The sequence below is a fragment of the Humiphilus diazotrophicus genome, assembly GCF_059726315.1.
On sequence record NZ_AP040870.1, the window covers coordinates 2,925,902 to 2,983,572 of the forward strand.

Annotated in this window: 46 protein-coding genes (1 of these 46 cut by a window edge); 24 read left to right on the forward strand and 22 right to left on the reverse strand. The window is 51.8% G+C overall.

Annotated elements, in window-relative coordinates; translation table 11 throughout:
* Positions 1–184 precede the first annotated feature (184 nt).
* Positions 185–709, reverse strand: a complete 525-nt coding sequence (locus AC6I7T_RS12710) for a DUF2393 family protein (protein ID WP_497793827.1) — start codon at positions 707–709, stop codon at positions 185–187.
* A 243-nt stretch (positions 710–952) separates the two neighbouring features.
* Here AC6I7T_RS12710 and AC6I7T_RS12715 point away from each other — a divergent pair, with 243 nt between their 5' ends.
* Positions 953–1,099, forward strand: a complete 147-nt coding sequence (locus tag AC6I7T_RS12715; RefSeq protein WP_497793828.1) for a hypothetical protein — start codon at positions 953–955, stop codon at positions 1,097–1,099.
* Between the two features lie 20 nt (positions 1,100–1,119).
* On the opposite strand, the gene AC6I7T_RS12720 is transcribed toward AC6I7T_RS12715, so the two are convergent.
* From AC6I7T_RS12720 to AC6I7T_RS12730, 3 genes are all read right to left on the reverse strand, one after another.
* Positions 1,120–1,842, reverse strand: a complete 723-nt coding sequence (locus AC6I7T_RS12720; protein WP_497793829.1) for an ATP-binding protein — start codon at positions 1,840–1,842, stop codon at positions 1,120–1,122.
* 160 nt (positions 1,843–2,002) lie between these two features.
* Positions 2,003–2,512 (reverse strand): GNAT family N-acetyltransferase, encoded by a 510-nt coding sequence (locus AC6I7T_RS12725; protein ID WP_497793830.1) that lies wholly within the window; start codon positions 2,510–2,512, stop codon positions 2,003–2,005.
* Positions 2,513–2,734: 222 nt separating this feature from the next.
* Positions 2,735–3,166, reverse strand: a complete 432-nt coding sequence (locus AC6I7T_RS12730) for a hypothetical protein (protein WP_497793831.1) — start codon at positions 3,164–3,166, stop codon at positions 2,735–2,737.
* Between the two features lie 283 nt (positions 3,167–3,449).
* On the opposite strand from AC6I7T_RS12730, the gene rpmE reads away from it, so the two are divergent.
* Positions 3,450–3,671 (forward strand): 50S ribosomal protein L31, encoded by a 222-nt coding sequence (rpmE, locus tag AC6I7T_RS12735; RefSeq protein ID WP_497793832.1) that lies wholly within the window; start codon positions 3,450–3,452, stop codon positions 3,669–3,671.
* Positions 3,672–3,764: 93 nt separating this feature from the next.
* On the forward strand, positions 3,765–4,925 hold the full coding sequence (gene dusB / locus AC6I7T_RS12740) for a tRNA dihydrouridine synthase DusB (RefSeq protein ID WP_497794601.1): 1,161 nt from the start codon (positions 3,765–3,767) through the stop codon (positions 4,923–4,925).
* Positions 4,926–4,967: 42 nt separating this feature from the next.
* Here the strand turns inward: dusB and AC6I7T_RS12745 are convergent, their stop codons facing one another.
* On the reverse strand, positions 4,968–6,572 hold the full coding sequence (locus tag AC6I7T_RS12745; RefSeq protein WP_497793833.1) for a PDDEXK family nuclease: 1,605 nt from the start codon (positions 6,570–6,572) through the stop codon (positions 4,968–4,970).
* A gap of 50 nt (positions 6,573–6,622) precedes the next feature.
* Between AC6I7T_RS12745 and AC6I7T_RS12750 the strand changes: the two genes are divergently transcribed.
* A complete protein-coding gene (locus tag AC6I7T_RS12750) occupies positions 6,623–7,549 on the forward strand; it encodes a DUF4097 family beta strand repeat-containing protein (protein ID WP_497793834.1) in 927 nt (308 codons plus the stop codon).
* Between the two features lie 56 nt (positions 7,550–7,605).
* Here the strand turns inward: AC6I7T_RS12750 and trmFO are convergent, their stop codons facing one another.
* Both trmFO and AC6I7T_RS12760 read right to left on the reverse strand, forming a co-directional pair.
* Positions 7,606–8,970 carry a methylenetetrahydrofolate--tRNA-(uracil(54)-C(5))-methyltransferase (FADH(2)-oxidizing) TrmFO gene (gene trmFO, locus AC6I7T_RS12755; protein WP_497793836.1) on the reverse strand — a complete coding sequence of 455 codons (1,365 nt, stop codon included), beginning with the start codon at positions 8,968–8,970 and terminating at the stop codon, positions 7,606–7,608.
* Positions 8,967–9,461, reverse strand: coding sequence for a GNAT family N-acetyltransferase (locus AC6I7T_RS12760; protein ID WP_497793837.1), 495 nt, complete (start codon positions 9,459–9,461; stop codon positions 8,967–8,969). The genes trmFO and AC6I7T_RS12760 overlap by 4 nt, the downstream gene beginning before the upstream one ends.
* Before the next feature lie 98 nt (positions 9,462–9,559).
* Here AC6I7T_RS12760 and queC point away from each other — a divergent pair, with 98 nt between their 5' ends.
* The 5 genes from queC (at position 9,560) to AC6I7T_RS12785 (ending at position 14,502) form a co-directional block, all read left to right on the forward strand.
* The gene (queC, locus tag AC6I7T_RS12765) at positions 9,560–10,252 is read left to right on the forward strand and encodes a 7-cyano-7-deazaguanine synthase QueC (protein WP_497793839.1); all 693 of its coding nucleotides are present in this window, start codon (positions 9,560–9,562) and stop codon (positions 10,250–10,252) included.
* A 100-nt stretch (positions 10,253–10,352) separates the two neighbouring features.
* Entirely contained in the window at positions 10,353–11,441 is a 1,089-nt protein-coding gene (locus tag AC6I7T_RS12770) for a tetratricopeptide repeat protein (protein ID WP_497793840.1), read from the forward strand.
* A 115-nt stretch (positions 11,442–11,556) separates the two neighbouring features.
* Entirely contained in the window at positions 11,557–12,819 is a 1,263-nt protein-coding gene (locus AC6I7T_RS12775; protein ID WP_497793842.1) for a molybdopterin molybdotransferase MoeA, read from the forward strand.
* A gap of 14 nt (positions 12,820–12,833) precedes the next feature.
* A complete protein-coding gene (moaC, locus tag AC6I7T_RS12780) occupies positions 12,834–13,301 on the forward strand; it encodes a cyclic pyranopterin monophosphate synthase MoaC (protein WP_497793843.1) in 468 nt (155 codons plus the stop codon).
* Between the two features lie 79 nt (positions 13,302–13,380).
* Positions 13,381–14,502, forward strand: a complete 1,122-nt coding sequence (locus AC6I7T_RS12785; RefSeq protein WP_497793844.1) for a mechanosensitive ion channel family protein — start codon at positions 13,381–13,383, stop codon at positions 14,500–14,502.
* Positions 14,503–14,593: 91 nt separating this feature from the next.
* Here AC6I7T_RS12785 and egtD read toward each other — a convergent pair whose 3' ends face one another.
* The 3 genes from egtD to AC6I7T_RS12800 all read right to left on the reverse strand — a co-directional run bounded on the left by egtD (position 14,594) and on the right by AC6I7T_RS12800 (position 17,726).
* The gene (gene egtD, locus AC6I7T_RS12790; RefSeq protein ID WP_497793846.1) at positions 14,594–15,574 is read right to left on the reverse strand and encodes an L-histidine N(alpha)-methyltransferase; all 981 of its coding nucleotides are present in this window, start codon (positions 15,572–15,574) and stop codon (positions 14,594–14,596) included.
* Positions 15,575–15,610: 36 nt separating this feature from the next.
* Positions 15,611–16,876, reverse strand: a complete 1,266-nt coding sequence (gene egtB, locus AC6I7T_RS12795; protein WP_497793847.1) for an ergothioneine biosynthesis protein EgtB — start codon at positions 16,874–16,876, stop codon at positions 15,611–15,613.
* Between the two features lie 130 nt (positions 16,877–17,006).
* Complete coding sequence (locus AC6I7T_RS12800) at positions 17,007–17,726, reverse strand: VIT1/CCC1 transporter family protein (protein WP_497793848.1); 720 nt, start codon at positions 17,724–17,726, stop codon at positions 17,007–17,009.
* Between the two features lie 224 nt (positions 17,727–17,950).
* On the opposite strand from AC6I7T_RS12800, the gene AC6I7T_RS12805 reads away from it, so the two are divergent.
* The 3 genes from AC6I7T_RS12805 to AC6I7T_RS12815 all read left to right on the forward strand — a co-directional run bounded on the left by AC6I7T_RS12805 (position 17,951) and on the right by AC6I7T_RS12815 (position 24,496).
* The gene (locus tag AC6I7T_RS12805) at positions 17,951–18,649 is read left to right on the forward strand and encodes a DUF5666 domain-containing protein (RefSeq protein WP_497793849.1); all 699 of its coding nucleotides are present in this window, start codon (positions 17,951–17,953) and stop codon (positions 18,647–18,649) included.
* Positions 18,650–18,827: 178 nt separating this feature from the next.
* A complete protein-coding gene (locus AC6I7T_RS12810) occupies positions 18,828–22,280 on the forward strand; it encodes a TonB-dependent receptor (RefSeq protein WP_497793850.1) in 3,453 nt (1,150 codons plus the stop codon).
* A gap of 11 nt (positions 22,281–22,291) precedes the next feature.
* A complete protein-coding gene (locus tag AC6I7T_RS12815) occupies positions 22,292–24,496 on the forward strand; it encodes a VWA domain-containing protein (protein ID WP_497793851.1) in 2,205 nt (734 codons plus the stop codon).
* A gap of 531 nt (positions 24,497–25,027) precedes the next feature.
* Here the strand turns inward: AC6I7T_RS12815 and AC6I7T_RS12820 are convergent.
* Complete coding sequence (locus AC6I7T_RS12820) at positions 25,028–26,446, reverse strand: hypothetical protein (protein WP_497793852.1); 1,419 nt, start codon at positions 26,444–26,446, stop codon at positions 25,028–25,030.
* A 215-nt stretch (positions 26,447–26,661) separates the two neighbouring features.
* Here AC6I7T_RS12820 and AC6I7T_RS12825 point away from each other — a divergent pair, with 215 nt between their 5' ends.
* Positions 26,662–27,534, forward strand: coding sequence for a LysR family transcriptional regulator (locus AC6I7T_RS12825; protein ID WP_497793853.1), 873 nt, complete (start codon positions 26,662–26,664; stop codon positions 27,532–27,534).
* 203 nt (positions 27,535–27,737) lie between these two features.
* On the forward strand, positions 27,738–28,217 hold the full coding sequence (locus tag AC6I7T_RS12830) for a DinB family protein (RefSeq protein WP_497793854.1): 480 nt from the start codon (positions 27,738–27,740) through the stop codon (positions 28,215–28,217).
* Positions 28,218–28,255: 38 nt separating this feature from the next.
* Here the strand turns inward: AC6I7T_RS12830 and AC6I7T_RS12835 are convergent, their stop codons facing one another.
* Together AC6I7T_RS12835 and AC6I7T_RS12840 are read right to left on the reverse strand one after the other, a co-directional pair.
* Positions 28,256–28,537: a C1orf53 family protein gene (locus AC6I7T_RS12835; RefSeq protein ID WP_497793855.1), complete on the reverse strand. Its 282-nt coding sequence runs from the start codon at positions 28,535–28,537 to the stop codon at positions 28,256–28,258.
* On the reverse strand, positions 28,419–32,891 hold the full coding sequence (locus AC6I7T_RS12840) for a DEAD/DEAH box helicase (RefSeq protein WP_497793856.1): 4,473 nt from the start codon (positions 32,889–32,891) through the stop codon (positions 28,419–28,421). Before AC6I7T_RS12840 ends, AC6I7T_RS12835 begins: the two co-directional genes overlap by 119 nt.
* 120 nt (positions 32,892–33,011) lie before the next feature.
* Between AC6I7T_RS12840 and AC6I7T_RS12845 the strand changes: the two genes are divergently transcribed.
* The 6 genes from AC6I7T_RS12845 (at position 33,012) to AC6I7T_RS12870 (ending at position 40,538) form a co-directional block, all read left to right on the forward strand.
* Entirely contained in the window at positions 33,012–33,791 is a 780-nt protein-coding gene (locus tag AC6I7T_RS12845; protein ID WP_497793857.1) for a sulfite exporter TauE/SafE family protein, read from the forward strand.
* A gap of 39 nt (positions 33,792–33,830) precedes the next feature.
* Positions 33,831–34,487, forward strand: a complete 657-nt coding sequence (locus tag AC6I7T_RS12850; protein WP_497793858.1) for a KdsC family phosphatase — start codon at positions 33,831–33,833, stop codon at positions 34,485–34,487.
* Between the two features lie 248 nt (positions 34,488–34,735).
* Positions 34,736–35,755: a VWA domain-containing protein gene (locus tag AC6I7T_RS12855; RefSeq protein WP_497793859.1), complete on the forward strand. Its 1,020-nt coding sequence runs from the start codon at positions 34,736–34,738 to the stop codon at positions 35,753–35,755.
* 408 nt (positions 35,756–36,163) lie between these two features.
* Positions 36,164–37,315 carry a phosphoserine transaminase gene (locus AC6I7T_RS12860; protein WP_497793860.1) on the forward strand — a complete coding sequence of 384 codons (1,152 nt, stop codon included), beginning with the start codon at positions 36,164–36,166 and terminating at the stop codon, positions 37,313–37,315.
* Positions 37,316–37,530: 215 nt separating this feature from the next.
* Positions 37,531–37,872, forward strand: a complete 342-nt coding sequence (locus AC6I7T_RS12865) for a PadR family transcriptional regulator (RefSeq protein ID WP_497793861.1) — start codon at positions 37,531–37,533, stop codon at positions 37,870–37,872.
* The gene (locus AC6I7T_RS12870; protein WP_497793862.1) at positions 37,872–40,538 is read left to right on the forward strand and encodes an ABC transporter permease; all 2,667 of its coding nucleotides are present in this window, start codon (positions 37,872–37,874) and stop codon (positions 40,536–40,538) included. The genes AC6I7T_RS12865 and AC6I7T_RS12870 overlap by 1 nt, the downstream gene beginning before the upstream one ends.
* A gap of 68 nt (positions 40,539–40,606) precedes the next feature.
* On the opposite strand, the gene AC6I7T_RS12875 is transcribed toward AC6I7T_RS12870, so the two are convergent.
* The gene (locus AC6I7T_RS12875) at positions 40,607–42,832 is read right to left on the reverse strand and encodes a glycoside hydrolase family 44 protein (protein ID WP_497793863.1); all 2,226 of its coding nucleotides are present in this window, start codon (positions 42,830–42,832) and stop codon (positions 40,607–40,609) included.
* Between the two features lie 1,134 nt (positions 42,833–43,966).
* On the opposite strand from AC6I7T_RS12875, the gene AC6I7T_RS12880 reads away from it, so the two are divergent.
* Positions 43,967–47,764 (forward strand): virginiamycin B lyase family protein, encoded by a 3,798-nt coding sequence (locus AC6I7T_RS12880; RefSeq protein WP_497793864.1) that lies wholly within the window; start codon positions 43,967–43,969, stop codon positions 47,762–47,764.
* 298 nt (positions 47,765–48,062) lie between these two features.
* Here AC6I7T_RS12880 and AC6I7T_RS12885 read toward each other — a convergent pair whose 3' ends face one another.
* From AC6I7T_RS12885 to AC6I7T_RS12895, 3 genes are all read right to left on the reverse strand, one after another.
* Positions 48,063–50,819 carry an ABC transporter permease gene (locus tag AC6I7T_RS12885; RefSeq protein ID WP_497793865.1) on the reverse strand — a complete coding sequence of 919 codons (2,757 nt, stop codon included), beginning with the start codon at positions 50,817–50,819 and terminating at the stop codon, positions 48,063–48,065.
* Between the two features lie 25 nt (positions 50,820–50,844).
* Positions 50,845–51,168, reverse strand: a complete 324-nt coding sequence (locus tag AC6I7T_RS12890; RefSeq protein WP_497793866.1) for a PadR family transcriptional regulator — start codon at positions 51,166–51,168, stop codon at positions 50,845–50,847.
* Between the two features lie 182 nt (positions 51,169–51,350).
* Positions 51,351–52,211 (reverse strand): hypothetical protein, encoded by an 861-nt coding sequence (locus tag AC6I7T_RS12895; protein ID WP_497793867.1) that lies wholly within the window; start codon positions 52,209–52,211, stop codon positions 51,351–51,353.
* Between the two features lie 28 nt (positions 52,212–52,239).
* On the opposite strand from AC6I7T_RS12895, the gene AC6I7T_RS12900 reads away from it, so the two are divergent.
* Together AC6I7T_RS12900 and AC6I7T_RS12905 are read left to right on the forward strand one after the other, a co-directional pair.
* Positions 52,240–52,467 (forward strand): hypothetical protein, encoded by a 228-nt coding sequence (locus AC6I7T_RS12900; RefSeq protein ID WP_497793868.1) that lies wholly within the window; start codon positions 52,240–52,242, stop codon positions 52,465–52,467.
* A gap of 6 nt (positions 52,468–52,473) precedes the next feature.
* Entirely contained in the window at positions 52,474–52,923 is a 450-nt protein-coding gene (locus tag AC6I7T_RS12905) for a tyrosine-type recombinase/integrase (protein WP_497794602.1), read from the forward strand.
* 499 nt (positions 52,924–53,422) lie between these two features.
* Here AC6I7T_RS12905 and AC6I7T_RS12910 read toward each other — a convergent pair whose 3' ends face one another.
* From AC6I7T_RS12910 to AC6I7T_RS12925, 4 genes are read right to left on the reverse strand one after another with little or no spacing between them, the layout of a single operon-like run.
* Positions 53,423–54,397, reverse strand: coding sequence for a tetratricopeptide repeat protein (locus tag AC6I7T_RS12910; protein ID WP_497793869.1), 975 nt, complete (start codon positions 54,395–54,397; stop codon positions 53,423–53,425).
* The gene (locus AC6I7T_RS12915) at positions 54,384–55,439 is read right to left on the reverse strand and encodes a hypothetical protein (RefSeq protein ID WP_497793870.1); all 1,056 of its coding nucleotides are present in this window, start codon (positions 55,437–55,439) and stop codon (positions 54,384–54,386) included. Before AC6I7T_RS12915 ends, AC6I7T_RS12910 begins: the two co-directional genes overlap by 14 nt.
* A gap of 17 nt (positions 55,440–55,456) precedes the next feature.
* Positions 55,457–56,485 carry a hypothetical protein gene (locus AC6I7T_RS12920; protein WP_497793871.1) on the reverse strand — a complete coding sequence of 343 codons (1,029 nt, stop codon included), beginning with the start codon at positions 56,483–56,485 and terminating at the stop codon, positions 55,457–55,459.
* Positions 56,486–56,513: 28 nt separating this feature from the next.
* A complete protein-coding gene (locus AC6I7T_RS12925) occupies positions 56,514–56,951 on the reverse strand; it encodes a GNAT family N-acetyltransferase (RefSeq protein ID WP_497793872.1) in 438 nt (145 codons plus the stop codon).
* 51 nt (positions 56,952–57,002) lie between these two features.
* Between AC6I7T_RS12925 and AC6I7T_RS12930 the strand changes: the two genes are divergently transcribed.
* On the forward strand, positions 57,003–57,284 hold the full coding sequence (locus AC6I7T_RS12930) for a hypothetical protein (protein ID WP_497793873.1): 282 nt from the start codon (positions 57,003–57,005) through the stop codon (positions 57,282–57,284).
* Here AC6I7T_RS12930 and AC6I7T_RS12935 read toward each other — a convergent pair.
* Positions 57,249–57,671, reverse strand: the 3' portion of a protein-coding gene (locus AC6I7T_RS12935; RefSeq protein ID WP_497793874.1) for a hypothetical protein. 168 nt of this gene lie beyond the right edge of the window; the window shows 423 of its 591 coding nt (coding positions 169–591); the start codon falls outside the window, past its right edge; the stop codon is at positions 57,249–57,251. The genes AC6I7T_RS12930 and AC6I7T_RS12935 overlap by 36 nt on opposite strands.

The window sequence follows — 57,671 nt, forward strand, 5'->3', positions numbered from 1 at the left end:
GATGGCCAAACTTCCGGCCATCCCTCCGATGCTCCTAAAACGTTTATTTATTCAGCTATTTACGCGAAAAAGACCGTTCTTTGCGGGTCACTGCGTAGGGCGGAAAAGAAGAAGGTAAGTAGGTTCTTTTTTCCGAAGGTAGGAATTTTTTTCGTAGTAGAAAATGATTTCCGGTGCGCAAAAACTACTTGGAGGTGACCTGAGTCACGCGGATCTCCGGGTAATTTTGATTCCAGTCCGGCGCTACGTTGTCGAGAATCAATCGAAAATCACGCTCGTCCCCCGGATTCAAAGGCTGGGCACCGACCGGCTGTGTATCGATATACGGTTCGCGGGTGCGGATCAGTTGCAACGGCAGGATTTCTCTTTGCGCAAACTCGCCCGTAAAGCTCCGGAAGGCAATCTGAACCGTAATCCCCGAGATAGTCTTCTGGCCATGATTTGCAATATGCCCGTCGATATAGGTCACTTTCCCGCCAGCAAGATTGGAAGATTCACTCATCTGCAGATTCGTGATGGGCAGATTAGGCGCATATGGGTCGGCAGTCGTCATCTGACTCAAGCTCTGCTGCGTCAGTGCCGAATGCTTATGAGAGCTAAACAGAATTAGAGCGAGGAGGACGACAACAACCACGGACCCAGCCACGATCCATGGCAGCCAATTGCCCTTTTCCTTCATGCCTTCGTTTTGCGTTCCGAGAACTTCCACGAGCGGATTTTATACTTTTCCGACTCCTTCTGTACTCACTCTGTATCTGAAAGAACAAGAGGAATGGTGGGAGGACGTTCGAAAGGACGCCTTTCAAGATAGGCACTTCTCTTCCACAGGACGGAAATGGGAATGAAGATTCTGTAAAGAGAAAAGAAAGTGGGAATCTCCCGGTGAAAACCCGGGTTAATCTAGGTGTCGCAACCACCAGATAGTGCCGATTTACTTTTTGTGAGGCTTGAGATGCAAGTACGCACCTCTAGAGAACAGAATCGAAGAATTGCTCCCTGCGGTCGCGAAGTTCAGCCCCGGCGGCGGGAAGACGTCATCTACCAATTAGCCACTGTAATAGCCGTAATTTTGTTATTGATGACCAGCGCGCTCGTCTAGTCTTTTTTGTCTGCCGGCACTCAGCCGAAGCGGGCTCGTCTTACTGTGCGCCTAAAATCCTCACCGCGCATCTCCACCGTTACACACATTTCTGCCAAACGGGACCGCATTCGCTCTCCAATACGATCTCCCAGAGATTCTTCTCTCGCAGCTCGCTGAACCGGAGTTAAGGCTCCCGCTGGAGGCGAATCCGGATAATTTGTCGTGATAATGGTAGTCCGCTTGTCGTTGTAACGGGTATTCAGGATGAGAGCAACAGTGTCCCAAACCCAGTCTGTTGGCTTCTGCGCTCCGATTTCATCCAGAACCAGGACTTCCGCATTGAACACAGGAGCCAGAATCTCCAACTCAGTGGTTGCAACCTGGGGATTATAGGAATGTTGAATCTGTTTGAGCAGTTCCCGATAGTCGCAAAAGAGCCCCGGAACCCCCTTGGCGGTGATCAATGCATGCAAAATTCCGACGGCCAGATGGGATTTGCCCACACCGATGGAACCTGTAATCAGCAGTCCATTCCCGTCAATGTTTACCGGATAGTCCTCTACGAATTTGCGGGCAATAAAGTGCGCTTCCGATAAAGAACGGTCTGCCCGGGGAAAATCCGTATCAAAGCTCTCCAGCGTGCAATGCTCATAGCGCTTCGGAATACCCGCACGTTGCAGAATTCTCTGCACACGGTCCCGCTGTTGGCACTCGCAGGGCTTGGCATACCTCTCCCCTTTCGCATCGGCGAAAAACGACATTCCAGTTCCATTGCAAAGAGGACAAGTAGACATAACGGTTCAATCGTAAGGTAGCACCCCGGGCCCTAAGACATGGACAACAAAGCTCTGGAAAATGTGGAAAAGCGCCAAGGTGTATCAGTTTGAAATTGCTCTGAAGAAAAAGAGAACAAATTCCGGCTCAACCCTGCTCGTCTGCCAGCAAGGCCCAACGCTCGTGATCACACCAGACGCCATTGATCTTTAGATAGCGCGGCGAAAAACCCTCGTTGTGGAACCCCACTCTCTTCACGAGCGCGATAGAAGGAAGATTTCCAGGTTGAATATTGGCCTCCACGCGATGCAATCCAACCTCATGAAAGGCATATTGGACCGTCAGCCTGAGCGCTTCTGTCATCAGACCCTGCCTGGCGAAAGCAATCATTCCGTAATAGCCGAGGTAGGCACTCTGAAAGCCTTTCAGGAATATCTGGCTCAGATTCAAAACTCCGACAATTCCACCAGATTGCACCTCACGTGCGACAAGTCTGACGTTGGCTCCGGTAAAGGAGACCCCAAACCATTCGTCAAAACCTTCCTGGTCCATAAAGGGCTGAACCCACGGCTGGTGATAGGAGAGGCTTTCGATATTTGCCTGAATCAATTCAGTCGCATCAGAGCGGCTTGCGGGTCTGATGGTTACGCGTGCCATTGAAAAATCGTAACAGGCAGGTGGAACAACCGTCGTCTAGCCGATGCCTAAAGCAGAAATCTCCGAATACATCAGTCCACGGGAACAATGCATCCCTGACCGACTAGAGCAAAACCAGCGTAGGTGTATCCCGAGCCACAACTCCCTACGCAGGTTTTCCGTCGAGAAAACCTGCACATCGCGGAATTTGGATAGGACATAGTAACGCTGGTTTTGCTCTAGCTACCAGCGTACGAAACTCGACTCATCCGGACGATAGAGCACCAGAGCCAAAATCAAGAAGGCCAAGCCCGCAACTCCCTCTGTAATGGGAATCCATTGCCGTTTATCAATCTGCTGAATTTGCCGTTCACACTCCGTTTTGGAAGATCCTAAGGACAGAGCAGTACCAACCTCGGCCTGCACCGTTACATGTTCAGCTGCTACACGATTGCGAACGGACTTAAGCTGATCCGAGATCGTTTCTCGCATCTGCTTCTCGTATTCCTTGAGTTGTTGACGGTGACGCTGATATTCCGCGTCTCTGGAAGCAGATTGGTTCAATTTCGTAACCCACTCGTCGCGGATGCGGGAGTCTGCCATGTAGGTTCTGATAGAGACCACAAAGAAAATAACCGCCACGACCAGAACCACTACTGCAGGCAATTGCCTCATTCCCCATCTCCCAATCATGACGGCTTCTCAGCCACAAACTCTATCGGCCGAATCTCTCCTGCTGTCGTTTTTCGGGACAACGGAACGAGCACTCACCTGCATACGTTATAGTAAAAGCTGTACGAGGGCTGGACGAATGACACTTCCGTTCGCATAAAGCCCAAAAATAAGCCAGTTGTACAGAAATGGAATCACGCCAAACGGCGCGCCTGCTGGCTTTCCATTGCCAATCCTGGCTTTTCCCCGTAGACTAATAGAATTGCAGGAAAGGTTTCAGCACAGTATGCCGAAGGCAGGAATTCATCCCGATTACCATGCAGTGCGTGTTGTATGCGCCTGCGGAACCAATTTTGAGACCCGTTCGACCCATAAGGGCGACATCCACGTGGAAATCTGCTCGTCATGCCATCCGTTCTTCACTGGCAAGCAGAAGCTGGTGGATACGGCTGGTCGCGTCGAGCGCTTCCGCCGGAAATACGCCAAGGCCGAGAGTGCAGCGAAGTAACGGGTTCGATAGTTTAACCGCAACGGCCTCCGCAATGGCGGAGGCTTTGTTGTCTCCCACTCCAGAAGCAAAACATTGACTCGAAAAATTGTCGTGAAGAAGGCTTGGGACAATCCGCGCGAACATGCGATGCCCGCTAAGGCTCGTGTGCCTGCTGTCGTTGAAATCGGCGGTGTACGGGTTGCTCCGGCTACGGTGCTGGCACCTATGGCCGGTGTCACCGATACCGTCTTCCGCCGGTTTATTCGCAATGCCAGCGTTTTTACCTCTGGTACCACAGGTCTAGACGTAGAGACTACGATCAGCAACCAGCAGTCGGGCTGCGGGCTGATCATGACGGAGTTCACATCCGCCGATGGCCTCTCGAGAATGAGGGAGTCCAAGCGGAAGCGCTACCTGACCTTCTACGACGATGAGCATCCCATCTCCGCCCAACTCTTCGGTTCAAATCCTGAGACATTGGCCGATGCGGCACGAATTGTCGAGGAGACGGGCTTCGATATGGTCGATCTCAACCTCGGGTGCCCGGCAAAGCGTGTCGTCGGCTGCAATGGAGGCAGTGGATTGCTGCGCGATCTGCCCAGGATTGGAGAGATCTTCAAAGCTGTTCGTGCCGCAGTCACAATTCCCTTCACCGTAAAGTTTCGGCTGGGGTGGAGCGACAAAGACATCATCTGCGTCGAGCTGGCCAAGATGGCAGAGAACGAAGGACTGGATGCCGTTGCCCTTCACGCACGAACTCGTGAGCAGGCCTACTCCGGACAGGCACTCTGGGAATGGATTGCTGCGGTCAAGCAAGCGGTACACATCCCGGTTATCGGCAATGGGGACATCCGCACACCGGAAGACGCTGCCGCAATGGTTGCGGAAACAGGATGCGATGCCGTAATGATCGGACGTGCCGCTCCCTCGAATCCCTGGATCTTTCGCCAGATTGCCGAATACACAGCAAATGGTTGCTACAACCAACCGACAGTAGAAGACCGCTATACCATGATCCGCAGCTATTTCCAGATGCTGCTTGCCGATATTGAGGGGCGCGAAGCGGTCGGCAAGATGAAGCAATTTGCCTCATGGTTTACGCATGGTGTTCCCGGCGGAGCCAAATTGCGCAAGAGCATCTATGAAAGCAAGACTGCGCCCCTGGTACTGGAGGCCGTCGATAAATTCTTTACCGAGCCAAAAGTAACTAGTGAAGACACTATATTGCCTGACGAACCTTCTCTCACAGATCCAGCCGTCTGCTGGGGATAACCGGACAGCCTCAGCCTGAACACCACAAGGCATCCTGATAGATCATCGCTGTTTCCGAAAGATCACCTTCAATTCCTCTCTCCAGTGCTCGCTAATAGCGATAAGCTGCCAGTCCACCTGTGCAGACAAGTACTTCAAAACGACCTCATTCGCGGGATGAATATGAAGTACAGGCGCAACCAGGCATAGCAATGGCGAACGCTCCGAAATCTCTGCTCCGGGGAAATATCCAAAGCGCTCAAAATCTCCTTTGCCATCCTGTCTCCGGCCATTCAGCCAATGAACTCGAATCCAGTAATCCAAGCCTTGAAGGGGAAGATGCAGATCGTCATCGGCTTTGATCTCGACGACCACAAGCCGCCCGTTCCGATCTATTGCCAGCAAATCCAACATCCCGCGATCTCCCGCGGAGAACGCAGGTACTTGAGAGTAGAGAAATCCCTGCCGTAGCGATGACTCAATCTCCGGCAAACGCGTACGCAAACGGGATTCCAGCCAGCGCTCCGGTTGCAAGCGAAAGAGGGGGTCCAGAGCCTTGCCTTCCGGATGACGCCGCGCAAAGAGCCGTCCAACTAAATCCTGAAAGAGCTCCTCGGAGTCTTCATTCAACGGTGTTTCATTGGCCCCTGCGCCGAAACTGAGCTGAGCCTCCCGCGAGAATGAGCCGCCACTGAAGCCATAACGGATGCGGGCAAACTCCAGGCCATGCAAAAGGAACGACACTTCAGACGCGCTGCGGGGATAAATCTCTACACGATCTTTCTCCTCCTTCGGTAACAGACTGAGGAGATATTGAATCGAGCTTTGAAAGCGCTCCAGCGTTGCCTCGGGATGAAAAGCGTGCACCAAATGCGCTTCTTCATTTCCATGATCTGCAATATCGACAGCTACTAATTGCTCTGTGCGCTCGTCCAGCGCATAAAGCTCCCATTTCGCAACATCATGATTCAGCCATGCCATGCGCAGACGCGTTGTCCGCTCCGTGCCCGCTGGCAAGATCACTTTCAAACCCTCGAAGAGCCTTCGTTCGCCTCCGTGTTCGCGGCAATAATCCAGCCAGAGAAGACCAAGCGTCAGGATGCCATCGAGCGTCGCCGGGTTCTCTTCCTCATTTACCCCGATAACAGCCCAAGCCGAGAGACCTTTCAGCAAGGTCCCTCGGGTATATGCAGGACCGAAGCTGTTCTCCAGATCCATTGCAGAACGGAACCCATCCAGCTTGAATTCCGGGAACTGCCGGGATAGCACTCTTTCCAATAAACGGACATACCTTTTGCGTTGCATATCCCTGGCGGTTGGAGTTCTACATTCAGAGTCCTGGACCAGTTCCAGCTTCTCGGGGCGTGGGGCTCCTAACCTTGTCGTAGTCAACCGTAGAGAAGACTTCCGTTCCTCGATGCCAATCACAGTGCGGACGATATTGCGTTCTTCCGACCAAAGATGCACAACACAGCGCCCATGCTCAGAAGAAAGCGAGTAATGCGACTGGCGCATGTCAAACAGCATCTGCCCATCTTCCAGAATCGCAGCCCGAGGATTCTCAGCCAGGAAGGACTCCAGAGCACGCGCCAGCTCCAGTGGAGAAGCATTCTTATTTACCGGTGGCATGTTGCTCTCGATAATGACGACTCCTGGCCAACATCGCAAGTCTCCCGTAAGCTATGGGATTTGTTGCAATTACCGTTTGAAAGAAAAAGATGGAACCGGCACGGGCAGGCTTGCGTATTCACGATCAAGGAGCCTTCAAGATGCGCCGCCTTGCACTATTTCTAGTTGTTTTGACCGTGATTGTCTTTGCCGGTGTATGGCAGAAAACACAGGCTGGAATTGGTATTCCGGCATCGCAAAACAGTAACTGGGACACTGCAGAGTGCGATAAGGAAGGAGGTAACTCCCACTCAGGCTGGGGCCATTCGGAGCGCGTTTGCCAGAAGAGGACTTCCGTCATTCGCCTGAGCGGTCAGCATTTGGGAGCCTCCAGTGAAAATGGAGGGATTGAGGTAATCGGCGAAGACCGCAACGATGTGCGGATCGAAGCCACTATCCATGCTTGGGCCAGCAGCCAATCCGATGCGCAAAATATCCTCAACCAGGTTCAGATCGAGACCTCTGGCGATGAAATTCGTGACCGTGGTCCACGCTTCCATATAGGCAATAAGGGCTATGGCATTAATTACAAGCTTCATGTGCCACAGAAGCTGTCAGTCGATCTCAAGAGTACGAATGGCGGTATCGCAATTACCCATCTCGATGGCCGTCTCCGTTTCAATACGACAAACGGTGGCATCAGTCTTTCCGATGTGGCTGGAGATGCGCGCGGTGAGACAACAAACGGCGGAGTAAGCGTGGCTCTTAATGGAGATCGCTGGCAGGGCTCAGGGCTCCATGTTGAAACCACGAACGGCGGCATCAGCATGACTTTGCCTGAACAATACTCTGCGCATCTTGAGGCTGGCACCACCAACGGCGGTATCCACATCGATTTCCCGATAAAGGTGGCAGGCGCTATCAAGAATCAACTGAATACCGATATCGGCAGCGGCGGCCCGACAATCCACGCAGTCACCACGAATGGTGGTATCAGTATCAGCCACGATTCGGGAAACAGCGGCGGGACACTTTAGGAAGTCGATACGGCGCCTTCATCTCCGAAGGCGCCGTATCGACTTCCTAAAACAAACTACTGCGCAGGAACCAGAACTTGCGCCTGTTTATGCCACTGGTCAAATACCTCCAGTGCCCGTTCGCACTGTATCCGATGTCTCTCCTTCTTATCGCGAACACGCTTTCGTAGCTCTTCTTCTAGTGGAACAAGCAAATCGAATGTGGTATTCGCAGGCTGGAAGTGCTTCGGATCGGCATTGGTGATGTAGTGAACCAATGACCCCAGAGCTGTCTCGCGAGGAACCGGTACTGCCTCAATTCCGTGAGCTAAAGCCGCAGCATAATGTCCGGCCAGCATGCCGGTAGCAATGGACTCCGTATAGCCTTCAACCCCGGAAATCTGCCCTGCAAAGAGGATGGCGGGGTGCTCTCGCAAACTAAGCAGCGGAGTCAGAAGCTGCGGAGCATTGATGTACGTGTTGCGGTGGATCTGTCCATAGCGCAAGAAGCGGGCATTCTCCAGACCCGGAATCATCCGGAAGACACGCGCCTGTTCGCCATATTTCAAATGATTTTGAAATCCAACGAGGTTATAGCTATCGGCCCGGAGATTTTCCGAACGAAGTTGCACCACAGCCCAGGGAGTTTTGCCCGTACGCGGATCACGAAGTCCGACGGGCTTCATAGGACCGAACCTCAGGGTGTCGCGGCCCCGCCTCGCCAGTTCTTCGATCGGCAGGCATCCTTCAAAGTAGTCAAGCTTCTCCCATTCTTTCGACTCGGCCGCTTCGGCAGTAACCAGGGCATCGTAGAAGGCATCGTACTCTTCCCGCGAAAATGGGCAGTTGATGTAATCGGCGGTTCCCTTATCCCAACGAGCCGCCATATAGACCCGATCCATATCGATGGACTCCGTCTCGACAATCGGAGAAATCGAGTCATAGAAGGCCAGCTGACCACTTCCGGTGAGCCTGGCTATCTCTTCGGCCAGCGGATTTGAAGTCAGAGGCCCGGAGGCAATGATGGTGATGGCATCGTTCGGATCCAGGCTTGTGACCTCTTCCCGGTGAATGCAGATCCTGGGCTCAGCCTCAATTGCGGCCTGAATTAATCGCGAAAACTCCACCCGGTCTACAGCAAGGGCATGCCCAGCTGGGACGGCCGATTGATCGGCCATCTTCATCAAAACCGAACCGTAGCGCCGCATCTCCTGCTTCAGGAGCCACGGGGCGGTATTCGGACTCTCGGACTTCAAGGAGTTCGAGCAGACCAGTTCGCCAAAATCGGCAGTTTGATGGGCAGGAGTACCGAGTAGCTTTCCATCGACCACTCTGCGCATCTCATAGAGATCGACAGAGCAGCCTAAGCGAGCCGCCGTTAGGGCCGCCTCGGGACCGGCAAGCCCGCCGCCTATAACTCGAATCTTTGGAACATCAGTCATTTCGCAGAAACCTCGGCAAAGGACGCCATACGGGAAAGGGAATCACCAGTGAGGCGCACCATACGCCATTCGTCCATAAATCCTCCACCTTGTGAAAGATAGAAATCGATGGCCGGCTGATTCCAGTCAAGCACGCTCCACTCCAGCCGTCCGCACTGTTTTTCAATGGCAATCGAGGCTACTTTGGCCAGAAGAGCCTTTCCCAAACCTTGCCCCCGGCATTCAGGACGAACGAAAAGATCTTCCACGTATATCCCGGGACGCCCCTTCCAGGTGGAGTAATTGAAGAAATAAAGGGCAAATCCAACCGCTTTGCCATCAATTTCACCGATCAGGCAATGAAAATAGGGGGTTGGACCGAAGCCATCGCGGAGAATATCCGCCTCCGTAGCTTCTACGGCATTTGGTTCCTTCTCGTAAATCGCCAATTCACGGATAAGGTCCAGAATCAAAGGGACATCTTTAATGGTTGCGGGGCGAATGTTTTGCATAAGTCTCTAGAAACTAGTGTACCGGGGCCGTCACATTACGAAGAAAAGTGTGTTTATCAGCACAAGACTGGAAATCCAGTTGGCTATAGCATGGAATTGTGACAGACAAGAAACAAAAGGCAGTTGTGTGCCTGTCGGGGGGTATGGATTCCTGCGTCACCGCTGCAATAGCAGCCCGTGACTGCGAAGCCTACGCTCTGCACTTCAGCTATGGGCAGAGAACCGAAGCCAGAGAGTGGCAGTCCGCAAAGGAAGTAGCCGATATCCTGGGCTATAAGAAGATCTTGCGGCTAAAGATCGATCTCTTCCGAGAGATTGGCGGATCGGCACTGACAGATCCCGCCATTGCCGTCCCGGACGCTCCGAAAGAAGAATCTGCCATAGGATCGTCCATTCCAGTCACCTATGTCCCCTTCCGGAATGCACATTTTTTGTCTGCAGCCGTGAGCTGGGCAGAGGTTCTAGGAGCAAAACGTATCTATATTGGTGCGGTAGAACAGGACAGTTCGGGATATCCTGACTGCCGACCGGCGTATTATGAGGCGTTTCAGCAGTTGATACGAACAGGAACACGCGATGGGGACATCGAAGTGATAACTCCGCTCATCCATATGCGAAAGAAGGAGATCATCACGACAGGCCTTGAATTAGGCGCTCCCCTCCATGTAACGTGGTCCTGCTACTCAGGCGAAGAGGCGGCGTGTGGGATATGCGAAAGCTGCGCGTTGAGGCTACGCGCGTTTGCGGAAGCCGGAATTGCGGATCCGATTCGCTATGCCGTTCCCCGCTAAAGGTTTGAAGGTTTCCCAGCCGGTAGGGAATGGCTGGAAATGGGTACAGATTGATGAGGAGCGTGTGAGATCGAACTCGCCAAGCTCCGAGGAGAAAATCATGATACGGAAATCGAAATTCTGGCTAGCACTGGTGCTTCTTGCTGTGCTTCCGGCTTTTGCACAGAACCAGACCGGTAAGATCCACGGTCACGCACAGGACCCAACCAACGCCGCAATTAAGGGTGGAAGAGTCGACCTCAGTACCGATGGTGCAGGCAAGGACGTAAAGTTCACCTTCAAAGTCGACGACAATGGTGATTACAAAGGCGAAAACATCGCTCCAGGAACTTATTTCGTTACCCTCTACAGTCCGGAAAACAAGTCCGTCGATCAGTTCCAGAATGTAAAGATCACCGCCGGCGGGGACACGCTCCAGGACTTCGACCTTAGCCGTCCGGAATACATGAAGAACCTCACTCCCGAGCAGCGCAAGCAGGCTGAGGAGATTCGTAAGAAGAACGCCGAAATCAACAAGGAAAACAATCAGATCAAGAATCTGAATGAGCAGTTGAAAAAGGCTCGTGAGGCAAACAAGGCCAAGAACTTTGCCGAAGCCGAAACCCTAATGCAGGCGGCTACCCAGGCAAAACCGGATGCCTCCGTTCTATGGGTCGAACTCGGCACCGCGCAGATGGGTCTCAAGAAGTACGACGATGCCATCACTACTTTGAAAAAGGCTGTTGAGCTCGATGCAGCCGCCAAGAAGCCCAATCCGGACGTTCAGGCTGCTGCCGACAACACTCTAGGTGAAGCTTATGCTGCAAAAGGCCAGGTTGCCGATGCAGCTGCGGCGTACGATGCTGCGGCAAAGGTCGCCCCTGCAAACGCAGCCATGTATTACACCAATGAAGCGATCATCATGGACCGCAACGGAAAGGTCGATGAAACAGTTGCAGCCGCCGACAAGGCAACCGCTGCCGATCCAAACCGTGCAATCGCTTACTACCTGAAGGGCAAAGCTCTGATTACCAAGGCTGGCGTTGACCCGAAGACCGGAAAGATTGTTGCACCTCCGGGATGCGCCGAAGCTTACCAGAAGTATCTGGACTTGCAGCCGAACGGGCAGTTCGCGCCGGAAATCACTTCCATCATGAAGGAAATGAACACGACGGTAACCAGCAACTACAAAGCTGGCAAGAAAAAGTAAGCAACCTCAGCAATGTTAGGCAAGCGCCATCCGAGCCAGCTCGGATGGCGCTTTTCTTTTTGCCGACGCCAAATCTTTGGGGTATTTCTTCTCCTGCTCTCTTTGAAACTGCGCCTTGCAGAAAAAGGTCTTAGAATCGCTGGTGATGAATGCGGAACAGGTATTGGATTATGAGCAGGCTGCTGCCGTTATCGCCAGCCACAGCGCAAAGCTTCGCCAGGGAGACAGGCAAAAGGAAAGGCTAAAACTAACTTCGGCACTTGGGCGAATCCTTGCCGAACCCATTCTGGCTGACCGCGATCAGCCGCCGTTTCCTCGCTCGACTCGTGATGGTTTTGCTTGCCAGGCTGCCGATGCAAACAAGCATACCGCGCTCTCGGTAATAGGGCAGGTGCGGGCCGGAACAACCTGGGACGGGACACTATCGGAAGGCCAAGCTATCGAAATCATGACCGGCGCGCCGGTTTCGGATGGCGCCGATTGCGTCGTAATGCTGGAGCATGTTCAGCAAGAAGGCTCTACAATCAGCCTGCTTCCCAACCAAGAGATCGTTGCAGGACAAAATGTCGTAACACAAGGCGCCGAGGCCAAAGCAGGGTCGGTAATTCTTGCCCCAGGCACCAGAATGAGTGCCAAAGAGATCGCCTCCGCAGCAAGTTGCGGCTATTCCGAAATCTCCGTCTATACCAAGCCTAAAGTAGCCATTCTGGCTACAGGCGATGAGTTGGTTGAAATCGACCAGCAGCCTCTCGCCTATCAAATACGGAACTCAAACAGTTACTCACTTGCAGCCCAGGTTCAAGCTGCAGGCGGCGAACCGATACGTCTGCCTATCGGGAACGACAATCGGGAAGCATTGCGAGAAGCCATTGCCGGGATTCCTTCCGTCGATCTGCTGCTGCTTTCGGGAGGAGTCTCTGCGGGGAAATACGACTTCGTTGAAGAAATTCTTGCCGAACACAATGCCGAATTTTTCTTTACCGGAGCACGAATACAACCCGGCAAGCCCGTTGTCTTCGGCTCCGTCGCACTAAAGGAGGATCGGGTAATTCCCTTCTTCGGACTGCCAGGAAATCCAGTCTCTACGATGGTTACTTTTTCTCTCTTCGTGCAACCAGTGCTTGAGGCTTTAGGGAGGGCGGAAGCCAGCTCTCCCCGTTTTGCTCTGGCTACACTCGCTGAATCACTCTCGACAAAAACAGGCCTTACCCGTTTTCTTCCTGCCGTCTGCGATTTCAAAACGCCCTCGGTACGATTAATTCCCTGGCAGGGTTCCGGAGATATGGCTGCCATGGCACATGCCAATTGCTATCTGGTCATCCGTCCGAATAGCAAAGAACTTCTTGCAGGCGAAACGGTAAAAATACTGCTGGCGTAAAAAGGATCAATGCAATGAATAAGCTTTCTCACTATGACGACCAGGGACAGGCACGCATGGTCGATGTCAGCAACAAAACAGCAACACGCCGGGAAGCGGTTGCTAGCGCATTCGTCGCCATGTCTCCGGAAACTCTCGCGGCACTCCCTAGTAATCCGAAGGGAAACCCTCTGGAAGTAGCACGCTTTGCCGGTATTCAGGCAGCAAAGAAAACATCGGACTTGATTCCTATGTGTCATCCGCTAGCGCTGACTTTTGTCGATCTTCAACTCAGCATCTTGCAGGAGGGAGTAGCCATCGAAGCCACCGCTGCTACAACAGCAGGAACCGGTGTCGAAATGGAAGCCCTCACCGCAGCCTCCGTAGCAGCTCTTACTGTCTACGACATGTGCAAAGCATTAGATAAAGGCATGGTCATTCGTGAAGTCCGTCTGGAACGGAAGAGCGGTGGAAAAAGCGGAGACTGGCACAGGAAGGCATAACTTCTCCACTCTGGATGGAAAAACTCCGTACGGCAATCCTTAGCCAAGCACAATGCATCTCTGCCTGAGAGCCCAAGAGATGCAATCATTCTTCTTAAACACCGTACACCAGCATGGAAAAGATTTAGGGATTGCCGTTATATCGGTATGCCTGGCAATTCTTTTCGCCTATTTTCTGCATGCAGTTGTATTTTGGCTTCTGAGAAAGGTGCGAAAGGGTAAAGAGGATGTCCCGAAGACAACACTCTTTCGCATCCTCAATCGGCTGCGTGCTCCTGCACGTGCCATCATCATTGTCTCTGCAGTTTTCACCGTTCTTCAGTTCGTCAATTTGCCACACGAGATTGAAAATTTTGCAAATCAGGTCACGGGGGTTTTGTGGTTTCTGGCACTTGGTTGGTTGATGGCAACTTCGGTCTATATTCTGGAAGATCTGCTGCTTTCCCGTTACAAGATGGACGTGGCAGATAACCTCAGAGCCAGACGAGTCAGGACCCAGACACTAGTCATGCGCCGATTGGCCTTGGGCCTTGTTGCAATTGTGGACTTGGGTTTGATTCTCTCCGTCTTTCATGAATCGCGCATCTGGCAATACGGAGCAGGACTGCTGGCCTCTGCGGGATTGGCAAGTCTGGTACTTGCAACCGCTGCAAAATCCACCGCTTCGAATGTCCTCGCAGGAATCCAGATTGCAATCAGCGAACCTATACGCATCGACGATGTCGTGATCGTAGAAGGCGAGTGGGGAAGGATCGAAGAGATCACCACTTCGTTTGTGATAGTTAATATATGGGATAAACGCCGCCTTGTTGTCCCTCTCAGTTATTTCATTGAAAAACCCTTTCAGAACTGGACGCGACAGAGTTCCGATTTGCTGGGAACAGCTTTTCTATATGTCGACTACTCCGTCCCCGTAGAACCCATCCGTCAGGAGCTCACCCGCATACTCACCTCCACGCCTCTATGGGATAACGAAGTCAACAGCGTACAGGTAACAAACCTCAGCGAACAGACCATGGAGATTCGCTGTCTCGTGAGCGCACGCAACTCGAGTGATCAATTCGACCTGCGCTGTCTGGTTCGGGAAAAAATGATTGAATTCCTTAAGGCCAACTACCCGGATGCATTCCCTCAAATGCGCTTTCGCTCAACCGCTGAGGCAGATGCTTCTGTTCCGCAGCCACGTCTCAAATCGGCCTGAAATCTTCCTCTCCAAACCAGAAAAGGTTCCAAAAGAAATGGCCTCCCGATTCACGCCTAAGAATCGAGAGGCCTATCTTCAGATTTTAAGTTTAGATTGCGGTAGCCAGAAAAACTCCGAACCAATTCTGTGGATCGTTCCAGACTGAACGCAACCGGAACCCGGCACTCGCCAACAGGCGAATCACCGTCTCATGCGTATATTTGTAACTGTTTTCTGTATGAATAGTTTCACCCCGGACGAAAGCGATATCCAGCTCCAATGCGGAGAGAGAAACCCGCTGTGCAACCAGGCTCTCCAGGTGCATTTCAATTCGTGACTTCTCGCGATTCCAAATCGCCCGATGACGAAAACGTTTGAGATTGAAGTTACCATTGAGCTCGCGATTGATGCGCGTCAGAATGTTTTTATTAAAGGCAGCCGTTACACCCGACGTGTCATTGTAAGCGGCCAATAACAGGCGCAGATCTTTCACCAGATCCACACCCAGCAAGATGCCATCCCCCACAGCCAACTGTCTGCGCACACCTTTCAGCAGTACCCGGGCATGGTCAGGATCGAAGTTTCCAATACTGGAACCTATGTAGAGGACCAACTTCCGGCAATCGCCTTCATCGATTGCTTCAAGTCCCTCGGTATAGTCGGCAACACGAGGCAGAACCGTTACTCCGGGGATCTCCTCGGAGATGCGGCGTTGGGCCAGTTCTAGAGCGCTTGCGGAGACATCGATTGGCTGATAGAGAACGCTGCCCTGCGTACGAACAGCAGCAGCTAACAGAAGCCCTGTTTTCGTTGCCGTTCCTGCTCCCAGCTCAATGATTGTAAGTTTTTTGTTTTCGGATGCCGTGGCAATAATCTCTTCCGAATTTGCAGCGAAGATGCCACGTTCAGTACGAGTAAGGTAATACTCGGGAAGCTCCGTGATCTTCTCGAAGAGTTCCGAGCCCTCTTCGTCGTAGAACAACCACGGACTAAGCTTCTTGGGAAACGACGTGAGGCCGCTATACACCTCAGAGCCGAGCGGAGTGTATACAGCTTCCGGCAGGCTGGGTTGAGTTGATATCAAGGACATATCTTGAATATGGGATGCTCCCTTTCGAGGTTGCGGTTACAACTTAGCTAAACGAATTCCTGAAAACTGCCAGCGAATGGCAGGATGAAAATAGTTGCGATAGCTAGCGCGAAGATGTGAGGCAGGAGTCGCACACGATCCTCCACGCAGCACCATCGTGCCGGACATAAATTTTCCGTTGTATTCGCCTAATGCACCAGGTAATGGCCGAAATCCTGGATATCCCAGATATGCGCTCGAGGTCCATTCCCATACGTCACCGTACAGATACAAATTATTAGACGCCACAGCCGCTGGATGTAATCGGCCGGACTCGAGCAGGTTACCCTGCACTGGATATGTAGCGGCTACAGCTTCCCATTCGGCCTCCGAAGGAAGTCTATGGCCTGCCCAGTGCGCATACGCATCTGCTTCGTAATAGCTCACATGGCAAACTGGAGAGTCGCGCAAGCTCTTTACAGGAACCACACCGCGGAGAGTATAAAGAAACCACTCCCCTTCGCGCTGGAACCAATAAAGAGGAGCAGACCACCCCTCACGTTGCACGGTATCCCATCCGTCGGAAAGCCATAGCTCGGAACAACGGTAGCCACCGTCTTCCATGAAAGCTAAGTATTCCCCACAAGTAATAGGACGATTGGCAATCGAGAACGGCTCAATAAAAGTTCGATGACGAGGTGTCTCGTTGTCATAACAGAAGGCACCACCGACATACCCAATTTCCGTAATGCCACCCCCGTGGGCAAGAAAAGAGAGATCCGGCATTCCGGTCTCTTTTTCCGATCCGGAAGCTTCGGCATAGAGGGGACGTAAGGGATTTGTCCAGAGAGCGTGTTTTATATCCGTGATCAACAATTCCTGATGCTGCTGTTCGTGATTCAAGCCCAAAACGATGCGCTGCTCGGCCTCCTCGTCAATGCCCTCCTCAATCAGTTCCAGAATCGCCGCATTCACATGACGTCGATATTCCATGATCTCGGAAAGCGCAGGCCGGGAAAACGAAGAACGCAACCTCTTCTCAGGATGATCGGAGACGGATTTGTAATAACTGTTAAAGAGCCAATAAAAATCGGGATGAAAATTCTGATAGCCCGGGCGCTCGCGTAAAAGGAAGGTTTCAAAAAACCAGGTGGTGTGCGCCAGATGCCATTTGGCCGGACTGGCCTCAGGGCAGGATTGCACCATCATGTCTTCAGGAGAAAGCGGCTCGCAAAGCGTTTCGCTCAGCTGCCGCACGCTACAAAACTGCTCGGATAAAGAACTCTTCGTAGTGGTTGAATCCTGCGCTACAAGTGAACCCATCGGTGCACGTTCCTCCCTGTTATTCCCTTCCTCCCCGGAAGGCGGTGAAGCCAATACCGCTCGACAAGACTACACCTATACTCACAAAGGAAGGGATGTCAAAGAAACGTCTAGAAGCGCAAGGAATTTATTAGATGCGGCTAAAAATTCTTGCCAAAGCGTAGGCAACCCCTGCCGCCAATCCGCCTATACACATCGTCTGCAAACCACTTCGCACCGCTCCCGCTCCGGTCATGCGCCCCTTCACTCCACCGAAGACGAGCAGGGCCATTAAGGTAATGCCCACCGAGACACCCAGAGCTTTCAATCCGTCAGATAGAACCATATAAGGCAACAGAGGGATAAACCCGCCAGCAATATAAGAGAAAGCGATCGTTAGTGCACTCTGGGCCGCACGGTTCTTCTCCGGCTCTTCCAACCCCAGCTCAAAACGCATCATGAAATCCACCCAGGCCCGAGGATCGCGCTTGAGAGCCTGCAACACCGATTCGCTCTCGGATCGGGTAACACCGTAGGCCTCGAAGATCTCGTACACCTCGTCTTCCTCGTCTTTGGTGCGCTCGACAATCTCCCGCTCTTCCCGCCGGCGTTCATTCCCGTAATGCTCTTCGTCTCCGCGAGCGGCCAGGTATCCGCCCAAACCCATCGCAATCGAGCCGGCGGCTATCTCTGCTAATCCCGCCAGAACAACAACATGTGTCGAATTAACGGCTCCGGACAAACCAGCGGCAAGAGCGAAGGGGACAGTTAAACCATCGGACATGCCGATCACAACATCTCTAACCAGCTCGCTGGATTCAAAATGCTTCTCGGCATGCAGGGGAACGGCAGCAGGTGATTGGGTAGACATCGTAGGCAGTGTACCCCAACTGGCTCAAATTCCATCACTTGCACGATCTGGGATCTATTTCAAAAAATTCGCTGAACTTTGTAACGAATTGTCACGAATTGCGTCCCGCTCATAAATCGTCACGTCTATACGACAGATCGGAGCCCCGCCATCCTTCAACTTCAGCAACACTACAGATGAGGATCGGCGGCCCCGGCACACCGTTTCTAAGCAAGGGAGCAACTATGAAGAAACTCGTGAGCAAGACCCTTATGGCTGTATGTCTTCTTGCGGCCTTTGCCATACCTGGGATGCTGTCTGGCTGGTTGCACGCTCAAGAAGGCCCTGGCCCCGGAGGTCCGGGACGTATGGGCGGGCGTTTTGGAGGAGGCACTCCAATTCTCGGCACGCTGACCGAGATTACGTCAGATCACCTGACCCTGAAAACCGATAGCGGACAGCTCTACAAAGTCATGATCAGCGGTAACACTCGCTTCATGAAAGATCGCCAGCCTGCTCAAGCCAGCGATTTCAAAGTCGGCGACATGATTATCGCAATGGGAAAAACAGATGAAAGCACCAAAACAGTAGGTGCCTTCATGGTCGGGACCATTGATCCGGAGCGGGCCCGCCAGATGCGAGAGATGGAAGCGAGCTACGGCAAGACCTGGCTATCCGGCAAGATAACGGCAATTAACGAGACAAAGATCACCATTACCGGACGCGAAAATAACACCTACACCCTCGTCGTGGATGAGAACACATCGTTTAAAAAGCGTCGTGATTCCATCACTATGGCCGACGTCAAGGTAGGAGATATGATCCGCGCCACAGGAGCACAAAAGAACGGGGCCTTCGCCGTATCGGAGTTGAATGTCATGGATATGGGGCCGCGCGGTGGTGGCATGATGCCTCCTCCAGGGGAACACCAGCCTCCCCAATAACGATATTCATTGCATGAAAGGGCGCGGCTTTCGCCCTTTCCATTGCCATGTCGCAACTCGCTGCTGTATCTCCCCCGAGAATCGGGGATAAGTAGTAAAGCTATAGTTATCCCTTTCAATAACAGCTATTTATCGGAATCGTAGTACTACGAAATCACTCGATATAAGGGAGTAGTTCGTGCGTCGCCAGCAACAATGCCTTGTCCTTCTTGCAGTACTCTCTTGCATTTCGCCATTTGGCCTGATGTCTGCGGGACAATCTGCGCCCGCAGATCAGCCTGCGGCACCGCCAAGCACTGCAGCTTCAACTTCTGCCACAGAGATTAAAGGTGGAACGATCCAAGGACACGTAAAATCAGGCACCACTCCCATGCCTGGGGTAAGCATTACTGCGACAAATACGCTTACAGGAAAGAAATACGCCACCACCACCGATATCTCCGGTGCCTTCAAGATGACCATTCCTCAGAACGGACGTTATGTTCTGAAGACTGAATTGGCGGCATTTGCTTCTGCAACGAAAGAAGCACTCCTCAATGCCACAAGCCATGAGCAGACAGTCGATTTCGAAATTCTCTTAGCTTCCCGTGCACAACAGCAGACGACGCAAGAGGAAGCTCGCGCCTCACGCCAGTATTCCGGCACCGGAGCACAGAGCCTGAGCCTTGCCACTGCGCTCAGTGGAGCCTTCGACGCAAGCAGCACAAATGGAAATGGCTTGGGCAGTAATGCCGGAGCACAACTACCGACGTTGGCTGGAAATTCCGATATGGCTGCAAACGACTCGGTAGCTATCAGCGGACAGACAGGCAATACCAGCCCCTTCGCCAATATCAACGGCGAACAGATTCGTGAAGAATTCGAAAACCATCAGCAACAGGAAGCACTCTCTCAGATTCCCGGACAGAACGGTGGTCGTGGTGGACCGGGTGGAGGTCCTGGTGGCGGAATGATGATGATGATGGGACCTGGGCCCGGCGGTGGCGGTCGGATGGGAAGCTTCCGCAAGTTCCGGCCTGATCAGCCGCATGGTGCTTTCTTCTGGAGTGGGGGTAACTCCGCACTGGATGCTTTGCCTTTTGCACTCAATGGACAAAAAGCAACTCAAGCCCCATACAACTCCAATCACTTCGGCCTGACCTTCATGGGAGAACCATTTATCCCGAAGCTGACCAAGCCGAGCACAAAAGATACTATCTTCTTCACTCTCTCCGGACAGCGTAGTTCCAACCAGGTAGCGAACCAATACGCAACCGTGCCGACCCTTGCGGAACGGAGTGGCGACTTCTCCAGCCTGGTTTCAACGAGTGGCGCACCGATTACGATTTACGACCCCAAAACCGGTCAACAGTTTGTCGGCGATAACGGACAGCTGAACCAGATTCCCCGGAACCGGCTCTCCGATCAGGCTCTTGCGTTACTTAGTTACATTCCCGAGCCGAATGTGGCAACAACTACGACGCGCAATTACTATCTGCTGCAGACCCAACAGACAAACAGCGTCATGATTGGCACTCGCTACATGCGTACCATCGGCAGTAGCGGAGGCGGTCAGCGCATGCCTGCTTTCCTGGCACAGTTTTCGAATCAGAAAGGTTTGCGTCAGAACGTAAACGTCAATTTCAATTACAGCCACAATGCCAGCGACAATGTAAATATCTTCCCGCAGTTGGGTGGAAAGACCTTCTCCGATGGGTACTCCGTTCAAGTTGGATATGTAATCGGATATGGAAAGCTGACAAACAACATCAGCGTGGGTTGGAACCGTAACAACGGGCAAACAACGAACTTCTTTACCAATCGTCAGGATATCTCCACAAAACTCCGCATTAGTGATAACAGCGGTCAGCCCATCAGCAGTAGCCCGCTCAACTATGGATTACCGAATGTCATCCTGAGCCAGTTCACCGGATTGAGTGAGACACAACCTAGCTACAGAGTTCAACAGACAATCTCTTTCTCCGAATCCAGCTCCTGGCGGCATGGTAAGCATAGCTTCCGCTTCGGCGGAGATTTCCGCCGGATTCACCTGGATATGCTTAGCAGCTCCAACGCAACCGGCACCTTGTACTTCACCGGATACGCAACACAAGACCCACAAGCGGCTAAACAGACAAGCTCTTCTGCGACATCGGGATCGGCTTTCGCCGACTTCCTGTTAGGACAACCTCAGGAATCGACGATTCAGGCACCACAGCAGAAAGCTTACACACGAGCCAACACCTGGGATCTCTTCTTCCAGGATGATTACCGCGTGCGTTCCAATCTCACGATGATTTACGGCTTACGCTATGAGTACTTTTCCCCATATGCAGAAAAGTATGACCACATGGCTGCTCTAGATCCGAACTCTACCTTTTCCGCCGTCAATGTCGTGTACCCAAACGCCACCGGCACCTATAACGGCAAATATCCCCGCACACTGGTCTATCCCTTCCGCTTGGGATTCTCTCCCCGATTCGGCTTCGCTTTTCGTCCTATGAAGGACACCGTGGTTCGTGGAGGATATGGAATCAATTTTACGAATAGTCAATACTCGACGATTCTCCGTTCCATTGTTTATCAACCGCCATTTGCAAATGTTCAGACAAACCAGGCGGATACATCGACTCCTGGAGTAACCTCCTTCACTTTGGCACAGCCATTCTCGCCGGCATCGTCTGCCCAAAATTCCAAGCCGAACTTCGCAGTCAATCCGCATTACAGGCTGCCCTATGTGCAGGTATGGAATGTGGACATACAGCGCTCCCTCCCCAAAGGCATCGTCCTAAACGTCGGCTACAACGGCGCGAAAGGAACGCGCCTGGATGTCACCACAGCACCAGGAAGATCCCCCGATGGAATTGGCTTGAGTGGAGTTCTATTCAACTATGAAGACACTCCGGGATTCTCCGTCTTTAACGCCGCCACAGTACGCGTGAGGAAACGGATGCAAAAAGGAGTCTCTATGGGTGCCACCTATACCTACTCTCACAGCATCGATAATGCTGGATCAATCGGCGGTACCTCTACGGTGGTCGCGCAAAACTGGCAGGACCTGGACGCTGAAGAAGGAAACTCCAGCTTCGATCAACGTCACAAGGTAAATGGAGACTATCTGTTCGAGCTTCCCTTCGGACCTGACAAGTACTTCCTGAACAGCAGCAACTGGGCCTCACATGTCTTTAGCAACATCCTGGTAACTGGGAGCTTCGGTTTCGCTACCGGTACCCCCTTGAATCCTAGATATGCAGCTTCGGTCTCAGACGTGGCTCAAGGTACAGCCGGCAGTCAAAGGCCGAATCGGGTTGTGGGCCAGTCCCTGACTGCCGGAGGCGGATCGCTAAACCATTGGTTCAATACGTCAGCTTTCACCAAGACGGTTCCAGCGAATGCCGCCGGCTACAAATATGGAAATGCCTCTCGCAATTCCATCCCAGGCCCCGGCACTCTTTCGAATGACATGTCACTCTCCAAAACCGTACAACTCGGAGATACGCGAAGTTTTGAAGTGCGTGCGACGGCAACCAATGTCTTCAACACGGTGCAATACACAGGAGTGGACTCCAGCATCGATTCCAATACCGTCGGCTATGTAACCTCGGTTGGCAATATGCGCAAATTCAACTTCACGGCTCGGTACCGTTTCTAGAGAGGCTAACGATGATGAAAGAAACAGCTCTCTTTTCTATTTCTGCTGCAGCACGCAAGGCAATCGCAATTGCCACGATTACGACGCTAAGCATCGCGCCTCTGACGGCACAGCAATCCGATCAGACACCTGCCAACCAGGACACAGGGCAGAATTTCGTCCTGAAGGTAAATAGCGATCTGGTATTGACCAACGTCGTGGTTCGAGACAAAAAAACAGGAGAGATTGTCCGCGGACTTACTCAGAACGACTTCGCCATCTACGAAAACGGAAAGCAACAAACGATTTCAAGCTTTGACTTCCAGAGCGTTGATCAGGCGCAGCCGCTAAATGAGGCAACGATCAGCGGCCAAAGCTCTCTCCTTCAGGGACTCAAAGTAGGTGCGGCCACCGAAGAACAACTTCGCAATCATCGTTTGATTCTCATGTTCTTCGATCTGAGCTCTATGCAGGTCGAAGATCTGGAACGGGCCGTCGATGCCGCGAAGGACTACATCAACAAGAAGATGCAAGCAGCAGATCTGGTTGCTGTCGCCTCCTTGGGAACATCGCTCACAGTCGATCAAGACTTTACTGCCGATAAGAAAGCTTTATTGAATACCGTGTCACGCTACACAGGCTCGGAGGGATCGGGATTCGCACAAGGCGATAACGGAACCGGCACAAATACCTCGGAAGATGCTTCAGGCTATACGCCCGATGAGAGCGAATATAACGATATCAACACCGATCGCGAGCTCTTCGCACTAAAGACTCTTGCTCGCTCGTTAGAAAAGATCAATCAGAAGAAGTCATTACTCTACTTCTCCGGAGGGCTGACAAAGGACGGTATCGAAAATCAAGCCTCCTTGCGCTCGGCAATTAATTCCGCTGTACGTGCAAACCTCGCGATCTACAGTGTCGATACGCGTGGACTCCAAGCTATCGCGCCACTAGGCGATGCAACCAAGGGTAGTTTGCGTGGAACTTCGGCTTTCACAGGATCAGGCGTACAAGCTAACTTCGACTCCAATTTCTCTTCGCAGGAGACGCTTGCAACTCTCTCTACAGATACGGGCGGAAAAGCCTTCTTCGACTCCAATGACTTTGGCCCCGCCTTCCAGAAGGTTCAGGACGATACTTCAGCCTATTACGCCATTGGCTTCCATTCGACAAACACATTGCGTGATGGCCGTTTCCGCAAGCTTTCCATCAAGGTAAACCGTCCGAATGTAAAGATTGAATACCGCCCAGGCTATTACGCTCCGGCGGACTTCAGGCACTCCAACAAGGAAGACCGCGAGCGTGAGCTTCAAGAGCAACTCGCAAGCGATCTTCCGGCAACCGATGTCGCGGTATATCTACAGGCCCTGTATTTCCGCGTTGACGAGAACCGCTTCTTTGTCCCGGTCTCGATCATCGTCCCAGGCTCGCAGATTCCGTTCATAAAGGGAGGAGACAGAGAGAAAGCCACGCTGGATATCGTCGGTCAGGTTAAGGACGCACAAGGCCGCATCATTGGCGATGCTCGTGAGACGGTTAAGCTGGCCCTCGATGCAGCACAGGAGGTTCAGCGAAAGAACATCCAGTACTCGACCGGCTTCACACTTCCAATTGGCAAGTATCATCTGAAATTCGTGATTCGGGAGAACGAGACGGGACACGTGGGTTCGTTCGAGACCGACATCAATGTTCCCGACCTCAAAAAAGTTCCAATGAAGTTGAGTTCTGTTGTTCTTGCCTCGATGCGTACACCCGCGGGGAAAAAGGCAACCAATAATTTGCTGGTTCGCGATGGACTTGAATATGTGCCAAACATCTCCCACGTCTTCCGGCAGGACCAGCACCTCTTCTTCCTATACGAGGTCTACAATCCTTCAGCTGCAAAGGCAGGCGAGGGACCAACGGCTGCCAAAGAACCTAAGCATGCAGTGAAGGTTTTGACCAACATCGAATTTCTATCCGGCTCGACGAAGGTCTTCGAAACACCGCTGGTAGAAGCCAACCAGGTCAATGTTCCTAACCGCGATGCTGTCGCTTTTCAGTTCGATGTGCCGCTAGCGCAGCTGAAGCCCGGGCTCTATGTCTGCCAGGTAAATGTAATCGACGATGCCGGTGGAACCTTCAGCTTTCCACGAATGGCGCTTCTTGTGCGGGAGGGGGCAACACAGCAGCAGTCACAACCAGCAGCACCGGCCGCACAATCTTCTTCTCTGACAAATACACCGCATCAGTAAAGTTCTACAGACTGCAGAAACTTCGGGGGCATGACGAAATCATGCCCCCTTGAATTTCTACATTTTTTTTGTGAAGGGATATCAACAAAGGACGACGAAGCATAACAGCAATTTCGGTCATTGCCACCATTGGTGCGGTATTGTGTCAAGGATGGCCTTCAGGCCATCCGAAAACAGTCTCCGTTGAGAGAGGAGAAACATTTTCGGTAACCTATGCAACGGGAAGAACAAAGGCATTAAACCTAAACCTGTTTGAGCGTTTTGGTCATTGCTTCCACGAGCGAAGATACTCTCAAACAGTACCTTGCACCTATTCGGCCTTCTCAATTTCCCACGACATTCGTTACCGAGAATATCAAGCCACTCTTAGAAGAATGGCTTGCGTTAGGACTGAAGTCCTGACCTGACACACGACCAACGCCATTTCGCTTTTGGCGATTCTGGTTATGTTCAAAGATTTCCTGCAATCCCAGCTCGGAGATTGCAGAAACTTCGGGGGCATGATTCAGTCATGCCCCCTTCTTATATGCCTTAGAGCGTCAGCATAAATGCAACCAAGTCCTTCTTCTCCTGATCCGTCAATTTGGTTCCCAGAATCAGGTTAAAGAACTCGACTGTATCGTCCAGAGTTAATAACCTTCCGTCGTGCAGATAAGGAGGAGAGTCCTTGATTCCACGTAGCGGGAAGGTCTTGATCGGACCATCTCCGGCAGCGATCATGCCATTCACCATCTGCTGTTTGTAGAATCTCTCCGTCCGCAAGTTATGCATCAGGTTATCTGTGTAATAAGGCGGTTGATGGCAAGTGGAACATTGTCCTTTTCCGAAAAAGATCTCCTGTCCCCGAAGCTCTTGAGGAGTAGCCTTAGCAGGATCCAGCTTGCCAAGAATATTCAGTTTTGGGGCCGGCGGAAAATCGAGTAACTCTTCGAACTCTGCCATGAAGTGTACTTGACTTCCTCTTTCAAGGACATTGACGCCTTTCTTGGTGGCGATAACTGGATCGCCATCGAAGTAAGCCGCCCGCTGTTCGAACTCCGTGAAGTCTTCTACCGTCTTGAGCGCTCGTTGAGAACCGAAGAGCCGCTCGATATTGACTCCACGCAAAGTTGGCGTCTCGATTCTGTGCCGAAACTCTTGGGGACGAATATCGCCGACCAGATGCGTAGCGCCGTTAGTATGCCCATTTGCGTGGCAATCGAAACAGGTAACTCCAAGACTAGGCTTGGCCGAACGGCGATCTGCCGTGAGGTTAAATTGCTGTTGAGGGAAAGGCGTCACGAGCAGACGCAAACCTTCGAGCTGTTTCGGATTCAATATGCCATTGAAGAGTTCGTAATAATTCTGATTGGTCACCAGCTTGCCCTGAGATACATCACCGAGATCGGGGCGTGTCGTCAGGTAAATTGGCGCGGGGAATTCGGGAAGGAACAGGTCAGGCAAGTCGAAGTCCAGATCAAAACGGGTGAGGTCGCGTCCTTCTTGCGTTTTGATCTCTTCAATATGGAAATGGGGAAAGAGCATACCCCCTTCGGGATGATTCGGATGCGGTAGAGGAAGAAAACCCTTCGGAAACACCCCTTTGTCGCGGACTTGTTCCGGAGCCATTCCCGCCAATTGTTGCCAGGTGACTCCAGACGTAAGTTTCACGCGAACGCCGCCCTGAATCGCCTTTCCTTTGCTCATCGTTGCATTGGAGACAGGCTGATTACCAAGATCGTAACGCTCATTTAGCAAGTTCTGCTGGCGCTGCATAATCGTCATCTTTTCAGCGCTCATCTTGCTCATCACCGAATGAAACTCCTGCTCGTTCACCGGTATGTAACTGGATGACCCACGTGCGGGAGGCAATTGGCTACCGCCAGTATCCTGCGCGGGCATAACGGAAATCCCGCAAAGGCTGGCTGCCAGTATGCCTGCTACTGTCACCGTTTTTCGAATTGCTAACATCGTCTCTCCTCCACGCCAATCCTCGGCGATCTAGCGGTAAAAGGTGGTAAGGAAGCTAACTACGGACAGAGTTCAAGGACGCTTTCGCACAATATCCTGTCCGGCCTAAGATGGTCTAAGACTTTCAAGCTATAGGAGCTATAGGCAAGAATGGGGATTTGGCAGATAATAGGAATCTGCAATAGCATCTAGCTCATCCATAGGATGCACCTATCATGGAAATCCACCAATTACGCTACTTTTGCGCTGTTGCCGGTACCGCGAATTTCACTCGAGCTGCAGAACAAGAACACGTTGCGCAGCCTTCTCTGTCACAGCAGATTTTGAAATTGGAAGACGAACTAGGAGCAAAGCTATTTGACCGCCTGGGACGCAAAGCACGCCTGACCCAATTCGGTGAAGCCTTTCTTCCGAGAGCCCAACGAATCCTTCGCGAACTCACGGACGCTAAATGCGAAATCCAGGAGCTCGCAGGAGGAAGGCGTGGATCGCTTGTTCTCGGAGCTATCCCCACTATCACACCTTATTTTTTACCCTCACGTCTGGAGAAATTTACAAAGCAATATCCAAGCATTCACATCAGAGTGGTTGAAGAGATTACAGCTATTCTCTTAACCCACCTTCACGAAGGAAAGATCGACTTAGCACTCGTTGCTCTGCCCATCGCAGGAGGAGAGGAACTGGTTGCACACGAGATTCACCGCGAACCGCTTTATGCAGTCCTTTCCGATCGTCATCCCTTGGCGAAAAGAGACTCAATCACCTTGCAGGAGATAGAAGGATATCCATTCTTGCTTCTCAAAGATGGACACTGTTTCCGAGAGACTACGATTGCCGCCTGCCGTCGAGCGCATCTTCGACCCAACATCGTTTTTGAAAGCGGACATTTCTCGACCATCCTCGCCATGGTCTCTGCCAACATGGGAATCTCGATCGTCCCTAAAATGGCGATAGAAAAACGCAGTGGTTGTGCATACGTACTTATCGACGACGAAAGAGCGTTTAGGAGAATAGGCATTGTTCAGCTGCGGAATCACTTTCAAACGCAGTCACAACGCGCTCTGATTCGTTATCTACGGCAGAAATAAAACAGCGTATCCCGTATTTTCGATTGAAGACGGAATAGAACAACTTCTTGATATCTCGAAGACAATCTGTGGCATCCTCTTCCCCGGTACTGCAACTGTAAAATTACGCACGTGGTTGTGCCAACCCAAGATCGAAATGCCTGCGTTCTACCTGGCTCTTCTGCCTATAGTCTTCTCGCCCCGCACCCGATACAATTCCGGCTATGACAAACCCATATGCTTCTTACTTAGGAGACAAGGACGCCGCTGCAGTAATGAGGGAGACACCCGGAAAGCTGCGTAAGCTTGTGGAGCAGCTTGGACAAGAAGAAGTAGAGCACAGCCCTGCACCAGGTAAATGGTCAACAAAGCAGATTCTCTGCCATCTGGCCGATTGCGAAATAGCCTTTGGTTTTCGGTTGAGACAAACGCTATCTGAAGACAATCCGCTCATTCAGCCCTTCAATCAGGAGAAATGGGCAGCACCGTATAGCAGCTACAGTGCACAACATGCACTAGAAGCTTTCACTGCCCTACGCGCATGGAATCTGGCTTTTGTAAAAGCACTCAAGCCTGAGGATCTGTCTCGTCCGACAACTCATCCTGAACGCGGTAGCTTGACGATGCAATCGATTCTGCAAACCATCGCAGGCCACGACAATAATCATTTGAAACAGATAGAAGCTATTGCAGCCAAAGCGTAGATCTTCCTGGTGGCCTGAGGTCAGACAGACCTCGGGCCTCACCGCTCAGAATCATTACGATACGGACAATTCCGGCAACCGCTGCCACAGCAGTATCCACGCTTTAGGTGATACGCAGCAGTAAAAACAACATTCGATCCTTCCATCACGTAGTCCTCTCCGAGAACTAGGGATGTCTGTCCTTGGGGTTGATCTTGGGGATTATAGAGAGATTGCTCCGTCATTGCTCGATTCTGACAGAGAAAGCTGAGCGGGGGAAGGATTAGGAACGAGATGAATTCCTTCGGCCTTGCCTGATTCGGGAATCTCCACCATCCCATTCACAAACTCAATCTTCCGTCCGGGAATCGCCGCAACCCGTTCTCCAGGCACAAGAATGCCCGCAAGATTCATCGGATCGGCAGCCGCAACTTGAACAGTATCTTCATGATCCACCGCTTCGCGAGAAAGCGCTCGCAAAGAATCCACAGCCTCCGGCAAGGCAAACTGCTCCCCTCCAAATCCGGAAACAAAGCGGCCACCGCGAATCTCTCCACGTGCTTCCAGCCTCCGGAAGATACCAACCAGCTCCCGCCACCGAGGGATTACAGTCTCTCGTTCCTGCACGTCCCGCACAATCACTCCATAACGGGTCAGCAACATGCGACAAGCAGATTCGAGTTGCTTCTCCAATTTTTCAACTTCTTGTACCGGACTCAAGTTTCCATTCTCCGATGCAGAAAGGAGCGACCACCTTCCGGTAGTATCTCTGGGGCGTGTTGCTGCCCGCATGCGGGAAGGAGATTGGAAGACTGCTTTGCGGCGGGGATCGATCAGCATGCGTAAGCTGTCATAACCATCCGCCGTGACCAAGCCCGCTGCAACCAACTCCCAAAGTGCGCGCTGTGTTTCTTCTTTCGTTCCACCGCACTGCCGCATTAAATCTGCGGCGAAGATGGCCCCTTGCCGCTGCAGACAGTTGCGCAATTGGAGGGCTAAGGGGCTCAGACAAGCAGAGAGCGTGGCTTCAGGTATATGTCTCTCTTTCAGGCACAAATCCATCCATTGCGCCTCTTCACGCAAGAAGAATGTAATCGGGGCAACACCAGTGGGGACAACACGCCTTGGTCCTCCACTCTCGATCGAATCGAAGGCTGGATGCGGCGATAGACGCCCCCATCCAATTACTCCCATCAGACAAAGCGTATCCAGCCAACGTGGATCGTAGCCGGCAACCCGCTGAGGCAGAAGCGTACGCTCCCACTCAATGGCAGGAGCCTCGAAACCTTCCAACTGGCGTATTGCCTCCAGCAGGCCCTGATCTCCACTCAGCTGAGATTGGGGAGCAAGGTGCTGCCAGTGCAAGAGCCAGCGCATGAAATGTGCCGGAGCAACGGGCTCAATCTGCTTACGCAAAGTCTGTAACGTTCGACGATGGATTCGCTGCAGGATATGACGCTCACACCACTCGATATCCTCATCGACAACCGGAGTTCCGGGTTTTGTATGGCCTTCAAAGACTCCACGGAGGATGAGTCCAGCCATTTCCATTTCCAGCATGGCCTGAAAAACATCGCGCGCAGAAATACCAAGTGCAGATGAAAGTTGTGAGGCTGTTACGGGACCAAGAATATTCATCCAGCCCTGAACCGCTCGTCGGATAACCGCTGTGCGATTCATCTCGGCAGATGGCGTATTTAAAGAAAGCTCGCGGGCAAAGGTAACTTCCGGCCAAAGTACACGAATGGGCTCAATGCATTCGGCAGCAACAAAGAACTGGCGTTGAGCATGACCGGCAACCGTAGCGCGTCCGCTCTTGTCCAAACGCTCAAAGAACAGAGGCCAATCCCGATGCTTGTGCTCTTGCGCCGATTCAACCGGCAACAAGACTAGAGAACAAAGCAAATCATGGAATTCGTGCTCGTCACGAAGATCGGGAGCACACTCTTCCCGAACTTGAGCAATCGCATTTGCATCCAGCCTTCCAGCCTCTCCAAGCAGGTGATCCGGCAACACCCCGCGCATGGAAACAGCACGAGCACGGCGTTCCTCCAGCGGAGCATCATCGAGAAAATTGAAGCGGTTTGCATTGATCAACTCATGAGCAAAGACCGAAGGTGTTGCCGTATCGACAGCAACGCACCGAATCTCGCCCGAACGAATTCCCGAGAGAACCTCTTGCAGTCCCCTTAAGTCCATCGCCTCGGAGAGAACATCTTTCATCACCTCGCGAACCAGGGGGTGAGTGGGAATAACGATGTCGCCTTCGATATTTTCAAAGCAGGCAGCAGCCTGTGGAAAGACACTTGCCAACAGATCTTCCGCACGTGTGCGCTGTATTTGCGGATGAATTCGTTTACCGCGCTGCATGCGCAATAATTGCAGGGCTCGACCGGCATCCCAGCGCCAACGAGCCTTGAAGATCGGCGATGCCAGCGCCGCCTGCTCCAACAGAGAAGTTACAGTTTCCTGGGTGAGGAATTGAAAGACATCCGAGAGAGGAAAACTATGTTGCTCTGCGAGGGATATATTCAGCCCATTTTCCGTAGCTGCAGCCTGTAATTCGAAATTGAATCCTCGACAGAATCGCTTACGGAGAGCAAGTCCCCACGCTTTGTTGATGCGGCCACCGAACGGAGCATGCAAGATAAGCTGCATACCACCGCCCTCATCGAAGAATCTCTCCGCCACGATGGTATTCATTGTTGGCACGATGCCCAGCACTGCACGGCCCGCAACGATGTAGCCAATCAGCTGCTCGGCTCCGGAATCGCAAACACAGCATTCTTCTTTCAGCCACGCAACGGTTGCGGCAACTTCGGGATCGGCTTGGCTGATATATCCGGGAAGAGCACTGGTTACACGACGATGTATCTCTTCGCGTAACTCGGTGACAAAACGCGAAAGCTCAATGGTCCGCCCTGGTGCTTCACCACGCCAGAAAGGTACTGTTGGAGGTTGCCCATGAGCATCCTCTACAAATACACGGCCAACACCCTCGATCCCGACAATTCTCCAGCTTGTGTTCCCAAGGAGAATGACATCGCCGACGCTGGAGTCTATTGCGAAATCTTCATCCAGCGTTGCGATCTGAATTCCTTCCGGCTGCGCAATGACGGAGAAGAGCGCCGTTTCCGGAATCGTACCTCCGTTCGAAACCGCTGTGGTACGCGCACCACGTCGTGCCTGAATTACTCCATGGACACGATCCCGCAACAAATACGCACCATAACGCCCACGGCTGGATTCAATTCCCTCGGAGAGCAAAACCAACAATTCATCGAATTCCTGACGCGACAACTCACGATAAGGATATGCACGCCGAACCAGCGCAAATAGCGCATCCTCTTCCCACGGCTCCGCCGAGCAGGCTGCCACGATCTGTTGCATCAAAACATCGAGCGGTGCCGGAGGAATCTCCAACCGATCCAATTCTCCCGACTTCATGGCGCGAACCAGAGCAGCGCATTCGGCTAGGTCGTCGCGAGTAGTTGCAAAGAAACGTCCTTTCGGTATTGCTCCCCGCCAGTGTCCGGCACGCCCTACACGCTGCATTGCTGCGGAGATCGCCCGGGGAGAGTTGATCTGACAAACAAGATCAACATGACCGATATCGATTCCCAACTCCAGCGATGCCGTAGCGACTAACAATCGGATCTCACCGGCTTTCAATTTGCGCTCAGCTTCCAGACGAAGCTTCCGCGACAAGCTGCCGTGATGGGCAGCAACATGCTCGTGGCCTATGCGTTCGCCGACTTGAAAGGCCAATCGTTCAGCCTTGGCGCGAGTATTCACGAAGACGAGCGTCGAACGATGCTGCTGCGCAAGCTCAGCCAGGCGATCGTAAATCGAGTCCCAGATGCTGTTGCTGGCTACGGAATTCAGCTCATCGTTTGGAATCTCTACAGCAAGATCAAGCTGTCGCTTTTGCCCGACCTGCACAATTGCTACTTCTTCGGCAGCTCTTCCAGTAAGAAACTCAGCGACAACTTCAATAGGGTTCTGTGTGGCAGAGAGTCCGATGCGTAGAGGAGCCCGCCCCAAAACGTCCACCATCTCGCCGGGCACAAGATGATTTTCGCCACAAACCAGCGCATCGAGGCGCTCCATTGTCAGTGACAGATGCGATCCGCGCTTGTCATCTGCGATTGCGTGAATTTCATCGACGATGAGGGTTCGCACTCGCCGAAGATTCTGCCGGCTCTTTTCTGCCGTAAGCAGGATGTATAACGATTCCGGAGTGGTAACCAGGATATGCGGAGGCCGCTTCAACATTGCCCGGCGCTCAGCCGGAAGCGTATCGCCCGTGCGTACTCCGGTTCGAATCTCAGGGCAGAGAAAGCCCATGCTCAGCGCTAGCTGTTGAATTTCGCGTAAGGGCTCTTCCAGGTTTTTCTGAACGTCGTTCGACAGCGCCTTCAGCGGAGAGACATAAACAATCTCCGTCTCATCGCGTAAGCTTCCGTCAATCGCCTGGCGTAGCAATCCATCGATGGCAATCAGAAAGGCAGCAAGCGTTTTGCCGGAACCTGTCGGCGCTGAAATAAGCGTAGGACGGCCAATCGAAATCTCTGGCCAGCCCTGCTTCTGAGGTTCGGTCGGGGAACCAAAGCGGCGTAAAAACCATGTGCGCACGACAGGATGCGCCCATGAGAGGGCAATGGCGTCATCGGGTGGGGAAGAAACCGTGCGCATTTCCGCAATTTTAGCTCGGATTTCGATCTCTCTTCGCCCCATTCTTGAGATCGGCTATTCAGCAGACCTTAACTCTTTCTCTCTCAAAGGAATCCACCGTTCTCTGAGAAAATTCAGGATATGGCTATTGTCGACCCCTTTCACTTGGCCGTCGCTTTTTTCGCTGCCTTTCTTGCTGGAGCTGTTAATTCCGTAGCCGGAGGAGGCACCCTGATCTCCTTCCCTGCCCTGATCTGGCTAGGGCTGCCAGCCTTGAATGCAAACGCAACCAGTACGGTGGCGATCTGGCCCGGTTCACTCGGGAGCATCTGGGGATTTCGTCGTGAGCTAGGCCGAACCGATCCGCGTATGCGCCTCCTCATTATTCCCGGAATGATTGGAGGAGCCATCGGAGCCCTGCTGCTGAGAATTACGCCTCCAGGACTTTTCGACCGCCTGGTTCCGTTTCTCATTCTCTTCGCCACTTTGCTCTTCTCTATTCAGGGAGCGGTACAGCGCAAGTTGGGCACTTCCGCACCTGCAGCCAGACAGCGCGGCGGATGGTTAGCCTCTGCCATGTTGATTCAACTATTTGCAGGCATATACGGCGGATATTTTGGAGCTGGCCTCAGCATCCTGATGCTTTCTATCCTAGGGGTACTGGGTATGACGGACATCCTGGAGATGAGCGCCCTGACCAGCATGTTCTCTCTCTGCATCAACGGGGTGGCATCTGTCCTCTTTATCGCCGCAAAGCTGGTTTACTGGCCGTATCTGATGGTTATGGCCCTAGGCGCGGTTTCCGGAGGATATGGAGCAGCGGGAATCGCCCGCAAAGTTGGGAAAAAGCTTGTCCGCCGCTTCGTCATCACCGTCGGATTCTGCATTGCAATCGCCATGTTCTTCCGCATGGCAAAGTGAGGCCATAAATAAACCCCTGTAGCCCGTTACAATCACCCCATGACCCTGACCGCAACTGAGCGCGCCCGGCGCATCAAGATTATTTTGTTTGACGTAGATGGTGTCCTGACTGACGGTGGCATCTGGCTCTTCCCAGCTCCGGCACAGTCCAGTAATTCGACACAAGGCCATATCGAAAAGATGGAATCGAAGGGCGGATATGCCATTTCCTCGACCAGCATGGTCGAGGCCAAGGGATTCAATGCTCACGATGGCACGGCCATTTCCCTGGCACGGCTGGGCGGGATGAAGTGTGGAATTATCACCAAGCGTATCTCTGAGACAGTAGCGCTACGGGCCCGTGATCTGCGTCTGGAATTCGTCTTCATGGGCCAGGCACACAAGATGAAGGCCGTTCGCGAAATTATGGCCTCTGAAAATGTGTCCCTGGAAGAAATTGCATATGTGGGCGACGACGTAATCGATCTTCCGGTGATGCGCGAGTGCGGGTTTGCCGTCGCAGTCGGTAACGCCAGAGCCCAGGTAAAGGCCGCCGCTCATTACGTCACACCCAATACGGGTGGTAACGGAGCCGCCCGGGATGCTGTGGAGTTCATTCTCGAGTCCAAAGGTCTCCTGGATGAGGTTATCGAAAAATATATCGATGAACGGAACCCAATTTCCGCCAGCATGGATATTGGCAAAGGCGGACAATAGTCTGCGTCGGGCAGATTTACCCCTGAAGGTAAATCTGCCCAGCCAAAGCGTTTTCTCGTTCGTCTAAACGGAGAGGGCCTATCGTAACGGCCAAAGCTTCCATGACACATTCAATGTTGCTCGCATCCCGCCTCAAGTCTCGGTTTTCAGGATTCGTCCTCCGTGCCTCCTGTGGCCTGCTGCTTTCTGGTCTTTCTCCGTTCATATGCTCACAACTGAAAGCCGAAGACACTCCCGTCCTGAAAAACATGGGAAAAGAGGTCACCATCCCTGTCGTCATCCGCGACAAACACGATAAATTCATCACAAACCTGACGAAGGATGACTTCACTCTCACTGAGGATGGAAAACCGCAAACGATTCGCGCCTTTGCTCCTGCAACCAGCCAGCCGATTACATTGGGACTCATCATCGATACCAGCATGACCCAGCGTGGCAACATCGATCAGATGAAAGCTGCCAGCAAACACTTTCTGGAGCAAATCCTCACCAATCCGCAGGACAAGGCCTTTATCCTTCACTTTGATCGTGAAGTTGAACTGCTGCAGGACACAACAGCACACCGCGACAAGCTGCTGGCCTCGCTGGATCAGCTCTCCCCTGCTTCGTCCGAAGCTCCGAAAAATGACAGTACAGATGATTCGGACAGATCCAGAAAGCGCTGGAGAGGCCCCTCCGACGTGGTCTACGACTCGATTTATCTTGCAGCCAATGAATTAATGAACAAGCAGCAAGGCCGCAAGATTCTGGTGTTGATCTCGGAGGGTGGCGACCGCAACAGTAAAGTAAGCGCAGTCAGTGCGATTGAGGCAGCGCAGCAGGCAAATACAGTCATCTATTCCATCTACTTGAAAGGCGAAGACCTGCCGCGTAATTACAACAATTCCAACTCCCAAGATCAGACAGGGAGACGGAGACCTGGCAGCAATTGGCCCGGTGGAGGTGGAGGATGGCCAGGCGGCGGGAATCCCGGAGGCTCAGGCGGAGGTGGAGACAGAGGGCCTCAGCTTGAAGGCAAACGTGTCGATGGCCGGCAGACGTTGGACCACATCTCCTCGAAAACCGGCGGCCACATCTTCGAAGCAAATAAAAAAGACAACCTGGACCGCGCCTATAACGATCTGGCCGAAGAGCTACATAGCCAATTTCTTCTGACGTATTCGCCTCAACAGCAAGGAGGAGGCAATTTCCATCAGGTGTCACTAGTACCGAAAAAGAAGGATCTCAACGTTCAGATCCAAGATGGGTACTATCCAGCGACCAAGTAACCCAATTAGTTACTTTTAACAAGCTCTTTAGAGGATTCAGAACATGCCTGCACGGGCATCGAAGGATGAAAGCGACAGCATTTTGCTCCCTGGAAATGCCCTGCATAATTCATTCCGGCATCTCTTTTCTCGCTGCACGTCGCTTCGGCCCTGCGTCCATGCAAAATCACAGAAATTGAGCCCAGATCCTCTTCCATCGCAAGTTTGAACGCTGCACAGCTATCTGTGATAGGGGACAGAAGCCCCGAAGAGGAAAGGCCATTGCCCTTTATTCACGACATCTTTCAATCAAGACTTCATTTTGTGGGACGAAAGCTCCACACACGATTCCTAATGTGACGGGAGTGTTAATACCCCCTCCGCTTCAGAATCCGATAAAATCATGGACTCAGGATACATTTAATAGCTATGAAGCCATCACAGACTCCAAAGAATCCCTGTTTTTCTTCCGGGCCATGCGCAAAGCGGCCTGGCTGGACACTTGACGCTCTTAAGGATGCAGCTGTAGGCCGCTCGCATCGCGCAAAAATCGGTAAGAGCAAGCTAGGGGAAGTCATCCAGCGCAGTAAAGCGCTGCTTGGTATTCCGGATGATTACCTTCTCGGTATTGTTCCTGCATCGGATACAGGGGCATTCGAAATGGCCATGTGGTCGTTGCTTGGCGAACGCGGCGTAGACGTTTTCGCATGGGAAAGCTTCGGCAATGGCTGGTCCAATGACTGTAAGAACCAACTCAAGCTGCAAGATCTGCGGATCTTCAAGGCCGATTACGGCAAGATTCCGGATCTGAAGCAAGCGGACTGGAATCGTGATGTAGTTTTCACCTGGAACGGAACCACCTCGGGTGTCCGCGTGCCCGATGGAAGCTGGATTCCAGACGATCGCAAGGGCTTAGCCTTGTGTGACGCCACTTCCGCCGTCTTCGCTATGGAGATCCCCTGGAAGAAACTGGACGTCGTCACCTGGTCGTGGCAGAAGGTTCTCGGCGGAGAAGGGGCACATGGCATGCTTGCACTCAGCCCGCGTGCCGTAGAACGCCTGCTGGCTTATGCGCCTGCGCGTCCAATGCCGAAGATTTTCCTGATGACGAAGGGCGGCAAGCTGATTGACGGAATCTTTGTCGGCGATACCATCAATACTCCGTCCATGCTCTGCGTCGAAGATGCACTCGACGGATTGAAATGGGCAGAGTCGATTGGTGGATTATCCGCACTCATCTCCCGCTCGACAGCTAATCTGAAGGCAATCGAGGATTGGGTTGAGAAGTCCTCTTGGGCCGGATTCCTTGCAGAAGACAAGGCGATTCGTTCCAACACTTCGATCTGCTTGAAGATCGTCGATCCAGCCTACAAAGCACTTTCGCCAGAGGATCAGGCCAAGCACGCGAAGTCCATTGGCTCGATGCTCGATAAAGAAGGCGCAGCTCACGATATCGGGGCTTATCGCGATGCACCTCCGGGACTGCGTATTTGGGGTGGAGCAACGGTCGAAACCTCAGACATCCAAGCACTGCTGCCCTGGCTCGATTGGGCTTACAGCGAACTGAAGAAGAACTTCTAAATTAAGATCCATACAAGAAGAAGGCCCGGCATCTACCTGCCGGGCCTTCTTCTTGCACCTAGAACATTCCCACTAAGCCCTTCGCCGTATCCCCCTTTGATCTCAAATGATTCAACAACTTAGCATGTATGAGCTCTTAGTCATCCACATATTTTCTTTTCTTATTGCAGTCCCATAGGAGAGCTGATATATATGGGAACCCAATAGGAGATTTCATGGCCGACAAGGCAGATGTGTGGTTAGGAACCCTTTCTCTCATGATTCTGAAGACACTCGAAACCATGGGACCGTTACATGGCTACGGGGTTGCACGGCGCATTGAACAGACCAGCGGAAACTTGTTAGTGCTGAATTACGGCACACTCTACCCTGCGTTGCTGAAGTTGGAGCAGGAAGGGGCCATCTCCTCCGAATGGGGAGTTTCGGACAACAATCGTAAAGCCAAGTTTTATAAGCTGACCCGCTCAGGGAAAAAACAGCTCGAACGTGAAACTCGCGATTGGACACAAACAACTGCAATACTGGAGCGCTTCCTCTCTCCAGCGCAGGAGGGCTAATGGGAAAGCTCAGAGCGCTGTGGTTACGTTTCTATGGAATTTTCACAGATCGGCGTGGCGATCGGGAATTTTCAGCCGAACTGGAAAGCCATCTCCAGATGCATATCGACGATAACCTTCGCTCTGGAATGAATCCGGAGGAAGCGCGTCGCGATGCCTTGATAAAGCTCGGAGGAGTAGCGCAGGCAAAACAGGCCTATCGTGAACGCTGGACTCTTCCTTCGCTTACCAATCTTTCACGAGATTTGCGATTTGCATTTCGACAGTTACGAAAGAGTCCGGGATTTACAGCTGCAGCCGTACTTACGCTGGCATTAGGCATTGGTGCAAACCTGACTGTGTTCCTGATTCTGTATGGAGTATTGCTAAAACCCCTGCCATTTACACATCCCGAACGGATCGTTCGAATTGAACGCCTTTTTCCGAATGGGGCTGAAAGCGAAGCATACACAGGGACGGGAGCCCTCTTCTTCAGGCGCATGAGCCGGGCGCTCGATTCGGTTGCTGCCTATGACTACTTACCAAGTCATGTAAACCTAGTCGAAAATGGCGAAGCTGTTCCTCTGGATGCACTTCGTGTAACTTCCGATTTCTTTCGCGTCTTCGCCGTTTCACCCAAGCAAGGCCGGGGGTTTACCCCACAAGATATGCTTCCGAATACTCCCGGCACAGCCGTACTAAGCGATTCAATTTGGCGGAACCAGTTTGGAGCAAATCCTGGCATCCTCGGGCACTCCATTATTCTTGGCAATAAGCCTTATACCGTTATCGGCGTGGCTGGCCCAGAGTTTCGGCTCGATTCCAAAGTGGATGTATGGATTCCGCTGATAATCGCAGAAGACCCGGAAGATCACAGTCATAATTACAATCTCGTTGCCCGCATGAAGCCAGGTGTAACGCATTCTCAAGCAGAGGCCGACTTAAGAAATGTTTTACTGGAATTCAAAGATGCCTATCCAAAACTGTGGCACCCAAATGAATCGGTACGGGTACATGACTACCATGACTCTCTGGTAGGAAAGATTCGCCCTGTACTAGTCATGCTGATGGGGGCTGTTGTTGTTGTATTGCTGATTGTGTCGGCCAACATACTGAGTTTGTTACTGACCCGTTCGATAGGACGCCGCAAAGAGATGAACCTGCGCGCGGCAATTGGTGCTACTGCGTGGCATATTTTGCGCCAGTTATTGGTAGAAAATACCATTCTGAGCTTGGCCGGAGGAATGATAGGAGTTCTTCTTGCCGAATTCGCCATTCCGATAATGATGCATATAAGCCCAATCCAACTCCCTCACTTCGCATTTCTGCGTTTCGACAGTTCCGCCTTGCTTTTTACAGTGGGTCTTATCCTTCTATGTGCCTTAGTTTTTAGTCTCGTACCCGCCATTGAAAGCAGACGTACTCAGCTTAGCGATTCCTTGCGAGCGAATTCATTGCAGGTTGTGGCTGGGAATAATCTCGCGCAGAAGTCTCTGGTTGTAGGCGAGGTTGCGCTTTCGCTGATGTTGCTTGTAGCTGCATTTCTGCTGCTTACAAGTTTCTGGAACCTGCTTCACTCTCCGTCAGGCTTTAGTGCACAGAATGTGCTCACCTTCCGAACTGGATTTACTGACGAGCAGGCAGCAAGCAGCGCTGCATATGGACAGCGCTTGGATGTATTGGTTACGCGGCTAGAGTCACTCCCGGGGGTGGAGTCTGCTGCTGCCGTAGATAGCTTACCTACGCAAGTTGTTCCCGATTTGCCCTTCGATATCCTGGGACGGCCTGCGGGACAACCCAATTCAAGCGGCGACGAAAAATATATGCCGATTACCGGGCACTACTTTGAGGCGCTACACATCCCGATTCTTGCAGGCCGAGCGCTCACCCAATCCGACACTCACAGCTCTGCACCTGTCCTAGTGGTAAACCAGCAATTTGCACGGACTTATTTCAAGAACCAAAACCCAGTGGGTCAGCATATCTTGATTGGCGCTGCCATGGGCCCGGGGTTCGAGGACAACATACGCGAGATCGTTGGCGTAGCAGGAGATGTGAAGCAAGAGGGACTGGATAAGCCCGTACCTGGAATTATGTATCTACCCTACACCCAAATCCCGGATAAACAGACACTCATGATCAACAGTTTCGTTGGAGCAAGCTGGGTAGTGCGCATGAAGTCTGCCTCTATAGATGTCGCAACACCTGCACGCGCTATCTTTATGGATAATGCCCGGACTCCTTTGTTAAGTGTCGAATCTATGGAAAATGTCGTAAACGCCTCAGTGGCTCAAGAGCGTTTCACGATGCTATTGTTATCCACCTTCGGACTGATCTCGTTGTTTCTTGGTGGAGCGGGTCTCTATGGAGTCATGTCCTATACAGTAACTCGACAAACAAAGGAGATTGGGGTCCGAATGGCGATTGGCGCACAGCGTGGCGATATCTTGCGAATGGTGCTGGGCATGGCAGGGCGACTGGTGGGGATGGGCCTTATCGTCGGCATCGCAGCCTCTCTTGCCGGAACACAACTGATTCGAACCCTGCTGTTTGGGATTGCTCCTCATAACCTGTTTACATTAGCTGTCGCCTGTGGGGTATTGCTGATGACAGGTCTATTTGCCGCATGGTTGCCTGCGCGCCGTGCAGCCTCCGTCAATCCGATGCAGGCTTTGCGAACAGAATAGGAATAATCGGACATATACCGGCCTGGCCGGTATATGTCCGATTATGTCTTCTCTTCAGATTTATAGAATCAATGAACGTCGATAGTGGTTACGCTGTATGCGGGTAGGGTCACCATGAACGATGATCCACTCGCAGCCGAAGTGCCACTCGGCACTGGTTCAATTGTGGTCTGTCCCGATGCTGTAGCAGCCGTCATCTGATACATGTGGGCTGTACCCGATAACGTGAGTCCTTGGATTGCCGTCACCTGAGAGGCGGATGAACGATTGATTGCGACGAGCACAGCGCGTCCTGGGGTTGTACTATCCGTGCTAGCATAAACAACCACATTTTGCACATTACTCGAAGTCGATTTCACTGCAGTGTCACCGAAATTAGCAGTGGAACCATCAAAGCCACGGAATGCACGGAAGCCTGCGAGAGCATAAGAGTAAGTTCCGCTTGGTGGCCAGAAATTGGCAGCGAAGACACCCTGGCTACCAAAGATGCCAAGGTAATCGGCCTGAGCGATCGTGCCAGCGATGTGATTCCATCCACCGCCCTCATATTCGGTGATGGCGATCTTCATCCCTGGAAACTCAGAATTAATCTTGGATTGTAATCTTCCTAAAATATAGACGGGAGCATTACCCAAGACCTGATTAACCCATGGATTGCTGTTGTCAGGATCAGTGAAAGTTGTGTCCCAGAGATTACGCGGACTCTGCACGATCAGCTGTATTTGTGCATCGGTAAGAGTTGAACCGGTAAGGCTGGTAACACGTGTGCTATTGGAATCATAGTCTTCCGGATACCAGTGAAAGTCATAGACATCGACTAATGATCTGCCATAGGTTTTCGATGCAGCGCTTATCTCTTGTAGATATTTGTCTGTGAACCAGTCCGCCCCAGAAGGTGTAGCAGTCATCGAGGCCTGCCAGTTGTACAGACCAAGGAATCCGTAATGCGCAGGACCGAAAATGACTACATTAGGGAATTGATCCTTTAGAGCTTTGGTCATGGTTATTGTCTTTGTGATGTAATCTTCGGGTGTAATGCGCGTTGATCCCTGGACTTCTAAATGAGTCGTGTTCCAGAGTTCAGGCTCGTTATCCAGGCTCACAAAGGTGGGCAGTGTCGTGCTTGAGCCAAAAATTCCGCTCCCTGGAAATTTCTGATCCATAGCCCACAGGAACTCGTCCATATAGACATAAGCATCTGTTGTCGATGGTGTGGTCGTGAAAGCAGCGCTTGTCATTGTGCTCTTCTTGTCCACAACCGTCTTGAAGCGTGTCATGTCCGGAGGATTGCTTACACTGACAGAACCATTTTCATCCCCAGCTACCAGGCCTTGAAGCTGAACAGTCATTACCGTTGACCTATTGGCCGCACGATCGGCGGCAATGGTTGGACGTATGGCTTCTGCTGGAGTGCTGCTGCTACTCAGATAATTGTCATTGTTATATACGTAATCGCTACCGGCATTCGAGGCATTGGTCTCCCAGTTATAGGCAGTCCAACGATTCCCGCCAAGGCGATTGAGTGTGAGATTAGGTGGAGGATTTGTGATTTCAGAATAGGAGTTGACCCCATAGATCCATGGCGAAATCGAAAGGGTCTGGGAAGGATCGAGAAGAATCGTTACATCGACAGGTGTAGTAGCTGGCGTCGCAAACACCTTGGCTGAATTTGGACCTTCTCCGGCAGAATTTAGAGCCGAAACCTCATAGAAATATGTCGTACCGTTAGTCACGGTCGAATCGGCAAAACTGGTAGCGGCGGAAGTGCCAACTACGGTAAAGGTTCCTGTATTGGTTGTAGCTCTCTTAATGTAGTAGCTCGTGGCCGTTAAGCTTGAAGTCCACATGAGTGTAATCTTCTGGTTTCCAGATGCGGCAGTCAGATCTGCAGGCGCCGATGGGGTGCTATTTGCGCCGCATAGGGATCCATTAAGGGAAAACACTGCAGGAGTAGAATTGAGGCCGCTATAACTGGCGACAAATCCTATGCCACTTACGGTGCCTCCTGCAGTAATGGTTCCGTTATAGCTGGCATTCGTGACTGTAACGGTCTTGCCGGAAGTACTGGCAGTTCCACCCCATAGGCTGGAAATCTGCTGATTCCCGGAAAAGTTCCATTGTAACGTCCATGCATTGAGTGCTGTTGTTCCGGTATTCGTTATTGAGATGGCTGCCTGAAAACCTCCAGACCAGCTGCTCACGTAGGTGTAGGACACGCTGCACGTCGAAGCATAAACAGCACTGTGCAACACGAATAAGACTAGACCAGTCAAGAACAAGTGAAGCTTTTTCACACCTATACCTCGCTTGCGAAGTTATGAAATACCGGTCCGGTATTTCTTCTTCAACTCGATCTGGGCCAAATAATTCAGGAGATAAGATTTGCTAGACACAGCTGCGCTAACTGCTCTTATTGCTATCTACAGAATAGTTGCGGCGCGGCGCTCTTTTTAATAGAGCATCTTCGTCCAGACCATTGCGATCCTTACAGCTCACAATGTTTCATAACAGTCTCAACGAGATTGCAGCAACCTGGGGTCCAGCGGAACTGCCTTACTAGTTCCGATTGAACGCGGGCAATTGTAGGTCGAAACATGAAGGCGTGCAAGAGGTAAATCTGTTAACTATTCATAAATATGCTTAATGCCGATTTTGCCAACCATATTTCATTGAGAAGCTTCTAACCGTCCGCCTATTTTCACTCCTGCGGTAAAGTTATTGATCTCACGAATAACCTCTCTCTTGTCCAAGTTTCAGCTGTTTGCCTCTTCTCGGATCGAGTACCAATAAGCCTTCCTTATGATCCGTTACAACATCCACCCGAATCGCCATTTGGATCAGCATGTTCTCCTGTCATCCCTTGATAGAGCATAATGTGAGATTTGAGGGGCTTAAGCATCTCCCGCGCCAGATGCACCCTAAAGCACAGAGACTGTGACAGTCTTCAGCTTCCTCAACGTGCTGGCCCTCAAATCTGTCACAGTATCAGCGCCACTTTGTTCATGATCGATGGAAGTGAACTAGGGATCAGCCTGTAAAGCCCGAAGCACACACCAATCGGATTCTTTAAGAAAATCTAATTACTTTTGTTTTGCAGAGGGAATGCGAAGAGCTTTTCTGCCTGTGAAACCGTATATTCACACCGTCAGCTATTTCTTATTTCGTAACACTACAAGGCACACTTCTAGTGATATACGAATAAAGACCGAAGCGAAATCGCTTATGATTGACGAATTTCCGTTATAGTGTCATAGTCGGTTCTTGCTCTGAAAGCACCCTCAGAGCAATCCCCCAAAGCAGATGATGCGCCAACGATCTTGAAGAAGATCCGTTCCTTAACGGAAGACGAAAGTACTATGAAGACTTTATTTACGCAGCAACAAACTTTCTACGGGCTGCCTAGGATGCGCCCTAGATATTCTCTGTCCTTGGCTATACTTGTTATGCTCTTTTATTCCTGGAGCACAGCGAGCGCGGCTTGGGCAGCTGTCGCCAGTGTTCGAACCAATGGGACAAATGAAACGATCTCGACAGGAAACATCGCGTTACAGGCTCCTGCGGGCGTTGCTATTCATCCTGACGGTACGCTTTACATATCAAATACGGGTTCAGCGCAAGTTCTTAAGGTCGCTTCCGGCGGCTCCGTCTCTTCACTTGCTATTACAGGACTGACGTCTCCAAAGGGACTCGCACTCGACAATGGGGGAAATCTTTATATTGTCGATTCTGAAAACAACCGTATCATCAAAGTAACTCCCGACGGCACGCAATCTACCATCGATATGGGCGGAATCACCTTGGCCGGTCCTTATGGCATTGCCGTCGATGCATCGAACAATATCTATATTAGTGAACCGGCAAGTGGACGCATTCTTCTTGTTCCCGCGACGGGAACCGCCTCCGTTTACAGCATCACCGTCACGACTCCACTGAACAGGCCCAGCGGCTTGGCTGTTGACCGCACAGGAAATCTTTACATTGCGGACAAAGGCAACAACCGTATCGTGAAGGTCTCTGACGGAACAGGTACCGAAATTGCCTCAGGTGAAACCTTCTCCGGACCTACCGGAGTGGCAATCGATAATAACGGCACTCTCTATGTCTGCAACGAGACAAGTGGACTCATCAGGAAGATCGACACCAACAACAATGTTTCCAGCTACACCTTATACGGTTACACGCTTACGACACCAGGAGCAGTCGCCGTCGATCCTTTCGGCGCACTCTACATCGCAGACACGGGTAACAATCAAATTCGTAAAACGCAACAGCGTAGTGTCGGTTTTGGACACGTAACCCTGGGCACCACAACGCCGACCACGCACAGTCTGCAACTCGCAATTACAGCAGGAATGCAGATTGATAATATTCAATTTCTTACAAACGGCACTGCCAACCGGGACTTCAAGCAGAACAGCGCAACCACGTGCACAGCAACCACCTACAACAGCACCACGACGTGTACCGTCGCTGTAGATTTTCTGCCTTTGGCCTCGGGTCTGCGTCAGGGCGCTTTGGCTGTTTCCTATCACTTTACGAACCCCACTTTTAGTCCGGGCCAGCCAGGAACCCTTTCAGCTCATCCCAATACCGGCATCACCAACAATGTTTTAACGATTCCTCTCTTCGGTATTGCAGACGCTTCCCAGGCGATCCTTTCGCCTTCGGTGGCCGGCGTCATCAGCACCGGAACAACATCCATTGCCAACACTTACCAGGTGGCCGTCGATGGCAATGGAAACATCTATGCCGGCAGCTACACGGGCGCAACCGTATATAAGATTCCAGCGGGAGGCGGTAACCCCACAACCGTTAATACCGGAACCTACACCATTGGACTAGTAACTGGCATCGTTTTAGACAGCGCCGGAAACCTATACATCGCCGATCATAACTCTTCCGTCGTCCTGCGGATCACACCCTCTGGCACTGTAACAGCCATGACCATCACGGCCAATTCGCAGAACATTTCCGTTCCAACCGGATTGGCGGTGGACGTTTCCGGCGATATCTACGTTGCAGATTATGGCTCTGGACGCATCGTTAAGTTCACACCACCTGCAACCACCGCCTCTACTGCAACGGTTACAGGAACTGTAGTGAACTTCCCAGGCATTACCTTCAATAGCGATTCCATTTATGGGGTTTCTGTTGACACCCTCGGAAATGTCTACACGGCCAACGCAACAAACGTCATCTATCGGCTTTCCCCCGCTGGTGTAGTCACCACAATTACGCCAACAGGCTTAACTGCGGCGATTTCGAGTGCAGGATCTCCCATTGTGGATCCCTTTGGGAATATCTCCCTCACCGACATCAACAACTCCCGCTTGATTTCTCTCGCCAGCGACTTTTCCGGCTCACTGCTCTCTGTGGGCGGACTGAACAACTCCCTGGGGATGGCCTTTACCCATACCATCGATGCCAATGGCAATATCTACTATCCTGACTGGAGTTATGGGCGGATCGTTTTTGTTCAGCGCACGGCCGGCACACTCTCCTTCACTTCCACCACTCAAGGAATCACCAGTTCCGATAGTCCAAAATCTGTCGTTGTTACAAATAAAGGTAATCTGCCGCTCGCTTTCACAGCAGCAACGAGTTACCCGAATGACTTTGTTCAGAACAGCACGGATACAAATCCTTGCAATCCGAACACCTCCCTGACCTTCGAACAAACTTGTAACGTCGCCTTCAAATTCAAACCACAGACCAATGGAACGCTGACCGAAACGGCAACCATCACAAATAACAATGCAAACCAGACGAACGCTACACAACAGATCACACTGAATGGCACCAGCATCTATCCCGGAGATACCACGGCAACCGCCATTACCGTCACACCTTCGAGTGTTTCCCTCGGCTCTCCGATATCGATTACCGTTACGGTGACCGATACCACTGCCGGCAAAACTAACACTGTTCCCACAGGCACGGTAACGATCACCGACACCAGACCGGACGGATCATCCACCACTTTAGGTGGAGGGGCGTATTTTCTGAGCAATGGTTCGGTAACCTTAAGCAATCTTGTTCTTCAAGGGATAGGTTCCCACATTATCTCGGCAACTTACGCCGGCAGCGCGAACAGCTTCCTGGCAAGCGCAAATTCTACCGGCGTTACAATCAGCAAAATTGTTCCCACCCTTAGCTGGACGCAACCTTCGCCCATCACGTACGGAACCACACTATCTTCCGTCTTGAATGCGGCGGCAACCAGCGGAGGCTCAACAGTTCCTGGTACCTTCACCTACACCATTCTGGGTACCGTTGTATCAAAAACAACGGTAATTGCCGCAGGCACTTATACACTTATGGCAACCTTCACCCCAACCGATACTGCTACCTATACTTCGCCTTCCACGACTGCCACTCTCACCATCGACAAAGTAACCCCAACGGCAACACTGGTAGTAAATACCAATCCGGTTCTGATCACCAATGCGGTTACCTTTACTGCGACAATATCTTCTACCGCGTCAGTTGTGACAGGAACCGTCATTTTCCATGACGGAACAACTGCTCTGGGAACCGTAGCTCTCACAAATGGCAGTGCATCCTTCACGACGAGCAACCTTTCAGCTGCCACTCACTCCATCACGGCAAGTTACGCAGGAAGCAACAACTTTAACTCTGCCACAAGTTCCGCCATTGCCGAACTCGTGCAGGATTACACGCTTTCGATAGGAAGCGGTAGCAGCGGCTCAGGAGGCAGTAGCTCTGCAGCCCCGACACAGACCGTTGTCCCGGGTGGAACGGCAACTTACGCGATCGTGCTAGGCCCCTCCAATGGAACCACCTTCCCCGCACCAGTCACGCTCTCTGTAGCGGGTGTGCCAACGGGGGGAACAGCAACCTTGACACCAGCGGTTCTGTCTGCTGGCTCTTCGTTGACAAACGTGACCCTTACGGTAACATTGCCGAAGACCGTAGCCAACCTTCAGTCACCTCGCAGTCCGGCCCGCGCTATCGCACCGATGTTACTGGGTCTTCTTCTGATGCCCTTTGCCGGGAGGCTCCGTAAGGCAGCCAAAGGACTCAGAGGAACAGTTGGCTCACTCGTCCTTCTGCTTCTTGGAACCGTTCTGCTCGCTGGCCTTTCCGGCTGCGGCTCATCAACTAGCGGTTTCTTCGGACAAGCACAGAAGAGTTACACCTTAACGATCACCGCCACTTCGGGCACAGTCTCACGCTCGACCAATGTCACCTTGAACGTTCAGTAACGACAAAAGGAGCGCACTATTATGTTTCGACTGATCCATAATAGTGCGCTCTTTCCTTTGGATCCTTCTAGCATCGGCCTGTAAGCAAGCGGAACATCAATGGAGCTTGCACCATCTATCCAGGACTCAGCGTAGCTGACAATTACCCTCTCGACACGTTCAAGCCTCGAATTCCCCTCTCGTCCCAGATAACACCGCTACTTACCCGGTCATGGCTTCTCGTCCACTGTGCTGTTCACGCCGAAGTGTAATGAATGTCCTACATTGAACAGGTCAACTTAGGGTTCAGCTATGCGCATTATTCATAACGCAATGCTGCCATAGGATCGACAGTAGCCGCTCTGCGCGAGGGTAACCATGCCGAAAGAATAGTGACAAACACAATCCCTAACGTTGCGGCTATAAAAACTGTAGGATCGAATGGATTCAGCTGATAGAGTTGGGCACGAACTGCACGCACAGCGGCAAACGCGAGCGGCAGTCCAAGCGCAAGGCCTGCAGCCAACAGCATGAGGGATTCGCGTAGAACCATCCATTGGACACCCGAGTCACTCGCACCTAATGCAATGCGGATACCAATTTCGCTGGTACGGCGAGCGACGTTAAAACTCATCACTCCATAAAGCCCAATTGCGGCAAGCAAAACAGCCAAGCCTGCAAAAACAGCAGTCAGCCTGGAGATCAGCGTTTCACGACTCATAAACGTATCCAGATGCTCCTGAATCGTACGCACCTGCAGGATGGGTAAGTTAGGATCGAGGTTTGTTAAGGTACCACGAAGGCTACTCACCACCGTCTCGGGATCACCAGCTGTGCGTAGCAGAATAGTTGACGCAAAAGCATCCCGAATTCCTTCACCATGCTGACCTACGATCTGCGCGATTGGTAGATAAACCATCCGCTGAGGATCCTCACGCGGACTACCTGACTTGGTGTCGCGTGCGATACCTACAATCTGCCAGGGACCTTCAACTGTATCGATCGCGATCTTCACCGTATGGCCGACAGCATCTCCATTCGGAAAGAATTTCCGCGCAATGGTCTCGTTAATGACGGCAACCTTCATGCTGCTGGCGGTATCGGCTGGTGTAACGGCGCGTCCGGCGATGATCGAGATTCCGGCAGTTTCGAAATATCGGCCCGACACACGGTTCAATACTGAGCCCATATCCTCTTTCGGGCCGGGAGTGTATCCGGAAAACGAAAGTGACGATGTCCATGCACCAAAACTGATGGGCGGAGCCGCGGAGAGCGCCGCCGCGCGGACACCAGGGATAGCCGATACGCGTTCAATCAGCCGCTGATTCAGAGTAGGCGCCTGCTCAGGCTTGTAACCTGCAATTTCCGGCGCGATTCCGGCAATCAGCAGATAGGTGCGCTCAAATCCGAAGTCCTGATTCTGCAGATTGCGTAGCGTTCGCAGGAACAAACCCGCACCAACTAGGAGCAGTAGGCAGAGAGTGATCTGCGCAGTCACCAGTGCTTTTGGCCACAAGCCAACGCTGCCCACGGATGTGCGAGTGTTAGCATTCAGAGCTGGACTGGCGGAGCAACGGCCGACATAAAGGACCGGAGCTAAGCCAAAGAGCAAGGCTGCAATAATCGACACGCCCAAGGTGAAGAGAAGAACATCGGCATCGGGGCGCGCATTTAGCGGCGTATACGTCGCACCCTTCGCGACAAATGCAATGAGCGCACGCGTGACGCCAAAAGCTAACGCAAGACCGAGCATACCTCCAGACAACGACAGGATGAGCGCTTCCATAATGCTCTGCCGCACAATACGTGCGCGACTCGATCCCAGTGCAAGCCGCGTAGCGATCTCACGCTGACGCACAGCAGAGCGGGCTAGCAGAAAGTTAGCGAGATTCGAGCACGCAATAAGAAGCACGACACCTACGATCACCATGAGTATGTTGAGCGAGTCTCCGTATTTACGGCCAAGCGACGAGACTCCATGGGAGGCAGAAACGAGCGGAACAGTGAGACGTTCTATCTCCTGGCGGCGATCATTCGAAACATTTGCGCCCTCGCCTGCAAGAACGTAATTACGAACCTGGCGATTGAGCCAGTTCTGATCTGCGGCGAGAGATGATTGCAGCCTTCTCCGGGCCACCATGTGCAGCATATAGAAGGAGCGCGGCTCCAGCATGCCGGACTCCAGAAAGATCTCCCGAACCATAGTGCCGGGTACCCAGAGGTCTGGCGGCTCCAATTCTTGCTTAATACCATGGAACGCTTCGGGCATGACACCGATAACCGTAAAGGGTGTCGTATTCAATGTAATGGTTTTGCCTAGAATAGCGGGATCGGAAGAGAGCGACTGTTGCCAGAAGTGATAGCTGACGACAACTACGGCACTGCGATCGGGAGCGTTAGCATCGAACGGAGCAATAGTACGACCCAGCATAGGTGCGGCACCGAGCACCGAGAAGAAATTGCCGGAAACAAGATTAGCCGAAACCTGGATGGCCGCCGCTGAATCATGTACGCGTAAATTGACCTTAGGAGCAAGACTGCTGAAAGCTGCCACCCCTTGAAATGGACCGGGATTCGTTTCAAGCTGTTGCGCGAAATCGTAAGTGAACATATCGGCCGTGCCAAGATCGACACCACCCAGAACTCCGCCAGTAGTTGATTGCCCGAAGGTGACGAGTTGCTGTGGATCGCTGACGGGCAGACTTTGGAGCAGGACCTGCTGGATTAATGTGAAGATCGCCGTATTCGCACCGATACCGAGTGCGAGCGAGAGCACGGCGATAAGGGTAAAGCCCGGGCTACGCAGGAGCACGCGAATGCCATGCCGCACGTCTCGCCAGAGTATCTCAATCATCGATTCCCATCCCTCTGAACGGATGCGGTGTGCGACTGCATTCGTACTGCCCATTTCCACGTGGGCCGCATGCAATGCCTGTTCGGCGGACATACCATGGCGCTGCTTGTCCGCAACCGAAGCATCGACAAATCCACGCAACTCTTCATCAATCTCGCGCTCCACCATCCGGCTACGAAATAGAGAACGCATCGCTCGTGCAACGTTAGCAAGCAGTCCCATCGAATTCCTTTCCGAAAAAGGATGATCAGGCTTCCATAATGCGGGCGATCGCCGAAACCTGTCGGTTCCATGTGGTGGCTTCATCGGCGAGCGCTTTCCTGCCTCGATTGGTTAGCGCGTAATACTTCGCGCGCCGATTATTTTCGCTGGCGCGCCACTCGCTTTTCACTTGTCCAGCACGTTCCAGTCGGGCCAGCGCAGGCAACAGCGACCCAGGATTCACGCGAAAAACTCCCTGACTTACCTGCTCAATACGCGTGGCCACGCCGTATCCGTGCATCGGTTCAAGCATAAGCGTCTTTAGAATCAGCATCTCTAGTGTGCCTTGAACAACATCTCTTTGGCCCATCCTGTTTCCCGCTCCTCTTGATAATCGAGAGGTTACATTTCTTCTACTTGACCGTCAAGAGGAGAGTACAGCATGGAAGTTGAAACATACGTTCTCGGATCCGTTTGATCATGCTCAGATACGTGACGACTGTTGTGTAGCTCAAATCCTCCTTGTTCATGCTGACTTGGCCAGGGGTAGCGTTATTTCTGGGCAGTTGGACTAAGTATTATCGGATCTATCTTGATCTCGGAGCCCACTGGAGTCGCAATAGAAATGATCCCTCGATCATGAAATACCACTCGCTGGGAGGATACCAGCCCCTGAATTCCCGGATACTTCTCAGCGGGATGATAATCACACCAATAAGCTATAACTCTGATCAAACGGACGGACGTGTCTAGCTTCTCATGAAGAGCTTGCGCACCATAAGCAAGAAAGAAAACCAATGAGACGATTCCGATGAAATCTCCGGTGGTCCAATAGAACTTGCGTTCGTTCTTCCGGTTGGCTTCGCGCAGCTTATAAATCCAATTCGGTTTGAGAAATCCCAGAAAGGTCTCAGTTAACTGTAGAAAATGAGCCGCGCAGAAATGAAAGAGAAGCTTTCCTAAGATTACCAAGACGCAATATCCGAGTAGAACCAGAGCGGTTATGAGCGCAGCCATGGGTACATACTCCAGCGCCGTACAAATCTGAACAGTATCTGGAAAATCCTTCACCGGCATCCCCAGGGCAACAGCAACCCGCTGCTTCGCTGCAACTAAGCTAAAAAAGAGGATCACTACATTGACGAGCGCAAGGATGGATCTTCCCAAATTCCTCTTCCAGAAGAACTTCAAGTAATCGTAATGTCTCAACAAAACGCCTGCCGCACAGAGCATCAGGGAAAGATTCGCAAAAAGGAGATATAGCCAGAAATGGTTGGCGAATAGCTTCGTAGTCAAGAGCGTGGCGCAGAGGGTTATCGTTGCACTGATATACAGCCATTTCGCAATTCTCTCCACATTCATTCTTGCGACTATTCCCTCAATGGGAAGCTCAGACGAAATTAGCTCTGACATTTTAGTGCCTTATCCATGCTTTTTGTCTATGAAGAATTGTAGAGACAATCCTATCTCAGCGGTACGCACCGCAGCGAAGCGTCTGCGTACGCCGGACATTCTTTCTGCCGAAGAGTTCCAGGCCCTGATCCAGAAGCTGCGAGTGATGGTCCTGCTGTCAGGAGGCACTGGACTTCGTCGGGGAGAGCTTATTGCTTTACGTTGGCGCGATATCGACTTCGCGCTTCGCCAGGCGAATGTCACCCATTCTGTTTAGCGGAATATCGAAGGCGATACAAAGACGGAAGCATCCCGAAAACCTGTACCTCTGCATGCTTCTGTTGTCGCGGAGTTGAAGCGGTGGAGAGAAGAGAGCGCCTATAAGGAGGATGAGGACTATCTGTTTCCCTCGATCGCCAAGAACGGTAAGCAGCCGATCCAGCCAGACATGGTATTAAAACGCCATATTCGCCCTGCGTTGAAGGAACTTGGAATTACGAAGCGGATCGGCTGGCATAGCTTCCGCCATGGATTTGCAACTATGCTGCGGCAGCACGGGGTGGACATCAAGACCGCCCAAGAACTGCTGCGCCATGCAAATTGCAGAACGACGATGGAGATCTATCAACAGTCGGTTTCCGACGAAAAGCGGTTGGCACAAGAAGTGGCCTTCCGAGGGCTGCTCGGAAGCAATTCACTATCGAACCTTTCAGCACCTAGCAAGGAGGCATGAAAGAAGCGGTCATGCTTTTAAGTATTGGATTTTATTGGGGATTTGGTGGACCTGGTCGGGATCGAACCGACGACCTCTTCCATGCCATAATTCGGCCGGATCGTTAACCGTTGTATTTTCAAGGCCCTGATCGCTCCAGAAATGCCCAGAAACGCCCCTGAAAACGGCTTTTGTTCCCGAATTGTTCCCAGATTTCGATTGATTGTTCCCATGCTGTAACTTATTGATTTTATTTAATTTACAAGTCAATCCTTAAAATGGTAGAGGTCATCAGTTCGGATCCTCAAATCCAGCTGGGAGGGTGGATTTTGTTCATAAATCTCGTTTGTTCATGATTCATGAACTAGATATCATGTGAACGGAAGCACTTCTCTATGCCTGCGCCTGGGGCCTACTCTCCCACCACTCGTGAGGGGAGAGATACTTGCTGTTTAAGGCTACTGATCGGATACTAGCTTCAAAGTGCAGAGCCAGCTTCCGAGGAGCTTGACCCTTGAATTCAAGCTTCCCTGGCCGAATTTTCAACACTAACCCATTCGCTTTCTTTGACAGCACCTGGTCTAGAACGCCCTGTAATGATGTATTGCCAGGCACCCCTAACGTCACCCAATTGAACTGCGATTCTGGAAAGGAGGTAATAGGGGAATTGGTCCTGATCCGACACTTGAAGTGACAGCTCACAGTATTGCTTTGCCTGCTCCAACAAAACAGGCTTCTCTCTAGCAGAAGCGAACTTAACCTGAAGCAATCGTAGTTGAGCTAAGTTCTGTAAGACCCGAACAGAGTTCGGAATGATCATCAATGCCCGATCATAGAAGCCTTGCGCCTTTGCCCAGAAGTCTCTGCGAAGCTCTGCGTCATCAGTATCTCCCTGTCTCATCCATGTAATTCCAAGACCATTGAGGGCTTCGAATCTCAACGCCTGCGTAGACTCAGTTTGCGCATCGGTGTGGTTCAAAATATGCGTGCCAAGGTCCAGGGCTTTCTTAGCGTACGCGGGGCGCAATGATTTATCTTCGGCGCGACCAGCTAACACAGAGTACAAGAAGACTTGAACTGCCTTGACTTGGAGCTGAAAGCTTACGTCATTAGACTTGGCAGCATTCTGCATTGCCTTGTCCAACTCCGCTTCAGCACACAGATAATCATTTTGTGTGTAGTTTTTGATGTGCGCATAAGCAAGTTGAAGAGAAATCTGTTCTGAAAGTTCATTGCCTCCACTCTTGCGTAAATCTTCGAAAATCTTAATCGATTCCTGCGTCTTCCGCAGCTGTGTTTTCGTTACACCCAAGTAAAACTGGGCGTTGCGAAAAGACGGATCCGTCGACGGCATCGCACTGAAACTTGCTTCAGCCTCCTTGAGAAAACGGACGTTCCCTCCTGCGAAATAGGCACGAAGAGAGCGCTCCCCCAACCAAAAATTCTGTTGGGCGGCCTTTCGTTCTGGGTCAGCTGTACGCCTAAACATCGTCATATGCGGCCGAAGACCTCACAATCACATCATAAGCGAAATCGAGCAGATCGCTCCGTTGCTGACTCGGCACTCCTGTCCTGACGGCCTGATCTCGATAAATCTCGCCCCCTTCGTCTCGCCGCTTGATCACGGCGAAGATGCTGCCGAGGGGACTCAAACCATCGAACCCCCCGCTTATACGAATCTTAGGCTCTCCCCAAAATTTTGCGATGGCAGAGAAAGGGATCTTAGTTCCCCCAAGCTCCAAGTCTTCAATTGGTTCCAGCTCGTCGCTAAATGTCGGCATATTGCGAACGAGACTTGCCGGCATTACGCCAGCAGGCGATAGCGAGGGGTTCTGCATGCGCGAGCGAGCATGCATGAAGATAATTGAGAGACCGCGTGAAATCTCCTCTGATGGGGTGCTAAATTCATGAAATAAAATGGCTTTCCGGCGGCGCAGAATCGATTTGGCGATGGTACAGGCCAGAACAATACTCAACAGCAATACCACGAGCCAGAAGAGAAATTCGACCCATCCTTTAATCCGCTCGATCCACTCTTTCACAGCGGCAAAGAATCGGTCGAATTTCTGGGCATGAAGAGTCCGATCAAGTCCCGAAGCAGCGATCTTCCGTGTGTCTTCGTGGAAAGTCACACTCGTTGTGGTGGTTCGATATATCTCTTCGGCTTTGGGTTGAATGTCATTATCTTCGTATAATTTAGCTGCGTTAATGTGTGCCGCTTCTCCTTCGAGTTTTTCGGCGTTAATCTTACTTCTCGCGTTCTCAATGCCGGCGAGGGCTTGCATTTGGCTAAGCGGGTCTTTGGCAGCGGCAACAAAGTGCTGCTCGGCCTCTGACCAGTTCTTGAGTCTCATGTAGATTTTGGCCATCTCCAGATCGGCGTTAACGTATTTCTTTTCTGGATGATGCTTCTTCCGCAGAACACACTTGCAATCCATTGCCGATAGGACAGATGGCATCACAGAGATTGCAATCATGACGAGCACTGCCGCCACGGCTGCTTTGCCAGTCGTCCATTGTTCGGTCAAGCTGAACATTCAGACTTTCTCGAAAATCAGGATTGCCTCGTGCTTGTGGGGGCGCTGTTGCGAGGGTGTAGATAGGGTACTCTAGAAATCAGTAAGGGAATATACCCAATCTCCCGAAATCCGGTCTCGATTGCTAGGCTCCGTAAAGCTCCTGCATCAGGTTTTCTCCGCCCGCTGGAGATATTCACCACTAGTTTTCCGCCTATCTTTAGAACTCGGAGACTCTGCTGAATCACAGGCTCCAGAAATCCTGTCTTCCACGAATCGTAGTCCGCATATTTGATAAAGCTTTGACTTGCCTCGTCGGAGTATCTCTCCCAATCGAAATATGGAGGACTTGAAAAAATCAAACTCGCAGAAGAGCTTGGAATCGAGCACATAACATCCTCGGCGCACCCTGGAAGAATCTCCGCTGTACCCCGGGGTGCTTGTTCTCTAATGCTCATCAACATAGATTGAAGCCCGGCAACCTGTGCCGTACATGGTTCGATTCCTATATACGCACGTTTCATCGACAACGCGCCCAGAAGGCGCCCCCCATATCCAGCTGAAAAATCGACTACAGTGTCGGAATCTTTAGAGAAGTGATGCAGCACGGCCCTCGCAACTGTAGGGCGAAAATTTGAAACGCTCGCAGTACCAGGGTAAGTCTTGAGCATTCGTCGCAGTGTTGCAGGATTTGCTCCGAATCTGTCTGGCCAGATTGTCCATGACCGACGAATCGCAGCTCTCAGCAAACCGTCGTCATGAAACACGTCATAGGGGCTAAGATATCTGCTGACACGAACCGACCACATGTGTGGTTGAAAGTAGTTGGCGAGTCTAAGTCCAATCGTAGAGCCACCCAGGCCAGTCTTGTTAATCGGAGCGATCGATTGGGAAACAAGGTTTCGGTATTCGCGGGTGATTTCCAGATGCCCCAGCTTGTAGTAAGGAAAACCAGTATACCGCCAGTATTGAAAAGCACTCTCGATTAGTTTGGCTCTCTTACGATGACCACACGACTGCCACTCCCGCCCTCTGAGACTTAGAACTCCATCGCTTACCTCATTCATTCGTGCTCCATTACTACTCCAATCTGCTCTACAGCAAGGATCGTATCATCACTGCTGATCGCTTTAGCAAAGGGCTTGTTATGTCAGAATAAACGGTAGCCGAGGGAGGTAGTAGTTCGCGTCGGATTGGTGAGAAGCCAAATTTGCGGAAGAATCGGCTGTTCCAAAACATGACCAGCGCGACCACGAACTGCGATCCGGTACTACGAAGAGCATCAATTCTAGCCTGCATCAACCGACTACCGACGCCCTGTTTTTGCCATTTTCGCCTGACGGCTAGGCCATAGAAGTAAGCTCCTTCCTCGTACAGCGAGGTTCCTGCACAACCGATGGGTTCATCGTCCTCCCAGGCAATCAAAAACTCGTCATGTGCATAAGCGTCACGAATCGGACGGTTGAGTTCCTGATGTATTGTTCTGATTTGGTTTACGTCCAATTGCGTGGCTTTGCGGATCTCGATTTCCATGCTCCTTGGTATCCTTTAGACGGGATTCTATCGGACTCTTTGGGGCTTACGATGAGCGACGAGCGCAAAAACCTCAAGTCGGACACCACCTCCACCGAGGAAGCTGCGGAGAAACTTCGTTCCCAAATGGAAATGCTGCAATCGAAGTTGAACGCGGTGAAAATTGCCTACCACAACCGAACGGAGCTTGATGGCAAGGTCCCTGAATACGAGGATGTAGCTGCGGTCGCAAAAAATCTCATCACAACTAACTATCAGCTGCAAAAGCTTTTATACGGAGAGGTAAAGATGAAACTCTCAGTAGCAAAGCTGTTGCGTGCCAGCAACAGGTAGGCCGATGGGCCAACCTGTCACTTCTACGGAGTGAGATTCTATTTCGACTGTCCTGATCCCCTTAGCTTGATCCGCAGATGCCGGTCCGGAAAGCTGTACCTGCCGTTGTAGCGGAACACGCTCATCCCGAGCCATATACCACCGTAGCGAAATAGAGAAGCTCAGGATCTGCTCATATACGGTGCTCAGCTGAGATCGATAGAAAAATCCATTATACGTTGGCGCGATGTTCCGATTTCCCCAAATCCGGAAATTGATCGAGGAACTCCAAGTCACGGCGAAGTTGGTTTGTGTCGGCAGCACAGCACTTGCAGGGCCTCCGAAATACATGTCACCTTGGCTATCACTCACCAGCGTGAAGGGAGTCTTCAACGTCGGCGGCTCTAT

Bases quoted from the DNA above. Each gene is read 5' to 3' on its own strand.
- AC6I7T_RS12715 (WP_497793828.1), top strand. From the start codon at position 953: ATGCAAGTACGCACCTCTAGAGAACAGAATCGAAGAATTGCTCCCTGC.
- AC6I7T_RS12720 (WP_497793829.1), bottom strand. From the start codon at position 1,842: ATGTCGTTTTTCGCCGATGCGAAAGGGGAGAGGTATGCCAAGCCCTGC.
- AC6I7T_RS12725 (WP_497793830.1), bottom strand. From the start codon at position 2,512: ATGGCACGCGTAACCATCAGACCCGCAAGCCGCTCTGATGCGACTGAA.
- AC6I7T_RS12730 (WP_497793831.1), bottom strand. From the start codon at position 3,166: ATGAGGCAATTGCCTGCAGTAGTGGTTCTGGTCGTGGCGGTTATTTTC.
- rpmE (WP_497793832.1), top strand. From the start codon at position 3,450: ATGCCGAAGGCAGGAATTCATCCCGATTACCATGCAGTGCGTGTTGTA.
- AC6I7T_RS12750 (WP_497793834.1), top strand. From the start codon at position 6,623: ATGGAACCGGCACGGGCAGGCTTGCGTATTCACGATCAAGGAGCCTTC.
- trmFO (WP_497793836.1), bottom strand. From the start codon at position 8,970: ATGACTGATGTTCCAAAGATTCGAGTTATAGGCGGCGGGCTTGCCGGT.
- AC6I7T_RS12760 (WP_497793837.1), bottom strand. From the start codon at position 9,461: ATGCAAAACATTCGCCCCGCAACCATTAAAGATGTCCCTTTGATTCTG.
- AC6I7T_RS12770 (WP_497793840.1), top strand. From the start codon at position 10,353: ATGATACGGAAATCGAAATTCTGGCTAGCACTGGTGCTTCTTGCTGTG.
- moaC (WP_497793843.1), top strand. From the start codon at position 12,834: ATGAATAAGCTTTCTCACTATGACGACCAGGGACAGGCACGCATGGTC.
- AC6I7T_RS12785 (WP_497793844.1), top strand. From the start codon at position 13,381: ATGCAATCATTCTTCTTAAACACCGTACACCAGCATGGAAAAGATTTA.
- egtD (WP_497793846.1), bottom strand. From the start codon at position 15,574: ATGTCCTTGATATCAACTCAACCCAGCCTGCCGGAAGCTGTATACACT.
- egtB (WP_497793847.1), bottom strand. From the start codon at position 16,876: ATGGGTTCACTTGTAGCGCAGGATTCAACCACTACGAAGAGTTCTTTA.
- AC6I7T_RS12800 (WP_497793848.1), bottom strand. From the start codon at position 17,726: ATGTCTACCCAATCACCTGCTGCCGTTCCCCTGCATGCCGAGAAGCAT.
- AC6I7T_RS12805 (WP_497793849.1), top strand. From the start codon at position 17,951: ATGAAGAAACTCGTGAGCAAGACCCTTATGGCTGTATGTCTTCTTGCG.
- AC6I7T_RS12815 (WP_497793851.1), top strand. From the start codon at position 22,292: ATGATGAAAGAAACAGCTCTCTTTTCTATTTCTGCTGCAGCACGCAAG.
- AC6I7T_RS12820 (WP_497793852.1), bottom strand. From the start codon at position 26,446: ATGTTAGCAATTCGAAAAACGGTGACAGTAGCAGGCATACTGGCAGCC.
- AC6I7T_RS12825 (WP_497793853.1), top strand. From the start codon at position 26,662: ATGGAAATCCACCAATTACGCTACTTTTGCGCTGTTGCCGGTACCGCG.
- AC6I7T_RS12830 (WP_497793854.1), top strand. From the start codon at position 27,738: ATGACAAACCCATATGCTTCTTACTTAGGAGACAAGGACGCCGCTGCA.
- AC6I7T_RS12835 (WP_497793855.1), bottom strand. From the start codon at position 28,537: ATGGGATGGTGGAGATTCCCGAATCAGGCAAGGCCGAAGGAATTCATC.
- AC6I7T_RS12840 (WP_497793856.1), bottom strand. From the start codon at position 32,891: ATGCGCACGGTTTCTTCCCCACCCGATGACGCCATTGCCCTCTCATGG.
- AC6I7T_RS12845 (WP_497793857.1), top strand. From the start codon at position 33,012: ATGGCTATTGTCGACCCCTTTCACTTGGCCGTCGCTTTTTTCGCTGCC.
- AC6I7T_RS12850 (WP_497793858.1), top strand. From the start codon at position 33,831: ATGACCCTGACCGCAACTGAGCGCGCCCGGCGCATCAAGATTATTTTG.
- AC6I7T_RS12855 (WP_497793859.1), top strand. From the start codon at position 34,736: ATGGGAAAAGAGGTCACCATCCCTGTCGTCATCCGCGACAAACACGAT.
- AC6I7T_RS12860 (WP_497793860.1), top strand. From the start codon at position 36,164: ATGAAGCCATCACAGACTCCAAAGAATCCCTGTTTTTCTTCCGGGCCA.
- AC6I7T_RS12865 (WP_497793861.1), top strand. From the start codon at position 37,531: ATGGCCGACAAGGCAGATGTGTGGTTAGGAACCCTTTCTCTCATGATT.
- AC6I7T_RS12870 (WP_497793862.1), top strand. From the start codon at position 37,872: ATGGGAAAGCTCAGAGCGCTGTGGTTACGTTTCTATGGAATTTTCACA.
- AC6I7T_RS12885 (WP_497793865.1), bottom strand. From the start codon at position 50,819: ATGGGACTGCTTGCTAACGTTGCACGAGCGATGCGTTCTCTATTTCGT.
- AC6I7T_RS12890 (WP_497793866.1), bottom strand. From the start codon at position 51,168: ATGGGCCAAAGAGATGTTGTTCAAGGCACACTAGAGATGCTGATTCTA.
- AC6I7T_RS12895 (WP_497793867.1), bottom strand. From the start codon at position 52,211: ATGTCAGAGCTAATTTCGTCTGAGCTTCCCATTGAGGGAATAGTCGCA.
- AC6I7T_RS12900 (WP_497793868.1), top strand. From the start codon at position 52,240: ATGAAGAATTGTAGAGACAATCCTATCTCAGCGGTACGCACCGCAGCG.
- AC6I7T_RS12910 (WP_497793869.1), bottom strand. From the start codon at position 54,397: ATGACGATGTTTAGGCGTACAGCTGACCCAGAACGAAAGGCCGCCCAA.
- AC6I7T_RS12915 (WP_497793870.1), bottom strand. From the start codon at position 55,439: ATGTTCAGCTTGACCGAACAATGGACGACTGGCAAAGCAGCCGTGGCG.
- AC6I7T_RS12920 (WP_497793871.1), bottom strand. From the start codon at position 56,485: ATGAATGAGGTAAGCGATGGAGTTCTAAGTCTCAGAGGGCGGGAGTGG.
- AC6I7T_RS12925 (WP_497793872.1), bottom strand. From the start codon at position 56,951: ATGGAAATCGAGATCCGCAAAGCCACGCAATTGGACGTAAACCAAATC.
- AC6I7T_RS12930 (WP_497793873.1), top strand. From the start codon at position 57,003: ATGAGCGACGAGCGCAAAAACCTCAAGTCGGACACCACCTCCACCGAG.